The organism is Anabaena sp. CCY 0017 (assembly GCF_963920885.1).
GTDB lineage: Bacteria > Cyanobacteriota > Cyanobacteriia > Cyanobacteriales > Nostocaceae > Nodularia.
The window spans coordinates 346,030-403,700 of the sequence record NZ_CAWUDG010000003.1; the positions used below are offsets into that span (position 1 = coordinate 346,030).

Annotated in this window: 45 protein-coding genes (2 of these 45 only partly in view); 24 read left to right on the forward strand and 21 right to left on the reverse strand. The window is 40.7% G+C overall.

Annotation, left to right across the window (positions count from 1 at the left end; translation table 11 throughout):
* Together ACM0OW_RS06020 and ACM0OW_RS06025 are read left to right on the forward strand one after the other, a co-directional pair.
* Window positions 1-1,785, forward strand: the 3' portion of a protein-coding gene (locus ACM0OW_RS06020; RefSeq protein ID WP_414549188.1) for a tetratricopeptide repeat protein. It extends 405 nt beyond the left edge of the window; the window shows 1,785 of its 2,190 coding nt (coding positions 406-2,190); the start codon falls outside the window, past its left edge; it ends in the stop codon at window positions 1,783-1,785.
* A gap of 124 nt (window positions 1,786-1,909) precedes the next feature.
* On the forward strand, window positions 1,910-2,140 hold the full coding sequence (locus tag ACM0OW_RS06025) for a type II toxin-antitoxin system HicB family antitoxin (RefSeq protein ID WP_414549123.1): 231 nt from the start codon (window positions 1,910-1,912) through the stop codon (window positions 2,138-2,140).
* An 11-nt stretch (window positions 2,141-2,151) separates the two neighbouring features.
* Here the strand turns inward: ACM0OW_RS06025 and ACM0OW_RS06030 are convergent, their stop codons facing one another.
* Window positions 2,152-2,388, reverse strand: coding sequence for a type II toxin-antitoxin system HicB family antitoxin (locus ACM0OW_RS06030; protein WP_414549124.1), 237 nt, complete (start codon window positions 2,386-2,388; stop codon window positions 2,152-2,154).
* Between the two features lie 52 nt (window positions 2,389-2,440).
* On the opposite strand from ACM0OW_RS06030, the gene ACM0OW_RS06035 reads away from it, so the two are divergent.
* Window positions 2,441-2,674, forward strand: a complete 234-nt coding sequence (locus tag ACM0OW_RS06035; protein ID WP_414549125.1) for a hypothetical protein — start codon at window positions 2,441-2,443, stop codon at window positions 2,672-2,674.
* A gap of 120 nt (window positions 2,675-2,794) precedes the next feature.
* Here the strand turns inward: ACM0OW_RS06035 and ACM0OW_RS06040 are convergent, their stop codons facing one another.
* Both ACM0OW_RS06040 and nrdJ read right to left on the reverse strand, forming a co-directional pair.
* The gene (locus tag ACM0OW_RS06040) at window positions 2,795-3,010 is read right to left on the reverse strand and encodes a hypothetical protein (protein WP_414549126.1); all 216 of its coding nucleotides are present in this window, start codon (window positions 3,008-3,010) and stop codon (window positions 2,795-2,797) included.
* 88 nt (window positions 3,011-3,098) lie between these two features.
* Entirely contained in the window at window positions 3,099-6,494 is a 3,396-nt protein-coding gene (nrdJ, locus tag ACM0OW_RS06045; protein WP_414549127.1) for a ribonucleoside-triphosphate reductase, adenosylcobalamin-dependent, read from the reverse strand.
* A 651-nt stretch (window positions 6,495-7,145) separates the two neighbouring features.
* On the opposite strand from nrdJ, the gene ACM0OW_RS06050 reads away from it, so the two are divergent.
* Together ACM0OW_RS06050 and ACM0OW_RS06055 are read left to right on the forward strand one after the other, a co-directional pair.
* Window positions 7,146-9,086 carry a PAS domain S-box protein gene (locus ACM0OW_RS06050; RefSeq protein WP_414549128.1) on the forward strand — a complete coding sequence of 647 codons (1,941 nt, stop codon included), beginning with the start codon at window positions 7,146-7,148 and terminating at the stop codon, window positions 9,084-9,086.
* Between the two features lie 7 nt (window positions 9,087-9,093).
* A complete protein-coding gene (locus tag ACM0OW_RS06055; protein ID WP_414549129.1) occupies window positions 9,094-10,602 on the forward strand; it encodes an ATP-binding protein in 1,509 nt (502 codons plus the stop codon).
* Window positions 10,603-10,759: 157 nt separating this feature from the next.
* On the opposite strand, the gene ACM0OW_RS06060 is transcribed toward ACM0OW_RS06055, so the two are convergent.
* From ACM0OW_RS06060 to ACM0OW_RS06075, 4 genes are all read right to left on the reverse strand, one after another.
* Window positions 10,760-13,246: a DUF3769 domain-containing protein gene (locus tag ACM0OW_RS06060; RefSeq protein ID WP_414549130.1), complete on the reverse strand. Its 2,487-nt coding sequence runs from the start codon at window positions 13,244-13,246 to the stop codon at window positions 10,760-10,762.
* Window positions 13,247-13,409: 163 nt separating this feature from the next.
* A complete protein-coding gene (locus tag ACM0OW_RS06065; RefSeq protein ID WP_280652617.1) occupies window positions 13,410-13,526 on the reverse strand; it encodes a photosystem II reaction center protein I in 117 nt (38 codons plus the stop codon).
* Window positions 13,527-13,867: 341 nt separating this feature from the next.
* Window positions 13,868-14,557 carry an acyltransferase gene (locus ACM0OW_RS06070; RefSeq protein WP_414549131.1) on the reverse strand — a complete coding sequence of 230 codons (690 nt, stop codon included), beginning with the start codon at window positions 14,555-14,557 and terminating at the stop codon, window positions 13,868-13,870.
* Window positions 14,558-15,164: 607 nt separating this feature from the next.
* Window positions 15,165-15,380 carry a hypothetical protein gene (locus tag ACM0OW_RS06075; protein ID WP_414549192.1) on the reverse strand — a complete coding sequence of 72 codons (216 nt, stop codon included), beginning with the start codon at window positions 15,378-15,380 and terminating at the stop codon, window positions 15,165-15,167.
* 1,561 nt (window positions 15,381-16,941) lie between these two features.
* Between ACM0OW_RS06075 and glgP the strand changes: the two genes are divergently transcribed.
* Window positions 16,942-19,506: an alpha-glucan family phosphorylase gene (gene glgP / locus ACM0OW_RS06080; RefSeq protein ID WP_414549132.1), complete on the forward strand. Its 2,565-nt coding sequence runs from the start codon at window positions 16,942-16,944 to the stop codon at window positions 19,504-19,506.
* A 49-nt stretch (window positions 19,507-19,555) separates the two neighbouring features.
* On the opposite strand, the gene ACM0OW_RS06085 is transcribed toward glgP, so the two are convergent.
* Both ACM0OW_RS06085 and ACM0OW_RS06090 read right to left on the reverse strand, forming a co-directional pair.
* On the reverse strand, window positions 19,556-20,362 hold the full coding sequence (locus tag ACM0OW_RS06085; RefSeq protein ID WP_414549133.1) for a DUF429 domain-containing protein: 807 nt from the start codon (window positions 20,360-20,362) through the stop codon (window positions 19,556-19,558).
* A 109-nt stretch (window positions 20,363-20,471) separates the two neighbouring features.
* The gene (locus ACM0OW_RS06090; RefSeq protein WP_414549134.1) at window positions 20,472-22,040 is read right to left on the reverse strand and encodes a B12-binding domain-containing radical SAM protein; all 1,569 of its coding nucleotides are present in this window, start codon (window positions 22,038-22,040) and stop codon (window positions 20,472-20,474) included.
* Window positions 22,041-22,288: 248 nt separating this feature from the next.
* Here ACM0OW_RS06090 and ACM0OW_RS06095 point away from each other — a divergent pair, with 248 nt between their 5' ends.
* Together ACM0OW_RS06095 and ACM0OW_RS06100 are read left to right on the forward strand one after the other, a co-directional pair.
* Complete coding sequence (locus ACM0OW_RS06095; RefSeq protein WP_414549135.1) at window positions 22,289-22,537, forward strand: helix-turn-helix domain-containing protein; 249 nt, start codon at window positions 22,289-22,291, stop codon at window positions 22,535-22,537.
* On the forward strand, window positions 22,534-22,926 hold the full coding sequence (locus tag ACM0OW_RS06100; protein ID WP_414549136.1) for a hypothetical protein: 393 nt from the start codon (window positions 22,534-22,536) through the stop codon (window positions 22,924-22,926). Before ACM0OW_RS06095 ends, ACM0OW_RS06100 begins: the two co-directional genes overlap by 4 nt.
* Here the strand turns inward: ACM0OW_RS06100 and ACM0OW_RS06105 are convergent.
* Entirely contained in the window at window positions 22,873-23,688 is an 816-nt protein-coding gene (locus tag ACM0OW_RS06105) for a DNA cytosine methyltransferase (RefSeq protein ID WP_414549137.1), read from the reverse strand. The genes ACM0OW_RS06100 and ACM0OW_RS06105 overlap by 54 nt on opposite strands.
* 245 nt (window positions 23,689-23,933) lie before the next feature.
* Between ACM0OW_RS06105 and trpS the strand changes: the two genes are divergently transcribed.
* From trpS to ACM0OW_RS06130, 5 genes are all read left to right on the forward strand, one after another.
* Window positions 23,934-24,944, forward strand: coding sequence for a tryptophan--tRNA ligase (gene trpS / locus ACM0OW_RS06110; RefSeq protein WP_414549138.1), 1,011 nt, complete (start codon window positions 23,934-23,936; stop codon window positions 24,942-24,944).
* 59 nt (window positions 24,945-25,003) lie between these two features.
* On the forward strand, window positions 25,004-25,927 hold the full coding sequence (locus tag ACM0OW_RS06115) for a methylenetetrahydrofolate reductase (RefSeq protein WP_414549139.1): 924 nt from the start codon (window positions 25,004-25,006) through the stop codon (window positions 25,925-25,927).
* Between the two features lie 196 nt (window positions 25,928-26,123).
* On the forward strand, window positions 26,124-27,752 hold the full coding sequence (locus ACM0OW_RS06120) for a peptide chain release factor 3 (protein WP_414549140.1): 1,629 nt from the start codon (window positions 26,124-26,126) through the stop codon (window positions 27,750-27,752).
* Between the two features lie 107 nt (window positions 27,753-27,859).
* Complete coding sequence (locus tag ACM0OW_RS06125) at window positions 27,860-30,145, forward strand: M48 family metalloprotease (RefSeq protein ID WP_414549189.1); 2,286 nt, start codon at window positions 27,860-27,862, stop codon at window positions 30,143-30,145.
* Between the two features lie 671 nt (window positions 30,146-30,816).
* Window positions 30,817-31,314 carry an RNA recognition motif domain-containing protein gene (locus ACM0OW_RS06130; protein WP_414549141.1) on the forward strand — a complete coding sequence of 166 codons (498 nt, stop codon included), beginning with the start codon at window positions 30,817-30,819 and terminating at the stop codon, window positions 31,312-31,314.
* A gap of 266 nt (window positions 31,315-31,580) precedes the next feature.
* Here ACM0OW_RS06130 and ACM0OW_RS06135 read toward each other — a convergent pair whose 3' ends face one another.
* Together ACM0OW_RS06135 and ACM0OW_RS06140 are read right to left on the reverse strand one after the other, a co-directional pair.
* Window positions 31,581-32,912, reverse strand: coding sequence for an O-antigen ligase family protein (locus tag ACM0OW_RS06135; protein WP_414549142.1), 1,332 nt, complete (start codon window positions 32,910-32,912; stop codon window positions 31,581-31,583).
* Window positions 32,909-33,751, reverse strand: coding sequence for a YaaW family protein (locus ACM0OW_RS06140; RefSeq protein WP_414549143.1), 843 nt, complete (start codon window positions 33,749-33,751; stop codon window positions 32,909-32,911). Before ACM0OW_RS06140 ends, ACM0OW_RS06135 begins: the two co-directional genes overlap by 4 nt.
* 177 nt (window positions 33,752-33,928) lie before the next feature.
* On the opposite strand from ACM0OW_RS06140, the gene ACM0OW_RS06145 reads away from it, so the two are divergent.
* The 3 genes from ACM0OW_RS06145 (at window position 33,929) to ACM0OW_RS06155 (ending at window position 36,833) form a co-directional block, all read left to right on the forward strand.
* Window positions 33,929-34,960, forward strand: a complete 1,032-nt coding sequence (locus ACM0OW_RS06145; protein WP_414549144.1) for an NAD(P)/FAD-dependent oxidoreductase — start codon at window positions 33,929-33,931, stop codon at window positions 34,958-34,960.
* Between the two features lie 322 nt (window positions 34,961-35,282).
* Complete coding sequence (locus ACM0OW_RS06150; protein ID WP_414549145.1) at window positions 35,283-35,657, forward strand: hypothetical protein; 375 nt, start codon at window positions 35,283-35,285, stop codon at window positions 35,655-35,657.
* Window positions 35,658-36,005: 348 nt separating this feature from the next.
* Window positions 36,006-36,833 (forward strand): SIMPL domain-containing protein, encoded by an 828-nt coding sequence (locus ACM0OW_RS06155; RefSeq protein ID WP_414549146.1) that lies wholly within the window; start codon window positions 36,006-36,008, stop codon window positions 36,831-36,833.
* 81 nt (window positions 36,834-36,914) lie between these two features.
* Here ACM0OW_RS06155 and ACM0OW_RS06160 read toward each other — a convergent pair whose 3' ends face one another.
* Genes ACM0OW_RS06160 through ACM0OW_RS06175 form a run of 4 tightly spaced genes read right to left on the reverse strand, consistent with a single transcriptional unit; the run spans window position 36,915 to window position 40,347 of the window.
* Complete coding sequence (locus ACM0OW_RS06160) at window positions 36,915-37,358, reverse strand: XcyI family restriction endonuclease (RefSeq protein ID WP_414549147.1); 444 nt, start codon at window positions 37,356-37,358, stop codon at window positions 36,915-36,917.
* A 57-nt stretch (window positions 37,359-37,415) separates the two neighbouring features.
* Window positions 37,416-37,961 carry a hypothetical protein gene (locus ACM0OW_RS06165; RefSeq protein ID WP_414549148.1) on the reverse strand — a complete coding sequence of 182 codons (546 nt, stop codon included), beginning with the start codon at window positions 37,959-37,961 and terminating at the stop codon, window positions 37,416-37,418.
* The gene (locus tag ACM0OW_RS06170; protein ID WP_414549149.1) at window positions 37,952-39,439 is read right to left on the reverse strand and encodes a site-specific DNA-methyltransferase; all 1,488 of its coding nucleotides are present in this window, start codon (window positions 39,437-39,439) and stop codon (window positions 37,952-37,954) included. The genes ACM0OW_RS06165 and ACM0OW_RS06170 overlap by 10 nt, the downstream gene beginning before the upstream one ends.
* A gap of 59 nt (window positions 39,440-39,498) precedes the next feature.
* On the reverse strand, window positions 39,499-40,347 hold the full coding sequence (locus ACM0OW_RS06175; protein WP_414549150.1) for a M28 family peptidase: 849 nt from the start codon (window positions 40,345-40,347) through the stop codon (window positions 39,499-39,501).
* 318 nt (window positions 40,348-40,665) lie between these two features.
* On the opposite strand from ACM0OW_RS06175, the gene dnaK reads away from it, so the two are divergent.
* Together dnaK and ACM0OW_RS06185 are read left to right on the forward strand one after the other, a co-directional pair.
* Entirely contained in the window at window positions 40,666-42,765 is a 2,100-nt protein-coding gene (dnaK, locus tag ACM0OW_RS06180) for a molecular chaperone DnaK (protein ID WP_414549151.1), read from the forward strand.
* Between the two features lie 73 nt (window positions 42,766-42,838).
* Window positions 42,839-43,837 carry a DnaJ C-terminal domain-containing protein gene (locus ACM0OW_RS06185; RefSeq protein ID WP_414549152.1) on the forward strand — a complete coding sequence of 333 codons (999 nt, stop codon included), beginning with the start codon at window positions 42,839-42,841 and terminating at the stop codon, window positions 43,835-43,837.
* Between the two features lie 288 nt (window positions 43,838-44,125).
* Here ACM0OW_RS06185 and ACM0OW_RS06190 read toward each other — a convergent pair whose 3' ends face one another.
* The 4 genes from ACM0OW_RS06190 to ACM0OW_RS06205 all read right to left on the reverse strand — a co-directional run bounded on the left by ACM0OW_RS06190 (window position 44,126) and on the right by ACM0OW_RS06205 (window position 51,674).
* Window positions 44,126-45,619 carry an HlyD family efflux transporter periplasmic adaptor subunit gene (locus ACM0OW_RS06190; protein ID WP_414549153.1) on the reverse strand — a complete coding sequence of 498 codons (1,494 nt, stop codon included), beginning with the start codon at window positions 45,617-45,619 and terminating at the stop codon, window positions 44,126-44,128.
* A gap of 69 nt (window positions 45,620-45,688) precedes the next feature.
* Complete coding sequence (locus tag ACM0OW_RS06195; RefSeq protein ID WP_414549154.1) at window positions 45,689-45,910, reverse strand: mersacidin/lichenicidin family type 2 lantibiotic; 222 nt, start codon at window positions 45,908-45,910, stop codon at window positions 45,689-45,691.
* 398 nt (window positions 45,911-46,308) lie between these two features.
* The gene (locus tag ACM0OW_RS06200; protein ID WP_414549155.1) at window positions 46,309-48,453 is read right to left on the reverse strand and encodes a peptidase domain-containing ABC transporter; all 2,145 of its coding nucleotides are present in this window, start codon (window positions 48,451-48,453) and stop codon (window positions 46,309-46,311) included.
* A gap of 5 nt (window positions 48,454-48,458) precedes the next feature.
* The gene (locus ACM0OW_RS06205) at window positions 48,459-51,674 is read right to left on the reverse strand and encodes a type 2 lanthipeptide synthetase LanM family protein (protein WP_414549156.1); all 3,216 of its coding nucleotides are present in this window, start codon (window positions 51,672-51,674) and stop codon (window positions 48,459-48,461) included.
* A 235-nt stretch (window positions 51,675-51,909) separates the two neighbouring features.
* Here ACM0OW_RS06205 and ACM0OW_RS06210 point away from each other — a divergent pair, with 235 nt between their 5' ends.
* The 5 genes from ACM0OW_RS06210 (at window position 51,910) to ACM0OW_RS06230 (ending at window position 55,340) form a co-directional block, all read left to right on the forward strand.
* Window positions 51,910-53,604 (forward strand): iron uptake porin, encoded by a 1,695-nt coding sequence (locus ACM0OW_RS06210; protein ID WP_414549157.1) that lies wholly within the window; start codon window positions 51,910-51,912, stop codon window positions 53,602-53,604.
* Between the two features lie 67 nt (window positions 53,605-53,671).
* Window positions 53,672-53,941, forward strand: coding sequence for a hypothetical protein (locus ACM0OW_RS06215; RefSeq protein ID WP_414549158.1), 270 nt, complete (start codon window positions 53,672-53,674; stop codon window positions 53,939-53,941).
* A 112-nt stretch (window positions 53,942-54,053) separates the two neighbouring features.
* Entirely contained in the window at window positions 54,054-54,605 is a 552-nt protein-coding gene (locus tag ACM0OW_RS06220; RefSeq protein ID WP_414549159.1) for a J domain-containing protein, read from the forward strand.
* A 6-nt stretch (window positions 54,606-54,611) separates the two neighbouring features.
* Window positions 54,612-54,878: a DUF3143 domain-containing protein gene (locus ACM0OW_RS06225; RefSeq protein WP_414549160.1), complete on the forward strand. Its 267-nt coding sequence runs from the start codon at window positions 54,612-54,614 to the stop codon at window positions 54,876-54,878.
* Window positions 54,879-54,950: 72 nt separating this feature from the next.
* Window positions 54,951-55,340: a DUF1499 domain-containing protein gene (locus ACM0OW_RS06230; RefSeq protein WP_414549161.1), complete on the forward strand. Its 390-nt coding sequence runs from the start codon at window positions 54,951-54,953 to the stop codon at window positions 55,338-55,340.
* An 88-nt stretch (window positions 55,341-55,428) separates the two neighbouring features.
* On the opposite strand, the gene ACM0OW_RS06235 is transcribed toward ACM0OW_RS06230, so the two are convergent.
* Window positions 55,429-56,517, reverse strand: coding sequence for a glycosyltransferase family 4 protein (locus ACM0OW_RS06235; protein ID WP_414549162.1), 1,089 nt, complete (start codon window positions 56,515-56,517; stop codon window positions 55,429-55,431).
* A 556-nt stretch (window positions 56,518-57,073) separates the two neighbouring features.
* On the opposite strand from ACM0OW_RS06235, the gene ACM0OW_RS06240 reads away from it, so the two are divergent.
* Window positions 57,074-57,671: the 5' portion of an ABC transporter permease gene (locus ACM0OW_RS06240; protein ID WP_414549163.1), read on the forward strand. Its footprint extends 128 nt past the window's final position; 598 of the gene's 726 nt are visible here — the first part of the coding sequence; the start codon lies at window positions 57,074-57,076; its stop codon lies beyond the right edge, outside the window.

Genomic DNA, 57,671 nt, shown 5'->3' on the forward strand with positions numbered 1-57,671 from the left:
CTGTTGGGTGCAGCCATCAAGCAATTACCTTTGGATGTATTACAACCAGATGCAGCGTTGGAGTTGTTATGGTCTTTGCTGGGAGAAACACCAAAGCGAATTGAGAGAGAATTAGATGTAGCAAATCAGTTGTGTGCATGGCTAGGATATTTACCCTTGGGTTTGGAGTTGGTGGGGCGATATCTGGCGCGGAAACAGGATTTGTCCCTATCGGAAATGATGGGGCGTTTGGAGAAAAAGCGATTAGAACAAGCTGCACTGGTGAAGCCAGATGCTGATATGACAGCACAACTGGGAGTGAAAGCCGCCTTTGAGTTGAGTTGGCAGGAATTAACAGAGGATGATCAACAATTAGGCTGTGTACTCAGTTTATTTGCAGCTGCACCCATACCCTGGAAATTAGTAGAACAGTGCCTACCAGAAGAAGATGAGGAAGATTTAGAGGAAATTCGGGACGATAAGCTGCTGTATCTGCATTTACTCCAGCGCAAAAGTGAGGGAATCTATCAACTACATCCACTGCTGCGGGAATTTTTCCAATCTAAGCTTACAGGTTTAGAACAGGTAGAGGAATTTAAGGGTTACGTTTCTCAGGTAATGGTAGCAGTTGCAAAAAAAATTACTGACACTCCCACACTTGAGGAAATCAAAGCTGTTTCCCTTGCCATACCTCATCTAGCTGAAGTAGCAAATCATCTCATTCCATACGTCTGTGATGAAGATTTAATTTGGCCTTTCCTCGGCTTGGGCAGATTTTACGCAGAACAAGGTTTGTACACCCTAGCCGAACCTTGGAGACAGCAATGTTTATCAACCGCACAAGACCGCTTGGGAGACAATCATCCCTCAGTCGCCATCAGCCTCAACAACTTGGCAACACTGTACGAATCCCAAGGAAAGTACGACCAAGCCGAATCCCTGTTACTCCAAGCTTTAGAACTCACAAAACGCCTGCTGGGAGACAATCATCCCTCAGTCGCCACCAGCCTCAACAACTTGGCTGCACTCTACTCTGACCAAGGAAAGTACGACCAAGCCGAACCCCTGTATCTCCAAGCTTTAGAACTCTTTAAACGCCTGCGGGGAGACAATCATCCCGATGTCGTCACCAGCCTCAGCAACTTGGCTGCACTCTACAAATCCCAAGGAAGGTACAACCAAGCCGAACCCCTGTATCTCCAAGCTTTAGAACTCAGAAAACGCCTGTTGGGAGACAATCATCCCTCAGTCGCCGCCAGCCTCAACAACTTGGCATCTCTCTACTCTGACCAAGGAAGGTACGACCAAGCCGAACCCCTGTATCTCCAAGCTTTAGAACTCACAAAACGCCTGCTAGGAGACAATCATCCCTCAGTCGCCACCAGCCTCAACAACTTGGCAGTATTATACAAATCCCAAGGAAGGCACGACCAAGCCGAACCCCTATATCTCCAAGCTTTAGAACTCACAAAACGCCTGCTGGGAGACAATCATCCCGATGTTGCCACCAGCCTCAACAACTTGGCTGCACTCTACTCTGACCAAGGAAGGTACGACCAAGCCGAACCCCTGTGTCTCCAAGCTTTAGAACTCTGGAAACGCCTGCTGGGAGACAATCATCCCCATGTCGCCACCAGCCTCAACAACTTGGCTCAACTCTACTATTCCCAAGGAAGGTACGACCAAGCCGAACCCCTGTATCTCCAAGCTTTAGAACTCAGAAAACGCCTGCTGGGAGACAATCATCCCCATACTATTACTGTTCGTAAAAATTTGGAAATTTGCCAGCAACGAAATTCAGGATAAAAATTATTGATGGTATTGTACAGGCGATAATTCACAGACAATAATGATTGCGATATCTACACTAATGCTTGCCTAGAAAAAAATAAACTACGATAAATTATAGAATTTCATTCACAACTACCTGATGTTAATTACATACACTGCAAAATATACAAAAATTAATAGCGGATATATGGGACAACTCATTGAATGGCAAGAAGTCATCACTGAGGGAGAAACTCTAGAAGAATGTCGAGCGATGTTACAAGATGCAACCAAAGAAATGATTCTTGCCTATCGTCAACAAAATAAAGCTCACGCAGAGTCGCATACTTCGACTTCGCTCAGTAAGCAGAGGCGCGGAGAAGAGAGCTAATTGAGGTATGGCTATTTCATACTAATATCAATTACTGGTAGAGGATGTCCCAGTTTCAACCCCAGCAAAATCCAATCTTCTAGTGTTGAACGTAACTCATTTTCACACTCGCGCAAAGTCGAGCCAAAGGCGATAACTCCCTGACAAATAGGGATTTTACCCGCAAATGTATCATCTTCGAGCTTGTCATAAACCGCACTAGCTTTTGCTTGTTCAACATAGTCGCTCAAAATGAAGCGTATAGCCATAAAATCCCATCCTATTCAGATGATCAAACTATAAGTTATCACTTTAATTTTATTGTCTCATAAAAATATAGCTATTCTCTCTGATTTGCCACTAGCGAGAGGCTCAGATCCCCGACTTCTTCAAGAAGTCGGGGATCTTTATTTATGGTGGCGATCGCCATCATTATATTTCCAAATGATAGCCAGTAATTTTCTATTTATAGCAACCGCCAAGAAGCTTAGAACATTGTTAATTACTGAAAGCCTTGATGTAGGGGCGGGTATGGCTACGCCACGCAAGCTATGACAGATATGCTCACTTACTAATAATAATTTTAATAAACCCGCCCTTACTTGGTTTCTACTCAGCATTTCTTAACCTCACCCGTTAATTCCGGGTTAGTGGTTTTTGAGATGCTCCAAAATTTTAGTCAATGGAAATTTGCTGAGGGCCACTAGCTTTGCCATTGTGGCTATTACTTGGGGTAGTATAACCAGTTGAGTTGATTTGTTTATCCAGCCAGCTTTTTACGGGGTCATCCTTGAGGTTGAGTCGCAGCACACCTGAGAAAAATCCGCCCATAAATGAAACTGGGTGTTTGGTTAATTCTTTAAATATTGGCGACAATTCATCAATGAACATATTTCAGTCTCCTGTTGTTTGAATTGATCCTAACCTGGAAAGTTGGAGACGCGATGAATCGCGTCTCTACAAGTCAGTTTATGTCTGTTTAGGACATTGGCCCCTGGTCGGGAAACATACACTTGTCAGAATCACAGCCACTGGGGCCAGCTTCTGTTAACTCTCCGGAATCATAGCGGCTGAGAACTGCACAGAAATCATCTGTGTTCCGTCGCTCTTTCACTTCTTGACTTAAACGCTCATAAGTGAGTTTGTCTATTGGCTCAAATGGTAGCCGGGGGAATGATTGTAAGTCGTCAAACCGAGCTAAAAGTGCTGCGGAGATATAACCCTGATCATTTTGGATGGTTTCGTAAATCTTCTGTCCCAGTCCTTCAACTTCTTCAGAGCGCAACTCCAATGTTGCTGATGTGTTGTGAGTCACATACCAGCGCTGAACTTGCAGGACAAAATCAAATTGCGCTAGTACAGAGAACTGAGAAACATCAATTTGGTCGGCTCCGGGGACATCAGCCCAAGATACAGCCACAGGGATTTCTACTAGCCATTCACTAACACGGGGGTCAAAGGGATCATTTAACAAATTACCCTGTTCATCTTTGTCAGATTGGGAGGGGATTACACTGTAACCGTAGTCAATGCAGGCTAGGGCTACGGGGTCATTTTTGCCAAAAGTGATGCGGCGAATAAATCTTTGCGCTTTGGGGGGATGCCAGCCAGAACTAGCCCCGGTGAGCAATGATTTAGTGCCACTGGGTTGGACTGTAGTACAGCGATTTGGTCGTTTTATTTGATGGCGATCGCAATATTCCCACACAACTCGATGCACCGTATCTTTCCAGAAGGTTAAATATTTCTGTTCCTCTTGCTTAAAGGCTAATCCTTGGGGAGTTTCCGGTCTACCTTCCTCCCACCAATGCAGCCAATCAACACCAAAAGCATGAACAAAGAAATCAAATAAACCTGTGAAAGAAACCCCCACAATCGGATCTAATTCCCGGCTTTCTTGATAGCGGGGTTCTAAAAATTGATGATTTAAAAGTGCTGCTACAGATAACGCCCCAGCCGTGAAAGCTTCCTCTTGTTCTTTATAGTTCTTGGGATCAATTTGATTTAAGTGTATCTCCGCCAAGTTACAGTGAAAATTGCTACCAATAATTTCTCCGCAATTGTGAGTAATGCAACCGTTAGCAATGAAGGAATGAGTCAAGGGAACATGAAGATCATAAACAGGTTCTTCTCCAAATTCTTCTATGCTTTGAACTTTTGAACTGAACCTACGGCTAATAATAGCTTCACTATATTTCCTTGATGATTGCTTGGTAGCCAGTGTTGTTAAACGTCCTTGCTTATCAGGTGTGAGAGGAAAACCTATAAGTTCCCAGAATTTTCTGGCTTCATTTCCTGAATAAATTATTAGTCTCCAGCTACCCCGATTTTGACTGATTTTTTTAGTTCCATCTTTTAATGTGTATGGAACTCCTATATTTCCTGGCTTTTGTTTGATTAGGAGACTACTTTTGATGCCTAAGTTAAGTAGAATGATCTGAATTTGACTTAGTAATTGCCGTGAACGATTACGCAGTTCAATATTTCTACCTTTGACATTCACGCAACCGTCTGCGGAAAACAATCCCTGTAGGAAACCAATGATTACCTCTCTTGATTGAGAGAAAAATTGATCCGGTAAACAGTCTTTTGACTGTACACCTAGTTTCTTGAGAAATGAATCCATTAAAAATGAGCCACTATGAAATGTATAAACACCTTTCACTAGACTTGGCTTGTGACTATAACCTGTCAAAGATTCCACGGCGGAGTTCAAAAGAGGAAAAGCAGTTTCGTATTCATTTGTATTGATGTAGAATACAGCGTCTAATCCTTTAGAACCCTTGTAAATTGAGCCATCACCGTATAACCAACCAAGCATTTGTGCTTGTTCAACCGTGATAGTACCCTCACCAAAGTATCCTGCTCCTTTTTGGATATAGATATGATGCTCAGATGTTAAGTCTTTAGTTGTTACCCATCCGTGATTGGTAAAGTGTTGATGGTCAGCCGTGCATCTCATTTGCTGGCCATTTGCTAAAGTAATTACATAAGTTGTTTGTACTCCTGTGGGAAAAGCGATCGCATCAGTTAATTTGACTCCATCTAATCCTACAGAACGCAAGTCAACTAAAGCTTGAAATGGTTTACCAACTAAATCTTTAATGGGTACTAATCCCTGATTAGTAGATACTAAGGTATCACCTGCATGACAGGGGTTTAAGCCGTATCTACCCAAACGATGTGTTAATTCTGGAGCATCAATATTTGGGTAACGTTCTTGTATCCATTCTTTGGCTTTTCCTTGGTGATATGCTTGCAGAAACTCTGTTTTCAGTTCTGGTGTATTTAGCAAATCACAGTTGGATCGAGCAACTGCTTCACCAGCCCATTGAATCGCGCCTTCGCCACTGTAATACTGTTTGCGAACAGCTTCTACACATTCTTCTAATGTGGGCTTATGGTGAAATACACGGCTATGGTTGGCCATCCGTAAAGCGTCACGCTCAGGATCAATGCGCCAGTTGCCATTTTCATCCTGTTGCCAAAGGTTATCTTTGGCAGTTGCGCCTTGTTCATCGTCAGAAACGAACTGACGAATCCCCGCGCTTCTTCTAATATTGCCAGCAACAATTGTCACAGCGGCTTGATCAATTAACAAACAGCATTCCACCGAATTTAATTGTCTGCCTATAGCTTTATTGAGGATGGATACACAACGCTGATAAAGTCCTGGCAACTTGACAGGATTAGCCACCCCGCCAAAGCCCTTGAGAGTTTCTCCCGACTGACGAACATCACTCAGATCAACGACTACTTGCACTTCTGCTGTAAATCGTTCATCTGTGGAAAGTTCCAATAAGCTTTTATAGGATTCTACCCAACCTTCCCGGCTATCTCCCACATGGATAGTAACGTTGTTACCTTCTATCTGGGTTTGGGTGTATTCACGACGTAATTCTGGAGATGTGCTACCAATTTCTCCATTTACCGTCACATTTAAGTAATTGCGGATGGGAGGTAATTGATTAATATATTGCGGTTCTATAACGGCTCCCGTACCACAGCCCATCATGGCTAAATCCATCATCAACCCGAAAGCGCTCCAGTCTTGCAGGTTGGTGGAAGTGCAGTTATAAGCCCCAGAAAAGTTTTTAGGTTTACTAACCCAGTCTGTACCACCTACCCATAGCCAGCGTCCACTGGGTAAGGCTTTGAGGTTACGTTGCATATTTTCTAGGATGGCAATTTCCCCTGGGGTGAGCTTCCCTAGTTCGATTATGCCTTGGATAGTGCGATCGCATACCTCATCCCATGTTTCCCTCAGCCCTGCCTTGGTGCGGCGGCTGTAGGTTCTAAAAAATACAGGATTGGCAGCTGGGGCGGTTTCTGGAAATTTTGCACTCTGACGTTTTCTTTCTAACTCTCGAACCATAATCAAGTCTTGTTGCTTGCGAACAGATTATGACTATACGCTAACTAGATTTAGGATTAAAGATTGCCAAATTTTCCACTTTGCGCTACCACTGCTCCTGTACTAATGAGAACTAAAATCTATCATGTATAATGTCTTTTCACTCTGGTGGTAATTTTTGTACTGTGTTATAATTCAAACGTATAAAATTGTATTGTGAAATGCGGTTATCCGATAGATAATATAGAAAAATTCTTTGATTTTGCCCTGATAGGCATGATACAACTGTAATAGTTCTAGTTATATACACTATCATCAGCTAGTAAAGCTACCTAAGTAGACAAACTAAAAGTGAGAGGTGGGTTGATTAGATAGTTATTACTGATGAGTTTTTGATACATATTGAGGTTCATAAAACAGTGCGCTGTAAAATTTCCTAAATTTTTAGCCAGTGGTGTAGTAAAAAAACGGAGACTTAGGACTCATTAAAACTACGTCCCTTATAGGCGTGGTATGTCAATAATTAAATATTTATAGATACCTTCGTTACAGTTAACCCTGAGTTTACCTTTAAACAAATACTTAAATAAATAAGTCTAAGTTGGGTAAATAATAGCAATTTCATGATGAGGAAATTTCCTAACCTGGGAAAAAATACTTGAAGAGGACTGTATGAATTTTAGTTTGATTTTTGCCAATTATCCTCACAGTATATGGCTATATGACCAAAACAATGGGCAGTTTTTAGATGTCAATGAAGCTGCTGTTATTAAATATGGCTACTCTCGCGAAGAGTTTTTGCAAATGCAAATAACTGATATTTATTCTCCAGAAGATGTAATTTTATTACAGAAATACTTAGCTGAAAAAGATTCAGGATCAAACTTATCTGGTCAATGGAAACATCGTCAAAAAAATGGCAACATTATTTATGTTGAAACTGTTACACACGCAATAAAATATGGTAAATATAATGCCCATCTCGTAGATATTCAAGATGTAACAGAAGGAAGAAAAATAGATAGAAACTTTCAGGAAGATGAAGATAGATGTCGGTCAATTTATCAAGCCATTCCTGTACCATTAATTATTTCCCGTGCATCAGACGGTTTAATCTTATATGCAAATCCAGAATTGCTGCAAATATTTCGTTGTTCAGCAGAGGATTTAGCCAATCGCCCAGTATCAGATTTATACTATGATCCGGCGGAGAGAAAAGCGATTTTAGCAACGCTGAATCAACATGAATCAGTTCAGAATTATGAATTGCTACTTCAGAGAGCAGACGGAAGTAATTTCTGGGCGATCGCTTCATTTCAGTATTTAATTTTTAATGGGGAATCGGCAATATTAGCTATATTCTCGGACATTACAAAACGTAAGCAAGCTGAACTAGCTTTTAAAGCTCAGGCTGAACGCGAACAATTGATGCGAACAGTAGCTCAACGAATTCGGAAATCTTTAAATCTGCAAGAAATTCTGAATACTACAGTTGAAGAAGTGCGGGATTTACTCCAGGTTGATAGAGTTGTAGTTTATCAGTTCGCCCCAGATATGAGTGGCACAATTATGGCTGAATCGGTGGGTTCAGGATGGACAGTGGCTTTAGGGGTAAAAATTGAAGATACGTGTTTTCAGACAGGTGGAGGTGTAGAATATCGCCAGGGACGCAAGCGGGCGATCGCTAATATTTACGATGCTGGATTGACTGATTGTCATCTGCACTTGTTAGAACAGTTTGAAGTCCAAGCTAATTTAGTCGTACCGATTCTGCTCAAGATAGACGAAGAAAATACTGGCTCACGTTTGTGGGGTTTATTGGTAGCTCACCAATGCTCTCGTCAGCGAGATTGGGAAGATAATCAACTGGATCTGCTTGATCAACTAACAGTGCAGATTGCGATCGCCATTCAACAATCGAGTATATTCCAACAAGCTCAGAATGAATTGGCTGAGAGACAAAAAGCTGAAATGAACTTAAGAACTGCATTAGTAGAAAAAGAAGTTCTCTTAAAAGAAATTCATCATCGAGTTAAAAATAACTTACAAATTGTATCGAGTCTCTTACAACTCCAGTCTCAAACCCTCAAAGATCCAGAAATCAGCCGAGTCTTCCAAGATAGCCAAAACCGCATTGATTCCATCTCTCTAATTCACAAAAACTTATACATTTCTCCTAATATTGGCAAACTAGATGTTGTTGATTATGTCCAGAATCTGGTAAACAGTATCCTCATGTCCTATCAGATAGAACCAGGCAAAATTTCCCTAGAAACTAATATAGATCCAGTCCATCTAAATGTTGATCAAGCTATTGCCTGTGGTCTGGTAATTAATGAATTATTATCGAATTCTCTCAAACACGCTTTTCCTAAACAACAAACAGGCAAGATTACTATTGATTTACATGATATTGGTGACAAAATTGAAATCATTATTCAAGACAATGGCGTTGGTTTGCCAGATAATTTAGATTGGAGTAATGCTGATTCTTTAGGACTTTCATTAGTTTATGACTTAGTGACAGAACAAATAGAAGGCCGCATTACAGTAGAACGTCATCATGGCACCATATTCAAAATACAGTTTCCCCATCTAACTTTGCATCAATAAATCTCAAATGGATCACGTGAAAATTTTAGTCGTTGAAGATGAAGTTATTGTAGCTAGAACCATTGCCAATCAACTGAATCAGTTAGGGTACATGGTTACGGGTAAAGCTTCTTCAGGAGAAGTAGCGATCGCCAAGGCATTAGAAACTAAGCCACAACTGGTTTTAATGGATATTATCCTCAAAGGTAAGATGGATGGAATTACAGCTGCTGCTACTATTCGTGAGCAGTTAGATATTCCCGTAATTTTCCTCACAGCTTATGGTGATGACAAGACTTTACAACGTGCTAAACTCACTCAACCCTTTGGATATGTAGTTAAACCATTTACTGCCAAAGATTTAAGAATAGCTGTTGAAATTGGTTTATTAAAACACCAACTAGAACAGGATTTGCGAGAGAATCGAGACCGATTAGCCACACTTTTAAACTCAATGAGCGATGCTGTCATTGCTACCGACGAGCAGGCAAAAGTGACATTCATGAATCCGGCGGCTGAGTTGATAACTGGTTGGAAGCAAGCAGACGTTACGGGAAAAGATATATCAAAAATTTTTAATCTTGTCGATGAAATTACAGACGCTGCACTAGAAAATCCAGTATTAAAAGTCCTTCGAGAGAAAAAAGTTGTTTATTTAGGTGAATTCACATCTCTGATTGCCAAAAATGGGCATAAAATTCCCATTGGAGATAGTGCTTCACCCATTATGCGGCGAGCTAATCAGATAGATGGTGTAGTAATTGTTTTCTGGGATCTCAGCGAACGTCGGCAAACAGAAGTGTTAGAGCGAGCATTGAATCAAGAACGCGAACTCAACAATCTCAAGTCCCTATTTATCTCTACAGTTTCTCATGATTTTCGTAATCCCCTCACTGTAATTCAAACAGCCGTGGAACTCATAGAAATCCAGGGAGATAGTTTAACAGCAGCCAAAAAAAGCACTTACATCCGGCGAATTAAAGGTGCTGTAGAATCCATGAAACAATTAATGGAAGATGTGCTGTTCATGGGTAAGTCAGATGTAGGAAAAATTGAGTGTCATCCCCATTTAGTCAACTTAGAGCAAGTATGTAGAGAATTTATTGAAGAATTTTCTCTGATTACTAATGGTGAAAATCAAATTATCTTTACCTGTCATAGTAAATGCACAGATGCTTTGATAGATGAAAAACTCTTACAGTACATATTTATTAATTTAGTTTCTAATGCAGTTAAGTATTCTCTTGAACACGGAAATATTCAGGTTGATTTAACCTGTGATTACCTAGAAAAAGTAGCTATTTTGCAGATTAAAGATCAAGGAATTGGCATTCCTGAAGCAGATCAGAAGCGACTGTTTGAGTCATTCTATCGAGCTTCTAATGTCAAATCAATTCAGGGTACAGGATTGGGCTTAGTAATCGTCAAAAGGTGTGTGGAAGCTCATCAGGGTCAAATCAGTGTCACCAGTCAAGTTGGTGTCGGTACAACATTCACAGTAATTTTGCCCCTGAGTTGGGAGAGTGCTGAGTGCTGAGTGAGTAGGGGCGGGTTTAAGCAATTAGTCTGTGGTTTGTCGAAATCCTTAGTAAACCCGCCCGTACAGAAGTAGGGCTTGCTGAGTAAGTTTCTTCTCCCCTGCACCCTGCACCCTGCTCCCTGCCTCTTCTCCCCTGCTTCTTCTGGGTTTCCAGTTAATTCTCTTGTCGTACACCATCTACAACAGGTCTAACTTCGTTACCAGAAAATGGATTTGTCCCACCAGTCCAGTTAAAGTCGCTAATGCGGATGCTGAAACCTCCTAATTCCAATACTGGGTTATAACGCAAAGTTATTCCATAGGTACGACGGCTATATTCTAAAATATAATCGGTGCTAGTTTGTTTACCAGTGTCTAAGTTAATTGTTGTTTGAAAGCCTAACCGAAATGGCCCATAAACTTGCTGTGAGAGACCCGCACCTAGGACTTTATTATCAACTGATCGATCAAACAAAAAGGGTGATAATCCGCTATTGAAGCCCTGAGAATAAGTTACATTAAAAGCAGTATAATCTAAGTAGGGTCGAGAGAAATTACCAAATTGTCCGATTAAGCCAACTGCACCAGTTAGGGTACTTTGATTTTCGTTATTAGTGTAATAACTACTAGTACCTGTGAGACTGGCAACTGTTTGTAAATAAGGAACTACAGGGTTTGCTGTGTATTTTAATCCCTCAGTTGCGGTTGGTGGTAATGGTTTACCCTGCCATAGCAAAAAGCCTTTACTGAGGCTAGCACTACCTTGTAAGCGACCGAGAGAAATTCGATCATTTGTCCTGTCTGCCTCTAGTAAGTCTAGGCGGTCGGTGTTGGCATTGATGTATTGTGCGCCTGCTTGATAGTTGAAGTTAACACCACTATTACCTAAAGGAATAACTGGAGAGCTAATTAGACCACCAATACTACTTTGAACAGTTTGAAAGCCAAGAGTACCGTTATACAGGCGATCGCGATAGTTATATTCTAAATTTAATATGTGGGGATTAATATCGCCTAATTCCTGGCGCATTCGTACACTCGTTCGTAAAGAGTTTTCTATTTGGTTTAAGTCAAGACTGGTTAATTCACCAGTACCTTCAATTGTGGCTCGTGGACTTAAAACGGCATTTAAACTCGCTTTTAAACCAAATAAAGCCGCTAAATCACCAGTGCCTTCTTCTAAAGCCTTTTGCACAAATAGTTGAGGCGTGATTCTCAAACGCGTCTGCTCATTATCGATTGGTGTGAAGCCCCGTTCCACAAAAAAACCACCACGCCTGTCCCCATCAAAACCGGGGGAAACTATAAATGGTGAAGCATCCCGTTCCAAACGGTCAAGGGTTTGTCTATCTACCGGAATTGGGATAGAAACTTTTTGGTCAAAGACTAAACGCTGTCCTCTTGTTGTGATAGTTTCTACTAAAGGGGACTCTTGGGTTGAAGTAACTTGCGATGCCCGTAACTCTAATTCTGGGGGCGAAAACGGGTCGTTAGTAATCCGGACATCTTCTGCTTGCCAACCTCGTGGATAAAACTCAATAAGTTTCGCTTCAAACCGCAGTCGCCTGACTGTACCCCCTGCTGCTGGCGTAGGGATATTACTTGCTTGTGTACCACCTAATGTAAAGTCAATACCGCCTGGGCTACTAATACCGGAAAGGGGCTGGTTTCTTCTAACGCGATCGCTCAGAGGACGCTGAAGATCACCTGCTGTGATCTCGGTGGGTGAAAAAGCCAAATCTGTTTGGGATGAGGGTACAAATATTTCCCCACTACCGTTTTCGATTTCGCCATTATCTTGGATGAAATTATAACTAAAGCGTTCTCCCCGTAATACTTGTTCCCCTCGTGTTAAGGCCACATTACCTGACCCCACGGCAATTAAATTATCTAAATTTACTTGCAGGCGATCGGCATCCACCACAGCCCCATCAAATCGCACGACGACATTACCTTCTGCGGTAATAATTCGCCGTTGTTGATCATACTCTTGCCGATCTGAAATCACTTCTACAGTTCTCTGTCTCGCTGGCGGCGTAGTTGTAGGCTGTTGATCTGGCTGGATAGGGGATTGGATTTCTATAATTGAAGGAGTTGAAGCTTCGCTGCTGAGGTCACGAGACTTGAATTCTAAAGTATTTTGTACTGGTTGAGAACTTGGGAGATCATCGGGTTCATCAACAACAATATTGATGCTATCAGGAAATTGTTCTCCAGGAATATTACTTTCCTGCTCTTGTAGAGTGGTTTTTTCCGCTACGACTTGCACCTTGGGTGTAGTAATGGGTGCATCAAGATGTTGTTCTAAGTAACCAACTGCCTGGGGTTGACCCAAACTTTCAGCACTTTTAGAAGCAGTGAAGGGAGAAAATTCTGGTGGGAAACTTTCTGGTGTATTGGGTGTAGCTAGAGTTTTAGCAGATAAGTTATCCCTAGTGGCGTTGATGGGAGTTGACCAAATCAAAGCAGCTTCAGAATCTGCCACATTTGGGATTTGTCGAACTTCCTGTAGTATCGGCGATTCTTCTTTGCCTTCTTGAGTATTAGTCTGATTGGTTACAACTGAGGGAAACTGAGTATCACCAGCATAGGGAATAGAATTTGCTGATGGTACTGGTTCGACAATGGGAAACGTTGCGGCTGGCGGAACTGGATGGAGCATATCTAGGCAAATCAAGCTAACAAATAGCCAATTAATAGCCGGAAGGATAAATTACACCTTTTGCCTTCCGACTTTTGCTTTTTGCCTCAATATAGCAAGCTGCCAAGAGAAGGAGGTTTGGTGTTGTCCGTCTTCCGGCAGTTGTAGATAATTTATCGCAATCCTACTCTGAATCCCGCCGTCCGGGGTTACGAGCTGGATCATTCGACAAAAATCCGAAGACGAAAATAGCCACAAAGAAGGCAACAACAATATAAACAGCGATTTTTAAAGTCACCATACAAATATCTCCAAAGGGTGTGAGAAAAAAGTTTCTCTCTCAGTATCTGCTATACAGAAAAGATAACTACCTTATCTTACCGAAATCTCGTCCCTTTTTGAGATGACTCTGGTTAATGCCCCTCAAATTTTTTACGCTCGTTACTTTGGAGACGTTTACTTACAGCAGAAGTTTCCAGTTGTGGCGACAAAATAGCTATTTATTTCGATATTTTTCTCTCTACAGTCTGCCATGTCTCATTGCCAAACCGCAACCCATTCCATTCCCACATTACCCACCGCCCGTGGCTCTGCGGTCATTTATGATTAGTGAGGGGTAAGATAATTTGTTTTATTCGGTGCTTAAGAAGCCACCAAATCTTTAGTGACTCTGCTTTTGATTACTCGTGCGGGCGCACCTACGGCCACAGAATAGGGGGGAATATCTTTATTCACAACTGCTCCTGAGCCAATAACACTGCCTTTACCGATAGTAACGCCATCTAACACCGTTACCCCATGCCCTAGCCAACAGTCATCTTCAATCACGATTCCTTTACGAGTTATCCCTTGGTATCTCATGGGTGTTGTTGGGTCGGCAAATTTGTGGCTATTGGCATAGATTCCCGAATGGGATGCAATCATACAATGCTTACCAATTTTGATGTTTCCAGGCCCAGCTATACAGACATCGGGAGCGATAAAAGTTTCATCATCAATGGATATGCAAGTGTTATCCATACAACCAATATCAACGTAGCGCTCAAGCGCCACGCCATTTCCTAAATAAATTTTATTATTTGGGTGTCCTTTGGCATCCATGCGTACACCTTTAAAGATATACACCTCATCACCCATCTCAATGGCAGAAGTTCCCAGAAATTCCACACCGTTCTGAATATAAACTGGTTTACCCATCCGAGAAAATATTCTCCGATATACAAAATTTCGCAGTTTGGGACCCAAGGCAATTGTTGGTATATCTCCCAATAAAGTAGTAATTAATAATTCTTGTAATCGTTGCCATTTTGAAAAATATTGTTTGTGATTCATGATCAACTATCTCTGGTAATGAGTATTTTTGAAACCCTTGAATACTTGTTTCAAAGTTATCTAGTCTTTTAGCAGTACCATTTGTACTGATATTTTAAAGTCATCAAGTTAATTTTTAGAAATCCAGAAAAAATCCCCCAATGATTAGTGAAGCTTCTATTTGCATAGAAAACTTATTTCTGAATTCGATTTATTTATGAATCTTCTAGCTTTCATGCAGATAGATTAATTGACATGGGTAACTGACCTGAATTACTCTGCACATTACTCACCTTGAATTATTAAAATTGTCTAGCAATTTTGCGTATCATTGCAAGGCTAATTAATAGTTAACAGCGTCACATACCAAAATTATCCAATTTCATAATTTGGTATTTTAAAATATGTCAATTTTGTGGCGAATTTGATATGGATAAAGGTACTGCTGTTATGTGGTTCTTTTGATTCCAGCAGCTTTTTGTCAACGACAAAATTGAACAAGCTTTTTTCAAGTAACTTACATTTTACAGGTTTACTGGGTTATCTCAAATTTTCCAGATAATTACCACACATTAAAATGCAATTAGCATTGAATTTGTATTAATGTTGCGATACAAGTCAATTACAGTTAGGGTGGAGTGTCACCAACTTCAGCCATTACATTAAAATTTGCCATCGGTGCAAACAAATAAGCGCTTCCACGATTGCGATGACGACTTTCTTGCAACGAATTTCTAGAGTATGCTGCGCTAATCATGTTGCACACCGATGAGTTATGGGCAAACCAAATCACAATTTTAATTACATCAAGATTTTTTGTGATAGTTGTTTTTAACAATAGCACATTTTTTTTCGTTGAAACACTTTTAATAAAGAAATTTGATCCAATTTGGCTAATCTAATTTAATTAAGAATTAAAACAACATTTGTGCTTCCGTAGCAATTACTAAGTGGTATTTTTTGATTTCGATCAAAACATACAATTTTTTAACTTAATATGTTGCACAATATGAGGTTTACTATATATATTCGAGAAGCGGTCGCTAAACATTTAAAAAAATAATACCTTTGAGATAATGTCAGTATATTATAACTATGGTTAGCTATTTTACCAACAAATAACTGTGATAGTAAATTTGCTTTTATATGTAATTTTTTACTGAATCATGCAATCAAGGCAAATAGTGCCTGCGGATAATCACTAGCACCGAAACTAGCGAAAATAATTGCATAAATCGGCTCAATTATTAGCAATTAAAGTAAATCAGCCGAGCCAATATTTAACTTCTTTCACACTCTAGATATATCTGTCAGGATAATATAACAATTATGATGAAACATCAAAAACGTGGTCGAGCATAAGTATTGGTAATAATTGAGTCAAATCTGCGATAATTTCTCTTTTCTGCTACCTAATCCCTGCGGACAATAGCTACGCTTAGAGATGATTGGGTCATTAACAATTACTGCATACTGAGTATCAATACTGCCATAAGTTATCTGACTATAGCTATGAAAATTTGAATGTGTAAATCATTTAAATTTGCTACTGGAAAACAAATATGTAAGTTGCATTTTTATAGTGGAGCGTGTGACTCACCAAAGAAAATATAAAGAACCGCATTCTCTTATAAGACGCTACGCAAACGCGTTGATGATTTTAAAGAATTAGATGCTTTGATGATTTTTTAGTAATCTGTCGTAGGTGGTAGTTTTACACAAAAATTACGGATTCACAAAGCGGGTTTACCTTTCCAGCCCTAAAAGACTTGATCTAATAGTGAAATTTTCGGTTTGTGCGTTTGGTGATAGCCTCACTCAGCGACTTTTTAGCAAAAAAAAGACCAAATCACTGTTGTAGATGTAATTTGGAGAATTTATTTGTGTAAAATCCTTGAACGTGAGTATAGCTCCAAATTCTCCTGAATATAGATAGGATTGATACTTATTTATTTAATTTTTCTTCATGGAGCGATCGCCTCTCACAAACTCATTTCAGTCATATTGGTAGCAAAAATCACAAAAATCCGCAAATAATTAAAAAAAATTAAAAAATTACCTAAACCTTGTCCATCATGAAAAGTGGAGTTTTTGTCATTGCGACGTAAGGAAGCAATCTCACCATCTTGACTAAAAACTACGGGTCTCAACCTAGACGAGGCTTAAAGTCTGACCTGACAAATAATAATTAAAATTTAATATACTAAGTACATATTTGAGGGTAATCCATAGACTTACAAAAGCCCTTAGTGTAAACTTTATCAGCGATGGAAAGAATAACTCTCAATGCTGAACAAAGTCATCCCCATTTTACAAACACCGTAAAAAGAATTGGCCACATTGGGTAGAGACAGTAATACATACGTAAACAATAGCCAAAATTAAACTTGGAGTTTTACCGACCTATGCAGCCAATTCGCACATTTAACGTTTCCCCTTCCCTACCGTCGCGACTCGAACCTCTGCGACAACTAGCATATAACTTGCACTGGGATTGGAACGTTGAGAGTAAAGATTTATTTCGTCGTTTAGATACCGATTTGTGGGAGTCTAGCCGCCACAACCCCGTGTTGATGCTGGGTACAATTAGTCAAGCACGGCTTTTGGAAGTTGTCGAAGATGAAGGCTTTTTAGCACAAATGGATCGGGCGGCTCGCCAGTTAGAAGACTATCTAAAAGAGCGTACTTGGTATCAGAAACAACGTAGCCAAAAGCCAAAAGAATGCTACGCCTATTTTTCGGCTGAATTCGGACTGGTAGATTGTTTACCTGTTTATTCTGGCGGTTTGGGTGTTTTAGCGGGGGATCACCTCAAATCTGCTAGCGACTTGGGCTTACCTCTGGTTGGTGTCGGCTTATTGTATCAGCAAGGATACTTTGCTCAATACCTAAATGCAGATGGTTGGCAGCAAGAACGCTACCCCATGAACGATTTCTATAATATGCCCTTGCATCTTGAGCGTAATCCTGATGGTTCAGAATTGCGGATTGCGGTAGATTATCCAGGACGCAAGGTTTACGCTAGAGTGTGGCGCGTACAGGTGGGAATGGTGCCACTTTATATGCTGGATACCAATATTGAACCCAATAACCCTTATGACCACGACATTACAGATCAGCTGTATGGTGGCGACATCGATATGCGGATTCACCAGGAAATTATGCTGGGGATCGGTGGTGTACAGATGTTGAAAGCATTGGGTTATGATGTGACTGCTTACCACATGAATGAAGGCCATGCGGCCTTCTCGGCCTTAGAGCGTATCCGCATCCTAATTCAGGAATCCAGATTGAGTTATGACCAAGCTAAACAGGTGGTAGCTTCCAGCAATATCTTTACCACTCACACACCAGTACCTGCGGGAATTGACTTGTTTTCTCCCGATAAGGTTTTGTATTACCTGGGGTACTATGCCGAAATCTTTGGCTTACCTAAAGAGCAATTTTTAGGACTGGGGCGCGAAAATACAGGAGATTTATCTGCACCTTTCAGTATGGCGGTATTGGCCTTGAAGATGGCAACATTTTCTAATGGTGTGGCTCAGTTACACGGTGTGGTATCACGCCAGATGTTTCAGGGTTTGTGGAAAAAGGTACCAGTGGAAGAAGTACCTATTGCCGCAATTACCAATGGTGTTCATGCTCGCAGTTGTGTGGCTAAATCAACTCAAGAGTTGTACGATCGCTATCTAGGGCCAAACTGGTCATCAGCAGCACCAGAGAGTCCATTATGGGATCGGATTGATACGATCCCCGATGAGGAATTGTGGCGCAATCATGAACGCTGTCGCTTAGACATGGTTGTATATGTCAGAGAACACTTGGTCAAGCATTTGCGCGATCGCGGTGCTTCTGCTTCGGAGATTGACCAAGCCCAAGAAGTTCTTGATCCCAACGTTTTAACCATTGGCTTCGCACGACGTTTTGCTACCTACAAACGCGCCACTCTCTGGATGCGTGATTTGAACAGAATCAAGCAGATTTTGCTAAGTAACAAAGACCGCAAAGTGCAGTTTGTGATTGCTGGTAAAGCTCACCCCAAAGATATCCCAGGGAAAGAACTGATCCGCGATATCAATCACTTTATCCATGAACAAAACTTGGAAAAACAAGTGGTGTTTGTGCCTAACTATGATATTCACATTGCTCGGTTAATGGTAGCTGGTTGTGATGTCTGGTTAAACACACCACGCCGTCCACGGGAAGCTTCCGGTACTAGCGGGATGAAAGCCGCAATGAATGGATTGCTGAATTTAAGTGTTCTTGATGGCTGGTGGGATGAAGCTGATTATGTCCGCACTGGTTGGTCAATTGGACATGGTGAGAATTATGATGATCCCAATTACCAGGATGAGGTAGAAGCCAACGCTCTCTACGAATTATTAGAGAAGGAAGTTGTACCTCTATTCTACGAGCATCAGGATGTTGATGGTTTACCTCGGTCGTGGATTGCCAAAATGAAAGATGCAATTCGCTTGAATTGTCCTTTCTTTAATACAGCCCGGATGGTAGGAGAATATGCTCAACGGGCTTATTTCCCAGCCAGCGATCGCTTTGCAATTCTGACTGCGGATAATTACGCCCCAGCGAAGGAATTAGCTAGTTGGAAATCCAAACTCAGCGAACACTGGTTTAACATCAAAATCAAAGATATTGATGTATCAGCAGATGCCGATATTGAAGTGAACCAAACTGTCGCTGTCAAAGCCAAGGTTGATTTAGCCACTTTGACTAATGATGATGTCCGGGTAGAGTTATACCAAGGTACGATTGATGCCAATGGTGATATTGCTGATGCTATACCTGTGGTCATGGATTACCAAGGACAAGATCCACAAAATTTGAGTGTTTACACGGGCAATGTTACCTATACCACCTCTGGTTTGCAGGGCTTGTCTTTGCGTGTGTTACCGCAGCACCAACACTTAGCTAGTCCTTATGAGCCAAGATTGATTGCTTGGGCGGAATAAGAGTGCTGAGTGCTGAGTGGGGAAGTGGGGAAGGAATTTCTCTACTTCCTTAGCTTCTAGTTTCTAGCCCTATTTTTTCGGGGATGACTATGTAGCCGGTGGTGCGATCGCCTAGCACTAGGTTACGTTGTTCTCCCCAATACCACCAATGGGCTGCTACATACGCACAAATTAAGCTATCTAGTTTGTCTTCGGCTGCTTTGAGTGCTACTCCTGTGGTGGGGATTTCGGAATTAAAGGAACCACAGAGGCGCAGTGAACCAGCGCTGCGGGAGGGTGTCCCTCCGCAGGCGACTGGTGAACCCGAAGGAAGTCGCAGAGAGGGAGTTAGAGTGGGGAGAATGTCGAAAATATAATTTTGCAATCTAATTAATTCTAAACGACGCTCATTGATGCGTCCTTTTTTATATTTAAGAATGCGTTCTAATTTGAATAAGTTAACTATTGCTGGATGGGGAAAAACTTCGATTTGATATCTGCCAAGTTTTTGGGGATCAATGGTGGGTGCATGGTCAAATCCACGCGATTCTAGTTCTAAGCCAAAGTTGACTGTGCGTTCTGCAAAGGGTAATTTCTGATTAGCTGGATAGCAGCCGGCGTGATATTTGCCAAAGTATTTGTGTGTGAGTTTATCGGGAAGACGACTCCCAATAGCATTGGGGATCAAGGTAGGCGCGTCTACACCAATTATGGCTGGTTCTTTTGGTTCTACAATTTTATCTATCCAGCTAAGAATATCTGCAATCAATTCTAGGCGGTCTAAATCTAGTATTTGCAGTTGTCCTTCTATTAATTCTAAACAGCATAAGCCGCTTGGTTGGGATTTCCAGCCTAAATCAACGCCGATAAATTTCATCTTTTTTCAGGGTAATCATACCATCATACTAGGTAACGAAGAACCCCAAAACTTGGCAAAAACACTCGCACCCAAATTCAGGACTGATACTTTTCAAAATGGGACAATATCACCGTACAGACTCTAGCTGATAAACCATATCTGATTGTGGTTTCACTTGATTTAATGCTGCTAATTGTGATTCGAGCAGCGCCTTCACCTCATAACGATACTTGAAGAAGTGTTCACTGACACCCAAGGCTGTAAAGTAATCGTACAATAAACGGGGTTTAGTTAGAGCGATCGCTACTAATTGCCACCAAAAACGAAACCGAGTTGAACGGACTACACCCTGTCGCCAGCAAATCGCCGCAAATAAACGCATCTCAGTCCTAGTTAGATGACGCTGAGTTTTACCCCGCCAACCATTCATCATGCGAAAATGGCGGAAAGTCCGCTTCAGGTAAGGTATTGGTTCATAAATGTTCCAAAATGCGGCGATGTATTCCTGTGTAATTTCTTCTATTGACCGCATCGGGACAAAGTTCATAATTGCACCTTGGTGAACTGTTCCTAAACCATCAAGCAGCCTTCCTTCCTGCTGGAGACGATTCCACATCGCTGTATTTTGCAACGCTTGCAGCAAGCTCAACATTCCTTGAGGAATACCAGTCTCTTCAATAAATTCTTGAATCCTTTGACCTGCACCAGGACGTTCATTGTCAAAGCCGATAATAAAACCAGACATAATCTGTAATCCTGCCCGTGTAATTTTGTGACAAGATTCAATTAAGTCATGACGTGTATTTTGAACTTTATGAATACCCACAAGACTATCTGTATCCGGGGTTTCGATGCCCATAAATAAGATAGTAAATCCTGCTTTTACCATCAACTCAATTAATTCGTCATCCTCTGCCAAATTCAGCGAAGCTTCGGTTATTAAAATAAAAGGATAATCATGTTCTTCCATCCAGGGAATCAGAGCTTTTAGAAATACCTTGGCATTACGTTTGTTACCGATAAAATTGTCATCCACCACAAAGACATATCGCCGCCAGCCTAAATCGTAAAGAACCTGAAATTCCTGGAGCATTTGTTCTGGTGTCTTGGTGCGAGGCTTACGTCCATATAAGTTGATAATGTCGCAAAACTCACATTGAAACGGACAACCACGGGAAAATTGAACTGTGATTGCTAAATAAGCATCAAGATTCAGTAAATCAAACCGAGCAATTGGTGTTTGGGTGACATCTGGTTTTTCTGGGGAGCGGAAAATTCCCTGTTGTTCACCTTTTGCCAGAGCATCTAAAAACATGGGAATAGTACATTCACCTTCATCTAAAATTAGATAATCTGCTCCCGCTTCCAAAGCAAATTCTGGTACGGATGTCGGAAAAGGTCCACCTACAGCCACTTTTTTGCCCAAGGCTACCCCTTGTTGAATCAGTTCTCGAAAATCCTGCTTCTGGATAATCATTGCAGAGATGATCACCAAATCACACCAATGCCAATCCGTATCTGTCTCTAGAGAGATATTGCGATCTACAAATCTAATTTCCCAATCACTGGGTAGCATTGCGGCTATTGTAATCAAACCCAATGGGGGATTTGTAGAGCGTAAACCAGCCAAATCAAGGGTTTCCTGGTAAGACCAGAAAGAGTTAGGCATAATTGGCCATATTAGTAAGGCTTTCATAAAGCACACACCCCGGAATAGGAATTTATTACTTCCCAGGTTACTGTTAGTTTTTCTAGTAAATATTAAGTTTTATTGCATTAACTTGTAAAAATTACACATATATCAGTTGAAGACAGAGGACAGAAAGAAAGCAGAAATTAGCAATTAGCGTATATCTCTGACTTGACTTTGAGGATAAAAGCAATAAACTCTAATGTGACACATCGTCCGTAGACTGATAGTCCTCAGATATTCACAATCGGTACATGAATGAGTCGAAAAAAAAGATTCTTTGTGCTTTGGGTTATCTAGTGAGGCAATACAGGACAGAACAGGGGATTTCACAAGAGGAGTTAGGACTACGTGCGAACTTAGACCGCACATACATATCCGGCGTGGAACGTGGAGTCAGAAATCCTTCCCTCACTGCTCTGGTAAGTCTTGCTAATGGCTTAGGCATTAGTGTTTCTATTCTTCTCAAAAACCTAGAAATAGAAGCCGATAAAATACAGTGAACAACCAACAAAATTTAGGAGAAACAATTCGGTATCAGTTGAATAAAGCCCCAACCCAATTGAAAGTTTTTAATTTGTTGTCAGATCAAAAATGGCATTGTCGTGGACATGAAACAAAAGAAATTGGATCTGACCAGTATGCAGGTGGGGGTGGTATTCAAGGATTAGAACGTGGAAACAAACAGCGACCTGGACTTGTAATTGAAACTGAAAGTAGATATTGTGAAATTTGTGGCAAAAAAACCAAGTGGGATCGTTGGACAGGTGAGATAAAATCAGCTAATTCGGCTGCTAATATACCAGCTTCGTTATTTAAAAGAATTCTCACAGTTTATTCATATATAGGTCCACTCATGGTTAATCTCCGGTATAGGAGTGTAGTCTGGTAAGTCAGAAATGGCTGACTCGATAGGTTTGTATTCTTCAATGCTTAATTGAGATTTAGGATACGGGTTTGGCATTCCAAATCTATTAGCAATAAAAATAGCTCTTGGTCGAATATGCGGCACTCCATAAGCAGCAGATTCGAGAATTGCCACAGAAATATGAGGATAACCAATAGACTTAAAAGCTTCAATAATTGCTGTCTTCACACTCCCTTTTTGAATTGTCAAAATACCTGGTACATTTTCCATCACTACATACCAAGGGCGTATTTCTGAAACAACACGTACAAATTCATAAAATAACCTATTGCGAGGATCTTTGGGGTCACGCTTTCCTGCTACTGAAAATCCCTGACATGGTGGACCACCAACAACAACATTTACTTCAGGTGAGCCAATTTGTTGCAGCCAATCTTGGGCAGAGAATTGTTCAATATCTCCACAGAAGTGATGACATTTTGGAAAATTTTTTTTGTGCGTAGCAGAAGCAATTGGGCTAATTTCTACACTAGCTAATGGTGTTAATCCCGCTTGTGATAACCCTTGTGTGATTCCTCCCGCACCACAAAATAGATCCACAAAAGTATATTTAGATAATAAACTTGGTACAGAACTAATATCAACAAATGTCTTATATTGATCGGAATTATCTCTATCTAGTTCGCGCTGAATACGCTCATAACGTCCTAACTTTGGCTGCTTTTGCTTTTTGATAGGATTACGCTCATCCTCATGAGGAAAAAGATCAAGTTGTGTTCCTTGCATTGGATGCTTGATATTAACGTCTGGCTAAGTGTGACATATTGTCTACAATAGATCAAGCATACCTCATCGTCAAAACCAGGGGCTAGACCACTGAAAAACATCTATTTTTGTCAGCGTACTGTCCAAAATACTTTAGATAAAATTATCACTTAAGAGCCAGTTGTCTGAGAAAGTGTCAAAATTGAATGAGTTTTGTAATCGCCACTTTATATAGGGCGGATTTGAGATAAATTAAGTTGAAATTTATGGGCAAGCAGCGTATTCTTTCTGGAGTTCAACCAACGGGTAATTACCATCTGGGTAACTACTTAGGAGCCATTCGCAACTGGGTAGAAGGTCAGAGCGAATACGATAATTACCTCTTTGTGGCTGATTTGCACGCGATTACAGTCCCACACGACCCTAAACGTTTAGCGTCTGATACCTATACCCTGATGGCGCTTTATCTGGCTTGTGGTCTGGATTTAAATCACTCCACTATTTTTGTGCAATCTCACGTCTCTGCCCACAGTGAACTGACTTGGTTGTTTAATTGCATTACACCTTTAAACTGGTTGCAAGACATGATTCAGTTTAAGGAGAAGGCGATTAAGCAGGGTGAAAATGTCAATGTTGGCTTGTTGGACTATCCTGTGCTGATGGCTGCTGATATTTTGCTGTATCAAGCTGATAAAGTGCCAGTTGGTGAAGACCAAAAGCAACATTTGGAATTGACAAGAGATATTGTTAACAGATTTAATCACCAATTTGGTAAACCTGATCAGCCTGTAATCAAGTTACCAGAGCCTTTAATTCGTAAGGAAGGCGCAAGGGTGATGAGTTTGGCGGATGGTACGCGCAAAATGTCGAAGTCTGATCCTTCGGATTTAAGCCGGATTAATTTACTAGACCCACCAGAACAGATTCAATATAAGATTAAGCGCTGTAAAACTGATCAGGTTCGGGGTTTGACTTTCGATGATCCGGAACGTCCAGAGTGTAACAACTTGTTAAGTCTGTATATGCTGCTGTCTGGAAAGAAGAAGGAAGAGGTTGCCGCAGAATGTCAAGATATGGGTTGGGGTCAATTTAAACCTTTGTTGACAGAAACAACAATTAATGCTTTAACACCAATACAAGAAAAATATCAGGCGGTAATGGCAGATAAAGCTTATCTAGACTCGGTTTTGCGGGAAGGGCGGCAAAAAGCTGAGGCGATCGCTAATCAAACTCTGATACAGGTAAAAACGGCTTTGGGCTATACTCTACCTCTTTAAAGGTTTCGCTTTTAGGCATAATTCGTTATAGCCTTTAAGGAAACCGAAACATTAATGTTATGCAGGATACCCAAAATCCCACAGTTTTAAATTCCTTTCGTCGCGCCGCGCAAGCAGGCGAATTTTTAGTTACCGCCGAGGTAGCACCCCCAAAAGGGGTAGATGTCACACTCATGATTTCAATGGCGGCGACCCTTAAGGGGAGGGTTCATGCTGTCAATGTTACCGATGGTAGCCGCGCCGTATTGCGGATGTCTTCTTTAGTAGCTTCAGTGATTTTGTTACAAAATGGCATTGAACCGATTTGTCAGATGGCTTGCCGCGATCGCAATAGAATTGGTTTACAAGCTGATTTAATGGGCGCTCATGCTTTGGGTATCCGCAACATTTTAGCTTTGACTGGTGATCCGGTGAAAGTTGGCGATCACCCCCATGCTAAAGCCGTGTTTGATTTAGAATCTGTGCGCCTGCTGCAACTAATTCGGAAGCTGAATCAGGGCGTTGATGATAATGAAAAGCCTCTGACCGATGGGGCGACTGACTTATTTGCTGGTGCGGCTGTAGATCCGCAGTCTGCCAGTTGGTCAGGCTTACAAAAGCGATTTGAACGCAAAATTGAAGGCGGCGCGCAATTTTTTCAAAGCCAGATGATTACAGATTTTGAACGGCTAGAAAAGTTTATGCACACCGTAGCCGTTAATTATGAGAAACCAATTTTGGCAGGGATTTTTCTGTTGAAATCGGCAAAAAATGCCCAGTTTATTAACAGGTGTGTTCCAGGTGTAAATATTCCCCCGCATATTATTGATCGGTTGGCGAAAGCAAAAGATCCCCTTGAAGAGGGAATGCAAATTGCGGCCGAACAAGTCCAAATTGCCCGACAATTATGCCAAGGTGTCCATATGATGGCTGTGAAACGGGAAGATTTAATTGCGCCAATTTTAGATTTGGCGGGAGTTACACCAGTGACGAATGTCAATTAAATAAGCAGTCAAACTCTCCCCTCTCCTTGGTAAGGAGAGGGGCTGGGGGTGAGGTTCTTTTCCGCACTGTTTCACCCGGTGGTGGCTTTGACAACTCATCCAGGTAGTGCGTAGCTTGCAGCCGTTAGGCATCGCTCATTTTTTTTGATGATAAAAAATTAAAATAAGTTAAGGAAGAAGGAAAACAATACAGTTTATGTCAACTGAAATTCAGACGGAACTAGATAAAGCCGTGGAACTGCGGCGCAATTTTGCGATTATTTCTCACCCTGACGCGGGTAAAACTACTCTCACAGAAAAACTACTGTTATACGGGGGTGCTATTCACGAAGCTGGGGCAGTTAAAGCCCGGAGAGCGCAGCGTAAGGCTACTTCAGACTGGATGGCTATGGAACAACAACGGGGAATTTCTATTACCTCGACAGTGTTACAATTTGCCTACCAAAATTGTCAAATTAATTTACTTGATACACCTGGACACCAAGATTTTAGTGAAGATACTTATCGCACTTTAGCAGCCGCAGATAATGCGGTGATGCTGATTGACGTGGCTAAAGGTTTGGAACCTCAAACGCGGAAGTTATTTGAAGTATGTAAGTTAAAGGGTCTGCCTATTTTTACATTTGTAAATAAACTCGACCGTCCGGGTAGGGAAGCACTGGAACTGCTAGATGAAATTGAGCAGGAATTAGGTTTACAAACCTATGCAGTTAACTGGCCGATTGGGATGGGCGATCGCTTTAAAGGTGTATTTGACCGCCACGAGCAAAAAATTCACTTATTTGAACGCAGCGCCCACGGTAGCCGAGAAGCCCGCGATACGATTGTAGATTTAGGTGATGCCCAAATTGCAGAACTACTAGAAGATGAACTTTACCAGCAATTAAAAGATGATCTCGAACTTTTAGAAGGAGTTGGTCCAGAACTGGATTTGGACTTAGTGCATCAAGGAAAAATGACTCCAGTGTTTTTTGGCAGCGCCATGACTAACTTTGGGGTAGAGTTATTCCTCAATTACTTCCTGAAGTATGCCCTGAAGCCTGGCGCACATAATAGCAGCATGGGTGAAATTCCCCCCACCTATCCTGACTTTACGGGGTTTGTTTTCAAGCTGCAAGCGAATATGGACCCCAAACACCGTGACCGTGTGGCATTTATCCGGGTTTGCACAGGAAAGTTTGAAAAAGATATGACAGTGAATCATGCACGCACTGGCAAAGTCGTTCGCTTGTCTCGTCCGCAAAAGCTTTTTGCCCAGGAAAGGGAATCGATTGATACAGCTTATCCTGGGGATGTGATTGGTTTAAACAATCCGGGTGTTTTTGCAATTGGTGACACTATTTACACAGGTCAAAAACTCGAATATGAAGGAATACCCTATTTTTCACCCGAACTTTTTGCATCTCTGAGAAACCCCAACCCCTCGAAGTTTAAGCAATTTCAAAAAGGGATTTCGGAATTGCGCGAAGAGGGTGCAGTGCAAATTATGTATTCAGCTGATGAAGCCAAACGTGACCCGATTATGGCCGCGGTAGGTCAGTTACAGTTTGAAGTGGTACAGTTTCGCTTACAAAACGAGTATGGTGTAGAAACCATATTAGAGTTACTACCCTACAGCGTCGCCCGTTGGGTGGAAGGTGGTTGGGAAGCTTTGAATCAGGTGGGACGAATTTTTAACACCACGACTGTCAAAGATAATATGGGACGACCTGTTTTACTATTTCGCAATGAATGGAATTGCCAACAGTTACAGGGAGATCATCCAGAGTTGAAATTAAGCGCGATCGCCCCGGTGTATTCTGGTCAACAACCAGTGGAGGAATAATTCACTTGATGGGACTAACCGGGCGCAATTGATATCCACGGTATTCAAGATTCGCGCTTATGTACCACCGTGGATCAGTTAGTAGACATTGGAGTGCCAATATTTCTATGCATTCAGATGGCGAACTGTCTTTGGAGGCCGGTTTAGTAGCCCTCAAACAAGAAAATTACCAACTTGCGATCGCTAAACTTACACCTGTTGCTAGTAATCCAGAAAATGCTAGCGCTAATTTACAGGCACGGGTTGGTTTAGTGATGGCTTACGCACGTCTTGGACAAATCCGCAAGGCTACTGTCTTATGTCAAATTCTCACTGAAAGCGAAAATACCCAAGTTAAAGAATGGGCTAGACTTGCTCTCACGTACTTGACAAAACGCAAAAAAAATACTAAGAATTCAACCAATTCGGCTACTAAATTTGTGGCTTTGGATAATTCGCAAAACTCTGCTGCATCAAAACTTGGGCAGAGCGTAGTCGAAGCCCACAAACCAAAAAATACAGTAGCAGAAACTACAGGCGATGGCAATTCATCGGCTGTCAAATCAGGTAACTTGCGGAATACAGCCATACCATCAGTTGACTACCAAAACACCATGATCGCAGAAGCACCTGCGAGCGTCTCAGGTAGTTTTTTCGGCTCTACCAGCTATACACAAACTCCATCATCCAGTATTTATTGGCGACAAGCAAAACGTGCCAAAGTCTGGCAACCATTGCGTAAGCCAAAGTTAATTCCCTTGAGGTTGCTAGCACTCGGTACATTTGTAAGTTTGTTTTGGCTCCTGCGAGAAATAGTTAATTTAGCCACGGGTTTTATTAATTCGGCTTTAATCAAACTACCATACTTACAACCATTACAGTTGCTCTACCGCAACCCTACCTCATTTTTATTGATAGTTTTATTCATTGTAATTGGACTATCACCTTGGTTGCTAGATTGGCTATTAGCAAATTTTTATGGACAGCAAGAATTGTCCAAAGATGTATTACATGGCCACAGTCGCGAAACAGCTAGGGTATTACAACGTTATTGCCAACAGCGTCGCTGGCAGTTACCTCAATTGCGAATTCTGCCCATAGCTGCACCAATGGCGCTAACTTATGGTAATCTTGCCCGCAACGCTCGAATTGTGGTCAGTCAGGGACTATTAGAGCAACTAGCAGATGATGAAATTGCTACTATTTATGCCACACAGTTAGGACATATTGCCCACTGGGATTTTGTGGTCATGTCTCTGGTGTTGCTGCTGTCACTACCAATTCATCGCCTCTATCAGCAAGTATCAACTTGGGGAAATAAGAAATCAGAAGGGATGTGGTATAGGCCAATCACCATTCTGACTAGTGTGATTTATGGACTTTGGTGTTTATTGACTGGAATTAGTTTATGGTTGTCGCGGTTGCGGCTGTACTATAGCGATCGCCTCGCCTCCGAAATTACTGGTAATCCCAATGCTTTGACTCGCGCTTTACTGAAAATTGCTATCGGAATTGCTGTTGATATCCAACAATCAGAACAAACTAGTTGGCATTTGGAAAGTTTAAATTTCTTCATCCCAGTCGGTTATCAGCAGAGTCTGTCTTTGGGTAGTCTTGCAGGTCAAATGCCCTTTGAAACTCTATTGATATGGGATACTCATAATCCCTATAGCCGTTGGTTTACGATTAATAATAGCCATCCCTTAATAGGCGATCGCATTCAACGTTTGAGTCAAATTGCCCGCCATTGGCATATAGACCCTGAACTACACCTAAATAGTCAGCAAAGTTTTCAGGTGAAGCGCCAATCTTTCTTATTACAAATCGCGCCCTTTTTGGGTATTCCCTTCGGTGTTGTGTTTGCGGGTTTCATCTGGCTGACGTGGCAAACTGCTTTCACGTTTAGGTTGCTAAATTTAAAGTGGATATACGACGATTGGACTTTTGTGATCGGCTGCTTACTCATTAGCTTTAGCATCGGCATGGTGTTTCGGATGAATTCGTTTTTTCCAGATATCAAAACTGCTAGTGTGCAGAATGATCACAATCTGCCCAATCTCTTAGTCAATCCATCGACTCTTCCTATTGATAGCATTAAAGTACGGCTTGCCGGTAAGCTATTGGGTCGTCGAGGTACTGGCAATTGCTTAGGACAAGATTTAATTTTGCAGTCTAGTACAGGGCTAGTGAAATTACACCACATTCCCTTGGGACAGACAGTGAATCCCCAAGATTTAATTGGTCGGCAAATTATAGTCACAGGCTGGTTTCGCCGGGGAGCCACACCCTGGATTGATATTCACACAGTACAAACTCAAAGTGGTAAAACCATTCATAGCCCGCATCCAATTTGGTCTATTGTTGTGGCATTTACTGCACTGCTTTGGGGTGCATACATCTTTCTTACAGGCTGAAGAAAGTGCTGAGTCAGGAAAGTGCTGAGTGAAGAAAGTTACGAGTAAGTTTCTTGCCCCCTGCCTCTTCCCTCCTGCCTCTTCTGGGAATGTAAATAAAAGTTGCAATTTTTATGAATGAGCGTTACATTTATTTACATAATCCTATAAAACTGAATTAGCCTGCGAATACAGCATAGTTATCGAAAATTGGCTAATTTGTGCAAATCTATCGTGATTTACCTCCCTATACAGCAGTTAATTTACCAGCCATTGGCTGGTTTTTGTTGCTGATAACCCTTCTTGAGAAAAAAAATGTATTTTATGCTACGATATATTAATGCTATCGCTGAAAATGTATGCTCTGAACTAGCTACGTAGATAATACCGTGGTAATGTAAGGAATGGTATTTAATTCTGCTGGCAAGGTCATCAAAGAAGATATTTACTTTAACAAGCCAAGGCTTATAAATTTACGATTCTTAGAATTAAGGTGGTATTAGCCGAGCGTTGTATACGCTTTTGTATTAAACAAGCTTCATCCCAACGAAAAACTGTATTGTATAGGTTGACAGTTTGGAGTAAAAAATTTGGTTTACGGCAGTCTTGGTCAATAGCATCTATTTAACAGCCAAAGCCAAGTGATTGTTTTCTTGCCTTGCCATCTTCGTTCAACTCTGGAGGTATAGTTCATGTCCGTTCGCCTATATATAGGCAATTTGCCAAAAGAAGAAATAGATCGTCAGGATCTACAAGCAGTTTTTGCCGAAGAAGGCGAAGCTGTGACTACAAAACTCATTAAAGACCGTAAAACAGGTAAATGCCGTGGTTTCGGTTTTCTCACAGTCAACAATGACGAACAAGCTGATCAAATTATTGAAAAGTATAATGGTCAATTGTTCAAAGAGACTCCGATAAAGCTAGAGAAAGCATTACCTCGCACCAAAGGCGAGGAAGGTGAAGACCAACCACCAAAACCAGTCAGTAGTGCTACCAGTCATCCAGCTCCTACCATCCAAAAAGAAGGTAGCCGTCGGGAGAAAGGCGCTAAGAAGTCGCGGCGTGGTGGCGGTGGTGTCCGGGAAACCAGCACAAGCGGTGGTGACTCAGATACTATTCGTCCTGATCCACGTTGGGCTTCTGAATTAGAAAAGCTCAAACAGATGCTAGCGGCACAAACTACAAATTGAGTCTGTGAGGATAGCAATTAAAACTTAGAAATTTCGGTTTTTAGATTTTAATGTAGTTGAAATTCTCAGCCCCTTTTTCAGTGAAGCAAAAAGGGGTACTTTACTTCCCACCTCTAAAACTGTTTTTGGAGGTGGGTTGCTTTTTTGAGATGATTTATCGATGATCTCAACTAACCAACCCCTAGAGACTGTTTTCAAACCCAAAATGAGACGTAAATGTAGCGACTGTCAATTATAGTCAAGCGCTGTTAGCGGTAGCGGGGCGTTTAGCACTTTCTTAAGCGAGAACTGCTATATACAAAGCCCCAAAGAGCAGCAAACAGAAACCAAGAAATTGTATTCAGCCTAAAGTCAAATAAAGTTACATCTACGGTATTGAATATCAGCCATTGTGAAATCACAATAATATAACTGAAAAATATCAATTTATCTTTTTTGTCTAGATTGTGAGATTTTTGCAACAATTGCACTGCTGCAAACCATATCCAAGCAAGACAGCCAAAAAATAAAAGTGCGCTCGGTAAACCAGTTTCAGCCGATAGCATCAAAAATAAGTTGTGGGGATGACCTAAATCAATTTGCATCTGTGCTTTATAGAGGTCACTGAAACTGCGTAAACCCCAACCTGTCCAGGGGCGCTGCTGAGTCAAAGACCAAGCAAAATCCCATTGGGTGGTTCGCATTAAAGCCACTGGTCTATCTGGATACATTTGATCATTTAACCGCGCCCAAAAGTAAGCGGGGATAAATCGGCGAAAGGTTTCAGCAATTGGTGAGGGTGCGAAAGCTGCTAACAGGACACTAGTCATTACACCGACAACACCAGCTATAATCAGATGCCAACCTTGGTAAAGGGCATAAGCTAAACAGGCAACGATCGCGATCGCCCATCCATTACGTGAGTCAGTTAAAATTAGAGCAACAAAGCTAGTAATTACCGACACCGTTAAAAAAATTGGATAAGACCTTGTAGAGACGCGATTCATCGCATCTGTTTTAAATGGCCGATTCATCGTGTCTGTAATTCTAAATGGCCATTGTTCTAACCATAACCCTAATCCCAGAGTAAAGGCGATCGCTAAATAAGCCGCAAACAGGTTGGCGTGCATAAAAATAGAAGCCATGCGTCCAGGCGGATTTCCTCCAGGGGCGAGTCCTATATCCAATAAAATCCACAAAACCTGTATCTGGAAACTCCAACCCCAAAATATCTGCCCAAAACCCATAATTATCACTGGTACAGAACCAACGACGAAAATTAGCGCTATTTGCCGTAATTGGGCTATTGTCTGAATCAGGGTGCTGAGTCCTGCAAAAAGTACAAAAAATGGTAATAAATTAAACAAGCCTAAAAAAGCCTGTATTTTGTCATCCGCAAAGCTACAACTAATAATTAGTAATACACTTACCAGAGCAAATCCCCAATTTAGGGGACTGTGGATCACACTGCGGTATTTTAACTGACAAGTTCTTAATGCTGCCAAAAGTAGACAGACACCCCCTACCAACGGACTCAAGGGAAAAATCAAGAGTCCGATTTGGGTAACATTCCAAAGAGTTTGTAAACGAGGGTGAGGATGATTAAAAGCTAACTTCAAGCTGGTTCCCAATATTCTGCACGGGTGAGACGAATTTGTGCTAAAGCAAATATAGTCGGGATAATGCGACCATAGTTAGTAGAAATTGCGCGCCATCCTAAATCTGCAAAAAACCAAGTCCACATCACTGGCCCAATGAAGGTAAAAACGCTCCTTACAGCCCCATAACGAGCCGCATTCATTGTCATACCCCGTCGCGCCATTTGTAGAGCTACATAGCCTTTAAATTGGTTAGCAGCAGCTTGAGAACCAGCAATTGCCGTCTGTTGAGCTACTTGATATTTAGCAAAGTGGATCGCAAATTGCCGGGCTATTTGTTGCAAAACCAATGGCTGAAGAATCGAAGTAACAGCTAAAGCGCTACCACCTTTAACCAGTAATCCCAAGGGATCACGCTGTAATAACAATGGTAATGGTTGTTTTAAGTCTGACTGGGACAGTTGACGTTGTACCTGTTCGTTTAATTTTTGCTTCTCATTTTCCGGCAATTTTTTCCACACCTGTCCTAATAGATGTAAAAATAATTCAGCTTCTAAATCAACGGTTGTCAGTTCATCAGAATAAGGAATTTTCAGATACTTACATACTTGAATTAATGCTTGGCGGTAAGTTACCTGAGTTGTACGCCCCCGTAATACCGTTATCCCATCTGCGGCTAAAAACCGAAACCGATTTTCTAATGTATCTAACCAAGCTTTATGGTTTTGGCTTTGAACCTCAATCGGTTCAGGTGTATGAACATAATCTAGGGGATTAAATTTGCGACTAAAAAGAATTGCGGTTAAATCTTGCAATTCCTCTTCTGTTGCTAACTCCAGCGCCGCCCTCAGTTCATCCAATTTCCCTTCCTCTCTGCGTGCAGGCTTTATGTACTTTATTCTACTATTAGCGGTCATTGGTCATTAGAAAAATCACTTCCCTACTCTTGTACGGGCGGGTTTATGAAAAATTTCGACGAACCACAGACTCACGGCTTAAACCCGCCCCTACCCACTCCTTAATAACACGAATAAATTATGACTGATATTGCAATAATTGGTGCCGGAATGGCAGGTTTAATATGCGCCCAACGATTAACTCAAGCTGGATATTCGGTGTTGGTTGTGGAAAAGTCCCGTGGTTTGGGGGGACGACTGGCTACACGCCGATTATATGGAACTTGGGCAGATCATGGAGCGTGTTATTTAAAACCTCAAGGTGAATTATTCCAAAATTTTGTGCAATTGTTACGCGATCGCCATATCGTAGAAGTGTGGGCAAATCCGACTCAACCCGATTCCGTACCCCGTTATATTGTACCTGCGGGCATGAGTGCGATCGCTAAGTTTCTCGCCCAAGGGTTACAAATCCAACTGAATCAACGTGTCACAGCTATTCACCCCACTCCCGAAAATAGTTGGTGTCTGACTCTGGAAAGTAACGAACAATTAACAGCTAAAGCCGTAGTTTTAGCCATCCCAGCGCCCCAAGCTTTGACACTGTTAGCACCATTGGGAGAAGCTGTATTAGGTAGAGAATTTATTGACAATTTGAGTTCTGTAGAATTTTATCCTTCTGTGAGTGCGATCGCTGGATATTCTGCCACATCCCAACCGCTACCACATTGGAACGACCGAAAATTTACAGATGATCCTGTTCTGGGATGGATTGGTTTAGATAGTAGCAAACGTCCCCACCCTCAGCAACCTGTATTTGTATTGCAAAGTAGCGCTAAATTTGCCGAACTGCATTTAGAAACCCCAGATTTACAACCAGTGGGAAAAGAGATGCTGCAAAAAGCCGCCCAGAGGTTAGCCCTTCCCTGGCTAGAAACACCAGAATGGATGCAAGTACATCGCTGGCGTTACGCTTTTCCTAGTCATCCCTGGAGAAATCCGGTATTATCTGCCAGTTCTACCATACCTTTAGTCTGTTGTGGTGATTGGTGTGGCGGACATCTCGCCGAAGACGCAATGATTTCTGGACTTGCTGCATCTGAGGAAATTAATCATTACCTGCGCCAGTTACCTCTACCTAATATGGATTTTTTTAAATTATTTACCGAATAATTCCATCTATCGCCAGACTGGTTACTCAATGTTCTTAATGAAAATTTTGTAGCTTTCCTAAAAATAGATACAAAATTGCAGTTATTTAAGATGTGTACACAGCAATTCATAAACAACATAAATCAACAATATATGAAAATTAAATTAATTTATTGATCTTTTTGTATTAGCTATTCCTCTTGATCCCTAATAACTTATGCTGCGTTTTATGTATTTTTCTGACAAAAAAAAGACCTGTAAAAAACATCATTAAAATTAAAGACATCACACATTCTGTGTTGCACCAGCTGCTTGAATTTGGACAAAAGAGGAAATAAGATTTATGCAAACAGTTGTTAATTTAACACAAAAATCAGTCCTAGGAGAGATTCAAAGTGTTTTGGATACATATCCATATCATTATCAGAAGGCTTTTGCACTTCCTGACGTGCGTCAAGAACTAATTACCTTTGTCCTCAACCACATACCTGGCTTTTACAGTGCAGTTTCTGAAGCACAAATTCATCTAGCAAACTTACAAAAAGAAAACTTTTTAAATCACAAATTACCCCGTAGTCCTTTAGAACAGCAACTACACCTGCAAAATTTGATTCACCAAGGTATTTCCTCTGTTATCCAAGAAAATTCAGACTGGATTAGCCAACATCTTTGTGAAACTGTACAAGCAGGTTCGGAACCCTCTCACTGGTTTGGTTAATCACAGAATTGGCTCTTTGTAGACAGTAGATTATATCTGCAAATAATACACTTGTTAATGTTTAAGCTCTGTCTGCGATTTCATCAGAGATACACTTCGGAGAATGGGCTTAAACTTTTTTACAAATTAGAAGACTTAAGACTAATAGACATTTGCCACAAAAAATGTGAATCCATTATATGCAAAGTCTCTAACAGGATTCTAAAAGTCGCATATTTAAACTCGGTCGATATCTCAAAAAAATAATACTTTCTTAAGGTTTAAAACTTTACAGTGATGCTGTAGAACACATTCACTTTTGACGTGTAAAATGTGACAATTACTAGTTTTAAAAGGAATGTCCACAGCATGAAAAAAATCACTGCATTAATAATGATGGGTGCTACTGTCGCTGTCGGTGTAGAAGCGTTAATACCAAGAGTTGTGAACGCCCAATTGTTTTATCCACCAGCAAGCGATCGCAATACCTTGATGGTCATTGGTCAAGGTATAGTAAAAGTGCCAGCAGATATCGTCGATATTGAACTATCCATCAGTGGTGATAGTATTAAGAATGAGTTAGAACCGCAAGAATTTTCTTTACTAGCCAGCCGTGTTATATCCTCAAATAATAAAAAACCAACAGAACCATTTTCTAACCAGCCATCTTTAATCAGCCAAAAAAACTTAACTCAAGCTATCCTGAAACCTGTCGTAGATAGTCTAGTCGCCAAAGGTATTAAAGCTAATAATATTAAAGTACAAATTAGCAATAATTCCCGTGCAAATAGCGCTAAAATATTGCTAAGGCTAGACAAGCCAACGAGTGAAAAAGTCCAAGATATTATTGCCGCAGCAAACACAGCCACGAGCAAACTTGAGAATGTGAGTATCGAGGATGTTAGTGTTAATTATGCAGTCAATGACTGTCAGGCTTTGCAAAGTTCAGCTTATCAATCAGCCATGAAAGATGCTCAAAGTCGCGCTCAAGCCTTAGCAACGGCTATGGGTGTTAAACTGGGTGGTGCTTCTGTAGCCGAGCCGTTTTACTCAATGTTTTATCCCTCATGTAGTTCTAAAGGAGGACTGCCTTTACCCTCTTTTGGTGGTTTGTTATCCTCGCCATCGGGTAATGCAGAGGTTCCGGCAGAAATAGAAATGAAAAAGGATATTTTTGTCACATACACAGTGCAGTAATTTTTTAAGCGATCGCGCTGTTTATTTGCAGGAAATTAAAGTGCGATCGCAGCCTTTGTATATTAATTATTTCACTAAACATCATTCTTCTAAAAGTGAAAAAATTTCTTGAACGAACTGATCATATTGTCTTGAGTTTTCACTCAGTATTTCTGTCAAGTTAAAATAAGTAGAAATGGTTGAATCATTTTGAATACGAGTATGTACTTCATTGGTTATACAACTAGCAACGAGAATAGTTCTCACCTCTGAATTACTGCGACGCGCTTCCTCAAAAGATTTTTTTGCAGCCCCATACCGTTCCAGCGCACCGGCTGGATCTGTTCCTCCTTTTACCTCAATCACACCGATTGTTGTCCCCTGATTACTTAATAATGAAATATCAGGTTCACTAGAAAATAGTATTGATGTCTGGTTTGCCAACATCACACCACGATAACATTCAACATTTCCTAGTTGTTCCTCCAGTCTATCAGGATTATACAATTCAATTCCTGTATTCATCCGAGGAATAAAAGCAGCCAAAAGATTATGTTCTTTAGCTTCTTTGATAATAAGTCTTTGGACAACTTTTTCTGCTTCCTATCCAATAGCATTACGCCAGGAAACATCAATTTGTGCGCCCGTAGATGCTAGTAAAACTCCATATAATTCTTCTTCTGTAAAACTTTCTATAGAACTATCAATTATCAATGATATATGTTCATTAAAAAGTCGAGCAAGTGCATAAGCTTTGTCTTCAGTCAAAGGATACCGATTAAGTTGGTCATTTTCAATCTTCTTAACATCTATTCGTAATAAATTGTTAATAGCCTTCTGAGACAGTGCTGCAATATTACGATAGTAAGCTAATAATGTAGAGTGTTCTCGAATTAATCTAGGGTGACAAAATACCTGAATAAGTTGTAAATTAGGATGATCATTTATGTAAGTAAACGCATCTTCTCCAATACCCCAGTTCATCCGATTTTCCCAACTGTATAAATCTTTGACAGGTAATAGTTCATTAATTCTGACGTGAAAGGATAGCGTTTTGTATTCTTTAAGTTTGCGATAAAAGAAAGTTGAACGCAACCGATAGTTAATTCGATTAGCCTCAATTAAGAGATTAGTTTCCTCTATGAACACGGTACTTGCTTTTCCCAAATATATACACATTTACGCAGTTCTGAGCGTCCGTGATTTCCCATTTGTTGACTGCTATTGCCTTTTCCTCGTCCTAATGTCCAAATGTATTGAGTTTGTAGTCCAAATTTTTCGGCGATGTCAGATAAAATGAGGTCTACAGGAATTTCCTCACCTGCATATCTAACGTTATCATTTATCATTGCTACTATACCGCCAACCTTCAGAACGCGAGCTAATTCATAAATAACAAAACACATTTCGTAAAAATAATTACGTACCATTTTGACAATGTTCTTGTTATTCAACTTACCTTCTTTTTTGTAATTTTCTAAAATGATTAATATTTCTTGTAAAGCTGCCTGATTTTGGAAAGTTGTTTCTATTTTTAAGAAATCCTGATAACGCTTTAAGTTAGTATAATAATTCTCCAAATAATCACGCTTTTCATGATTCTCTACTGTACATGACAACATTGTTTGACGTAAATGCTTTACTTCTTCGTCACCACAACCTAAAAATGCTAATTCAAGTGCATAGGTACGAGTATAGTCATATCGGTTAGCATAAGGTGGCGATGTCATCACGAAATCAATACTATTTTCTGGGAGAGTTGGGAGAGTTTCTAAACATGAACTTTGGTAAAGATGAGATTTTATATTTTCGCAATTTTTAGATTGATATACTGGCTGTTCATCAAATAAGCCTAATTGAATAGAATCACTAACTAAGTCAGATGAAATCTGCTTTAATTTTTGGTAAATGGCATCTTCAAAATTTAAAATTTTTCCCTTATTAAATTGTGTTTTTCCTTGAGAACGACTTGAACGATTATCCCAGCGTAAATATTGACCATCTTTTCTAGTGTAGCTAATGTCTTCAAGTATACAAAAAGCAGCATATAATAGGATGTTTCGTATATCTTCTTCCAAGATATTGTTATAACAAAAGGAAATGTAGCTAACTAATTTCTTTTCATTTTCTGGAGAAAATGCTCCCTGAGTAATTTTTAGATGTTTGAATTTGTAATTTTCATCATAGTAATCTAATAAATTTATTTGTTTTAATTGCAAAATTATGTTCTTCAAGGCATTCACATCAATTTTGTGAGCAAGAATTCTGGCTTTGGTGGCGAAAATTCCTACAGGTAAAACTTCAATTCCTATAGTTTGCCAACTTAAAGAATTTGCAGCAAATAAAGATGCACCAGAACCGGAAAATGGATCGAGCATAATACCTGGTTGTGGCTGGAATTTTTGTAAAAGATAAGTAACTAAACGTTCTGAAAACCCTTCTCGATACTTGAACCATGAAGAAAATGGAGACTGCTTATTAGCTTGAAAACTCACTAATGTTCTATCTAAATAAGAATTGTGAATAATCTTTGATTGAAATTTTTTATACAAAATAATTCTTTCAACGGCAGAAGGGACAAATAGTGCATCTGTATCTAGTAATGATAAATTGGAATCTTTCGGCATTTCAATTGTGTATTTTTTTATTTAATTAGCTCTTTAAAAAATCGTAAGTTCTCCAAAAATTACAACCGTCGAATAGCTACTTCTAAACCTTCACAAACACCTGTGAGAAAATCTAAATCCAAAGTAGCGATCGCATCACTAGATTTGTGATAATGGGGATTCCGTAAAAAAGCCGTATCTGTCACCATCATCGCTGGATAACCCAAATCCCAAAAAGGCGCATGATCGCTGAGTCTAGTTTGAGGAACAATTAAACCACGATTCGGCACAGGTAGCCACTGACTAGGTACACCAACTTGGCGAATATTGCGGCTCATCCCGATTAAGTCGCCAATTGTGCGTAAATTGCCAATTAAAGCAATAAAATCGCCCTGATTGGGATAAAACCGTTCTAAAGGAGAAGGATAACGTTGAGAATTAGGAGTAAAATCACGATATCCCAACATTTCCAGAGATATCATTAAACGCAGAGGTTGCCGTTGTTCATGTAACAAAGCTGCATATTCAGCACTACCCAGCAACCCATATTCCTCCATGTCAAAAGCCACCAGCCTTAAAGGATATTGAACAGGTTCAGCCGCAAATCTTCTGGCTAACTCCAGCAATACCGCCACACCTGTAGCATTATCATCTGCACCTGGTGTCCCTGGTACACCATCGTAATGAGCCGCAATTAAAATTGGTGGTAAATCTTTTTTTTGCGAACCAGTTTGACACGGTAAATTGAGGATGAGATTCTTACAGCTTTTACCACGTACTAAAAAGGTGTGGATTTCCACACTTTCCCATTGGGCAAATTCTTGACGAATGTATTCTTGAACAAAAAAATGGCCGGCTGTGGCTAAGTAAGGATCTCGTTCTCTCGCTATCTGCCGCAGATGATTTAGTAATCGCTCTTTTAAATTCAAGGCTTTAAAATAGTTGCAATATCAACTTTTTGTCACACTAGAAAGGGAAAAGCAACTTTGATCAGGGTGGATTTCCCAACTTGAAGAAACGGTAAAGCTCAGTATTTGCAGGATAATACTTTAGACTACTTGGACATACTTAGCATTCCCAATGTTATCCTAGTCTTGCAACTAGCTACTCAAGCTTAAACTCCTCTACTTCTTACCCTAATCATGACTATCATATCATTGAAGTGTTTTTATCCAATAGCAAACAGCTAGAGGTAGTCCCGCATAATCATCATAAAATTACAAGACACGCTAGGAGAAGAGTAACGCATGGGCAAGGTAGTCGGCATCGACTTGGGTACAACCAACTCAGTAGTCGCCGTAATGGAGGGTGGTAAGCCGGTGGTGATTGCCAATGCAGAAGGAATGCGAACCACACCCTCTGTTGTCGGCTTCAGCAAAGAGGGCGAGAGGGTGGTTGGTCAAATGGCCAGACGGCAAACCGTTCTCAACCCACAAAATACATTTTTTGCAGTTAAACGCTTCATTGGGCGACAGTATGGTGAACTCAGCCCAGAATCTAAGCGTGTACCTTATACTATCCGCAAAGACGAATTAGGTAATATTAAAATTCCCTGTCCCCGTCTCAAAAAGGATTTCGCCCCGGAAGAAATTTCGGCAATGGTGATGAAAAAATTGGCAGAGGATGCTAGTCGCTATTTGGGTGAACCCGTGACAGGGGCAGTAATTACAGTTCCAGCTTATTTTAATGATTCCCAACGACAGGCTACCCGCGATGCTGGCAGAATAGCCGGTTTAGAAGTGTTGCGGATTCTCAATGAACCTACAGCTGCGTCTTTGGCTTATGGCCTAGATAGGGGTACAACTGAAACTATCCTCGTCTTTGACTTGGGTGGTGGTACTTTTGACGTGTCAATTTTGGAAGTCGGTGATGGCATTTTTGAAGTCAAAGCTACCAGTGGAGATACTCAACTGGGTGGTAATGACTTTGATAAACAAATAGTCGATTGGTTAGCAGACCAATTTCTAGAAGCTGAAGGGGTAGACTTAAGACGGGAGAGACAATCTCTACAACGTCTCATGGAAGCTGCGGAAAAGGCGAAAATTGAACTTTCGGCTGTCAGCGTCACCGAGATTAATTTACCTTTTATTACCGCCACGGCAGACGGTCCGAAACATCTAGAAACTCGCCTGACTCGTTCTCAATTTGAAGGTTTGTGTATTGATTTAATCAGTCGTATTCGGACACCAGTCAAACGCGCACTCAAAGATTCGGGACTCTCTCCTGTAGATATTGAAGAAGTGGTGCTAGTTGGTGGTTCGACACGAATGCCCATAGTCAAGCAGTTAGTGCGAGATTTAATCGGTATAGAACCCAATGAAAATGTCAATCCTGATGAGGTTGTAGCCATCGGCGCTGCCATTCAGGCAGGTATTTTGGCGGGTGAACTCAAAGATGTGCTGCTTTTGGACGTTACGCCATTATCTTTGGGATTAGAAACCATTGGTGGCGTAATGAAAAAACTGATTCCCCGCAATACTACTATCCCAGTCCGCCGTTCTGATATTTTTTCTACGTCAGAAAATAACCAAAACACTGTGGAAATTCACGTAGTCCAGGGTGAACGGGAAATGGCATCAAATAACAAGTCATTGGGACGTTTTAAGCTCTATGGTATCCCACCAGCGCCACGAGGAATTCCCCAAGTTCAGGTATCTTTTGATATTGATGCTAACGGAATTTTGCAGGTAACAGCTGTAGATAGAACTACCGGACGAGAACAAAGCATCACTATTCAAGGTGCTTCGACTTTGAGCGAATCAGAAGTAAATCGGATGATTCAGGATGCTCAAAAATATGCTGATGTTGACCGAGAACGGAAAGAAAGGGTAGAAAAACGGACTCGTTCTGAGGCTTTAATTTTACAAGCAGAACGGCAACTTAGAGAAGTGGCATTAGAATTTGGGATGCAGTTTGCCCGTAACCGTCGCCAGCGCATTGATGGTATTTGTCGGGAACTGCGGGAAAGTCTCCAGGAAAATGAAGACCGGGGCATTGATCAAGCCTATGCTGACTTACAAGATGCTTTGTATGAACTGAACCGAGAAGTCCGTGAGTATTATGCTGATGACGAAGACGAGGACTTGTTAGGGACGATTCGTGACATCTTTACAGGTGGCGACAAGGAACGCGATCGCGATCGCGATTTTTCCCGTGATTCATATCGAGAACGTGATTCCCGTGATTCCTATGGCAGGGACTACAACAAAGACTACAACAGAGACTACGATAGGGATTACGGCAGAGATAGCCGTTCCCCAGTCTACGACGACAGGCGTTCCTCTCGCAAACCCACGCGACCAACCTACCAAGATAACTGGGATGATGATGACGATGATTGGTTGTAACAGACGCGATGAATCGCGTCTGTCCCCAATTTCTATGACCAAAATCTCAAATTAACAGTTAAATAATTGAGCTATGCAAAATTTGCAGAATTTTCGCGATTACTACGAAATTTTAGGAATAACTAAGGATGCTTCCGGTGAAGAAATTAAAAAGGTTTATCGGCGGTTAGCAAGACAATATCACCCTGATCTTAATCCGGGAAATAAAGAAGCTGAGGAAAAGTTTAAAGATATCGGTGAGGCTTATGAAGTCCTTTCTGATACGGCTAGGCGATCGCAATATGACCAATTTAGCCGCTATTGGAAGCAGAAAGGCTTTGTAAATAACAAAGCACCAAAAGCTAAAACTTGGGCTGGTTCATCCAATGGGCGCAGTAGTGCTAAAGATGTCGATCCAGGACAGTTTAATGATTTTGAGAGCTTTATTAATCAAGTTGTGGGTGTAGGGGGTCGTAGAGACAGCAAAAATGGGGGTAGTAGCACCAAAACAGATCCATTTCGTTCTCCTAAAAGCCGAGTTGAGTATACAGTTCCCAAAAACCCGCCACGCACACCCCGCCGAGATATTGAAGCTAGATTAACTTTACCCCTAGAAAAGGCTTATCAAGGTGGTAAAGAACGGATTAGACTAGAAGATGGGCGATCGCTTGAAGTAAATATGCCCCCAGGTATGGTAACAGGTCAAAGTATCCGGTTACGAAACCAAGGTATTAATGGTGGCGACCTCTACTTAAAAATTACCGTTGAACCCCATCGCCTATTTAAACTAGATGGTTTCAATATATTTTGCCAAGTTCCAGTGACTCCCTGTGAGGCAGTTTTAGGAGGACAAGTAGAAGCCCCTACTTTAGATGGCCCAGTAAAAATGACTATCCCCCCAGGGGTAAGAACTGGGCAAAGACTGCGTTTAGCTAATAAAGGCTACCCTGGTGAAAACGGTAAACGTGGCGATCAATTAGTAGAAATTCAAATTGTCATGCCCAAAAATATCACATCTGAAGAACGGGAACTTTATGAAAAATTGCGGGAAATAGAAACCTTTAAACCCCGCGCTGATTTATTAGATATTTAGGGCTTGCTGAATAAATATAAAACTTAGCTACATCGAAGGCTTGAGGCTGATAAACCCGAAAGTAGGTGCAAGTTTTTTGAAGGGTGTACCATCAAAAGCGTGAATTTGGGGATGACAAATGGCTGAAACTGTTCCCTATTCGCTGTTCCCTACCTCTACGACAAAAATTTTAGGACTAAACAGCAAACCCTATTTAAGTTTGTAAGATGGGTACAGTCCTTTTTGTCAAGCTCTGCGGATAGCAATTTGGGAGGCGATGGAGAGGACTAAAGTCCTCACTACAAGCCTTTATGAATTGGTAATTAAGCGAGTTTTTCTGAGAATAAATGTTAATACACTCTCTGAATCAGCAATAATATCTGCGGAAACTTCCATTCCAGCTTGAATAGGATATTGCTGTGAATTTCTTTGAAAATAAAGTTTTTCCGGTTCAATTGTCACCTCATAATAAGGTTCAATTGTCATGTTCTCTTGTGATGAAATAGCATCGGCTGTAATTGTTCTTACCGCGCCTTCCATTATACCATAATCGGGGTAAGGATAGGTAGAAAATCGCATTTTTACCCGTCCTGTTTGGCAATTTACCACATCTGGAGAATCGCAAATAAATACTTTACTAATATCAGCAGCAGCTACACGAGCTTTAATAATTAAAGGAGTTTGACTAGGAGCAATTTGAGCTATGGAACCGCCTGAACTTACTACTTGTCCAGGATTTCGTAAATCTAATTGTAAAATTGTTCCAGTTGCAGAAGCCCGAATCACAGTTTTTTCAATCTGTGTTAAAACCTGTTGAACTTCTTTTCCTGTATTATTTATTTGGTCTTTAATTTCAATTTGGCGTTGAATTAAACTTTCTTTTTCTTGCTGTAATCGAGCTAAGTTTGTTTTACCATTAGCCCGTTCAGTTGCTATTTTTTCTTCAGCAATTGCAATGACTGCATTACTAGGACTAAGAGATGAATCAGCTTTTTTACTTCTAGCTATTGCAGAGTTTAAGGCTTGCTGTCTTTGTTGAATAACTTGTTTTTGACTTTCTACGGTAGCTTTTTGTGATTCTACAAATTGCGCTTGTTGAGTTGCGGCTAGTTGTACTTCTTCTAATTGATTTTGAGAAATCGAACCAGATTTAGCTATATCTTCATAACGCAAACGTTTGATAATTGCTGCTTTTAACGCTGCTTCTGCACTGGCTAAATTAGCCTGAATTGACTGTAAATCTGATTTAACTTGCAGCAATTCATTTTCGGCAATTTTGATATTAGCTTGGGCTTCTTCCCATTCACTACTAACAGCTACTTTTCTATCTTGATAATCCCGTTGTGTACGTTCAAGTTCGGCTAAGGCTGAGTTAATAATACGTTCATTGCGTTCTGTCTCTGTGGAAATTTGCCGATTTAACGATTGAATCTGAGCCTCTAATTGTGCAAGTTGTAATTGATATTTTTGAATATTTCCTTGCAGTTGACTGGTTTGAGTTTGCAATTGCGTATCATCAAGAATTACTAAAACCTCACCCTGTTGGACTACCTGGTTCTCTTGGACAGAGATTTTTTTTACAGTTCCGGCTATTGCAGATTCGACTATTCGCACTTCACCAGTGGGACGAACATTCGCAGATGCTTTCACAGTTTGTTGATATTTTGTCAAGGCTGCAATCATGATAGCAGCACCGACGAAACTAACTAGAAATAATCCGCCTAATCTTGTCAAAATACTAATACTAGGTAAGTATTCATCAGATTTTGCAGTTGGGAGAAAGTTGGGAATCGTGTTAGTCATTTTGATTATTTTGTTTAGTTTCCCGATTCAAAAAATCGGGAAATCTAATTTTTGGAATCCTAAATTCAATTAGAAGCTGAGTTCTTCTGCTCCAATGGGTTTACAACCCACCCACAATGTGTGCAATGGATTACCACACTTTGAACAACCACCAGAAATAGATGACATATCTTCATCATTTAATTCCACTAAACCTGCGGGGTTTCCTGGTAACTGTTCCTGTTGTTCAGGACTTAAGCTTTGGCGATATTCTTCATCTTTCCAAGCGCGAATGATATCTATATTAGACATAATTTACCTCTTTTGAGCAAAAGTTTTCACTAAGATTTTCTGCGTCTTGCTGGGAATATTCCCTAGAAGTCGCAGTTGTCAAAGTATGATTGATGACTTGGCATCAACTTTAAAATAATAATCATTCTCATGCGGAAAGTCAAGGAATGGCTCGGAGGATTTACGGTGTTGTTTTCATAAAATACAGAACCTCACCCCAACCCCTCTCCTTACTAAGGCTACGGTGTATACACAAGTCTTCTGACCCCCTCTAACTCCCCCTTAGTAAGGGGGAGAACCGGATTTTCCCCCCTTTGCAAGGGGGGATTAAGGGGGGTAAATTCAGGGTCTGTGCTTGATTGGCAAGATGTGTGTACACGATAGCCTTACTAAGGAGAGGGGAAAATTTAATGGGTTTTCTAGGGAATTAAGAAGTCTAAATGTTCCCCTGGGATGGTCAGGAGTTCTGAGGGTGTACCTTGTAGTTTTAGCTGTCCATTTTCTAAGAGTACAATCCAATCGGCACGTTTAATTACTCTGGGACGATGACTAATTAAAATGGTGGTTTTATGCTGACGATAAGCTAGTAATTGATCTAATACTAAGCTTTCACTCACGGGATCTAGTCCTGCTGTGGATTCGTCTAAAATCAAGATGGGAGGATTTGTGACAATTCCTCTTGCTATGGCTAGTCTTTGTTTTTGTCCCCCGGAAAGGTTCGCCCCAAATTCTCCTAAAATAGTTTGATATTTTTCTGGTAATTTACTAATAAAGTTATCTGCATCTGCGACTTGACAAGCTGTGACTATTTGTTCAAAGCTAATATGGGGAGAACCGAGAGATAGGTTATCTAAAATAGAACGACTCCAAAAATGTGCATCTTGGGGAATTAATACTATTTGTTTTCGTAAGCAAGTCGGATCAATATCGGAAAGGTTATATTTATGTATGCGAATATTACCTGACTGGGGACTATATAAACTAGCAATTAATTTAGCGATGGTGCTTTTACCACATCCAGATTTACCAATAATAGCAATGACTTTTCCTCCTGGTAAATTCAGGGAAAAGTCTTTTAATAAATCGACTCTACCAGCATGATAGAAATTTATGTCTTCACAGAAAATATCAGCATTGTCTGGAATATTTACAACTGGTTTTTGAGTGACTTCGGAATATTCTGGTGTGGCGTTAATGACTTCATTTAATCTTTCTGTAGCAGCTTGGGCGCGAGTAAATTCGGTGGTGAAGCGGACGCAGGTATTTACTAAGACGAGTATGTTGGTATTTAAGCTATTAAAGGCTAATAATTGACCGATGGAAATTTCTCGATTAATTACTAAGATACTACCATACCACAGCAGAATAATTCCCCCAGCAGTGGCTACCCAACCGGAAAAAATGGTATTGGTTAAAATCATCTGGACGGTACGAAACATTAAGTTTGATTGTCTTCCGTAGCGAGTTTGAAATTCTTGCCAAAGTTCGGGTGCAGCATTGGTAGTTTTAATGACTAATGCACCTTTAAAGGTTTCTACTAAAATTCCTTGATTTTCTGAAGCTATACCTAAAACTTTGCGAATTTTTTGCTGTAATTGGGGAAAGGAAATTACAGTAGCAAATGTCATAAAAATAGCTATTATGATTGATAATATAGTTAGTTGTAAGCTGTAAAATAGCATCACAATTAAAGAGGCGATCGCAATTAATATTTGACTGGGTAAAGCTACACCAACTTGAGAAATTAATTGATTAATAGTTTGAATATCTCGTAATCTACTGACCACCTCACCACTCCGGCGAGATTCATAATAAGATAAGGGTAAACGTAAAATATTTCGAGCAAAGTCTAAGACTAAATCTAATTCTAAACGATGAGCAAAATGGGAAACTAAATTACCTTGAACCCATTGTAAACTGCTACTAATTAAACTCATTGTCAAGATTCCCAATGCAATACCTGTAAGCAATTGGGTGTCTCCTCTCACCAAAACATCATCAGTGAGAATTTGAATTAAAAAGGGCGATAACAGGGAAAGTAAACCGACGACAAAGTTTAATAATAAAGCTTCTGCAAGGATATATCGGTAGTTGTAAAGACGCTGTATCAGTCTTTTAAAACTTCCTACTTGTTCTCTATCATCTGGTTGTTCTAGAAAATCAGGACAGGGTTCTAATAGCAGCATTATACTATTAGTCCAGCCAGTTAATAAATCTTTTTTGCTTAAGGTTCTTACACCTAGTGCAGGATCAGCTAAAATATATTCTTTACCTTTACGTCCATATAAAACAGTCCAATGATTACCGTTCCAATGAATAATTGCCGGTAGCGGTATTTGTTGTTTATCTACTAAGTCTATAGGGGCTTTGACTCCACGGGCGTTAAAGCCTAATACCTTCGCCCCTTGTTTGAGATTGAGTAATGTTGTTCCTAATTGTCCTGTTCCTGCGGCTTCTCGAACACGGGTAATGGTGAATAGTTGTCCATAATATTTGGAGATGGTGGCTAAACAGGCGGCTCCACAATCTTCTCTGTTATGTTGTAGGATTATTGGGTATTTCATTTGTGTCACGCAGAGGCGCAGAGGCGCAGAGATGGAGAGGGTTTTTTGGGTGGTTCTAGGAGGAGGATGGAGGGGATTCTTTGGGGGTATGCAAGGCGTAGGAGTCCGTAACCTATACCTGCTAGACCTAGCATTAAATCTGGGGTTTCTATTCCTAGTGGGACTCCGCAACGGATGTTGTTTTGTTGGATGTCTGATAAGGTTTGACTGGCGATTTTTTCAATTTGTTTGGCAATTTCTGGGGTGTGTAATTTGGCATTTGCTATTAGTAATAAGTCAATGTTTCCTAAGTCTCCATGACAAAGACAATGGTTATTACCAAATCCTTGTTTGATGGTGGTTTGGATAGCGGTTGTGATTTCTTTATACATGATTTCGTCTGGTGTATCTCCGCAAATACTTATGCGTCCTAAGCCTATACCGGGCGCACCATTACACCATGCTGTCATGAAACTATTTTTTACTTCGTTTTGCCGTAAATCTAACCAGTTACTGGCTATGGGGTCAAAATAACTGCGTTCGTAGTTAATTGCGGCTGTGGCTGCGGCTTGAAATTCTGGTTTTTTGGTAATTTCGGCTAATTTCCACAGCGCCCAAGCAAAGCCGGCTGCACCGTGAGAAAATCCTGTGAGGGGTTGATTTTCACTGGCTGGAGTTTTCCAACCAATACCAGTGTTTGTGGTTTGGGCTTGGGTGAGGAGGTGTTCACCGCATTGAATGGCGACATCGAGAATTAATTGCTGGGGAGAAGTTTGGTATAAGCTGATGAGGCTACCAATGCAACCAGCCGCACCCGCAATTATATCTAATTGTTGGTCTTGGGCAATTAAGGGGGGAATTTTTGCAACTAAAGTGATAGCATCGGCGATTAATTCTGGTTGTTGCCATAATATTCCTAAATGGGTATATGTATAAATGATTCCTCCCCAACCACTAAAGCTACCGATAAATTTAATGGTGTCTGAGTCGGTTTCTAGGCGCTGTTTGAGGGTGTTGATGGCTGCTTGGGCGAGGTTTCTATAGGTATGATTTTGGCTAATTTCTCCCAGGTAGGCTAAAAATAAGGCGACTCCGGGTATACCTGCGTATAAGTCTGTACCCAGGGGTGCTAATGTCCATTGCTGACTGGGGGTGAGGCTGATACCCATCCAGTTGACAAAATCACCGTTTTTATGGGCTAATAATTCTAGGCGATCGCCAATCTTACCAGCTATTTCTAAGAATTGGCTTTGTGTGGCTGGGGTTGTAACTGTAATAGCTGAGGTTTTTTTACTTAATTTAATTTGATGGTTATCCCCAGTTTTAGCCATTTCTAAGGTAGCTAAGGTGGCTTGAATAAACCATGTTTGTTTTTGTAAGTCTTTTTCGCTGAAGTTATTCAGGCGATGATGTACTAATTCTATTCCTGATTGGGGGAAAAAATTAGATATGTGTAAGCCTGTGTTTTGATGATATAAATCACGAGAATGGGGAGATGTGGTAAATAAGGGAATGTCACCTTTCCACAGTGCGTCACGTTCTGCGATAATGATTTGACTGAGTTGGGGACGGTTTTTCACATCTATCCACAGTTTATCAAATAGGCGATCGCGCTCTAAGGCATCACGCAAAAAATCTGGGTGATAGCTTTCCCGTAATAATAAAGCATAGGTTCGACTCCCACGCATCACCACCCGCACTTCATCGGCTGCAAACCCGTTTAAAATCTTAAGTAATTCTGGGCGATGTTGTAATAAAATTCCATAAACAGCAGTAAACCCCTCTATAATCGCATCTGTATATTCTTGTACATTCACTTCCTGCTGATTTAATTGCGGGCGGTTTTGACTAGCTGCGATAATAGCCTGCTGACGTTCAACCCGCATAGTATCTGTTCCCACCTGCACTAATTGCGGAACTTTCTCTGGTGTTAACTGTCCATTAGCACCCCCCAAACCACTTAAATCTATTCCGGAGGCTTGCGTATTTCCCCAGGCTATCTCCGGTAATAAACCAACCCGTAATACTGAATCTGCAACCATCTCTCTATCTAGATTATCTGCTGCTGTGATTGATATCTCACTGCGAGGATGAAATAAAGATTCTAAATCAATTAAAACCGGATGTTCTCCAGATGCAATCAAGTTTTCAAAGTGAAAATCTGTAGCTTCTAAGGCATATAATAAAGCTAAATAACCACCTTGACGCTGATAAAATCTTTCTACTGCATCTGCTGAATTGCATTGTTGGGGTTTAACAAACTCTACCCAACCATAATTATCTCGGTTGAGAATTTGTAAAGTTCTCAAAGCTGGTGCAAAGCCTTTTTGATTTAACCACAATAACAATTCTTGAAAATGCACATCTACTGCTAATGTTCTGGGTTTATAAACTAACTGCCAATCACTGGCAAATGTTAAGATAATAACAGACTTGCCATGATTATGAGTTTCCCCTTCTCCCCGCTTAACTTTGATTAATTTACCTGGATTAACTGGGGGCTGGAATTTGTCACAAATATCTCGCCAGTCATCACAAAGATGCTGCATAAATTCTAAGCTATTTTCTACCCAACGATTAATTACTGCTAAAACTTGTTTCGCTAAAACTGGGTATTCTTGCCACAATGATAATTGTACTTCTGGATTTTGTAACCTGCGGATAAAGCTGGCAAATCGCTCTTGGGGATGATTACCTGTTAATAAACCTTGTAATCTAGAGACATTCATCTCTAAAACTAAGGTAGCATTGAGCATGAACAGCAGTTGTTCTGGTAATCCCTCTAAGAGGATATGATGAATATTAATAAAATTATCAGGGAGATTGGGGAAATTATTTAAACCAGATTTTAATTTAATTATACCCTGAGCTAAGAGGGGAGAAATGGCATTCAAAAAGCCAAAACTTGGATGTCTAGATAAACTCGAATTAGCTAATAGGTTTGTGATATCTGGCGCGTTTAAATTTTCATAAGCTTGCTCAAACTCCCTCAGCCATTCTAAAGGTATTGGTTCTACAGTTTGTCCCAAAATCTGAGCAAATTCAGCTTCTGTAATACCATCTTGGGCTAATCTTTGAGCAAATAAACCTTCATCAGTAAAGGTTGATTCTGATTTCCATTTTTGCAGTCGTTTTTTGCCTAATTCAGCATTATACACTAAGTTTTCGGAACTCGCTGCAATTCTTTCTTTTAATGTCCTCGCGCGAAACCAAGCAGCATCTTCAGAGTTGAATTTTTTCATCTTTGCTATTTTGTCAGCGTGTTTAAGAAGTTGTAAGAACCTCACCCCCAGGAGTGAAGTCGTTAGTAGGGTGTGTTGTCCCGTAGCGCACCATCCTAAATGAAAGGTTTTTGGACTTGTGTGTACACCGTAGGGAGACGGGAGAGAAGTCGTTAGTATTTACACCAGAGCTAAACTATGATAATAATTATCATTATCTGAATTACAGTATAAAGCATATCAGGGTGAGAATGTGATGTTAAAAGTTTTGTCAGGTTTAGTCTTAGCAGCGCCAATAGTGGCGATTTCTCCCTTGGTATGGGCTGGTGAAGTTATAGAAAATGATGCAGCACAAGTCACTTCTGTATCTCAGTTATCTGATGTGCAACCGACAGATTGGGCTTTTAGTGCTGTACAATCTTTAGTAGAACGTTATGGCTGTGTAGCAGGATATCCCGACGGGACATTTCGGGGAAATCGGGCGATGACGCGTTATGAGTTTGCGGCTGGTTTAAATGCTTGTTTAAATCGAGTTAATGAGCTAATTGCTACAGCTACTCTGGATGTGGTACAGCAAGAAGATTTAACTACTCTCCAACGGCTACAAGAGGAATTTAGTGCTGAATTGGCTACTTTGCGGGGACGAGTTGACTCGCTAGAAAGCCGCACCGCAGTTTTAGAAAGTCAGCAGTTTTCCACTACGACAAAGCTTTCGGGTGAAGTGATTTTGGCTCTGACTGATGTTTTGACTGGAGACAGTGATCCTTTTGGGGTTGGTGTAACTCCCAATAGTGCTATCTTGGCTAACAGAGTTCATCTCAAGTTAACCAGTAGTTTTACTGGACAAGATGAGCTAAAAATTAAACTCCAATCTGGTAGCACTACTCACCCCCAAAGAGCAGGGGGTTTTCGTTATGGCGCAGATCCTTTATTAGCCAGCTTTGGTTCTAGACAAACATCCCCAGAAGGTTCACAAACATTTAATCACGAATTTTCTGGTGATACTCCGGGTAATGTAGACATCGGGACTGTTAGCTATAAGTTTCCGGTAAGTAAGAAATTACGCGCGGCTGTATTTGCGAATCGGGGTGAACACGTAGACTATTTACCAAATGTGTTTAGTGCAGTTGGTGATGAAGATGGCGGTTCTGGTTCACTTTCTACTTTTTCTCAATATAGCCCGATTTACCGCATTGGTTCGCAGGGTGCGGGTTTGGGGTTGAATTATGAATTGAGTCCGGCGATTAACTTGAGTTTAGGCTATTTAGCTACCAATGCTAGTAGTCCAGAAAATTTAACTCCCAGTAGCGGCAATGGTACTACGGCCGGAGGTTTATTTAATGGTCGATATTCAGCTTTGGCGCAGTTAACTATTGAACCGACACCAAATTTAGCTTTTGGGTTAACTTATATCAACGCCTACGCCACTGGAACACCGACTTTTTTGAATGATGTGGGGACAATTTCGGCAAATTCTCCCAGTTTAATTTCAGATAATGCGCGACGCACAATCAATGCTTATGGTGTGTCGGGTTTGTGGCGGGTTTCTCCCAAGTTTGCCATTAATAGTTGGTTTATGTATGCTAATCAGGAAGGTAGATCCGCAGGGGCTGATAATGAGAGTGCTGATGTTTTTAGTTATGCGATCGCCTTAGCATTTCCTGATTTGGGTAAAGAGGGTAATTTGGGCGGAATTATTGCCGGTGTTCCCCCTTATGCAACTCGTTCTGGGATCATTCCCAATGTGCGACCATTTTTAGGTGGTACTAGTGATGTAATCGCTGCCATTCCTAATCGTGCTACACCATTACATTTGGAAGCTTTCTATAAATATAAATTGAATGATCATATTTCCATTACACCTGGGGTAATTTGGCTGGTAGCTCCTAACCAAACCAGTAATAATCCTGATGTGGTTATTGGTACAATTCGCACAACTTTCACGTTTTAATTCAGCTTTTGGCTAACTTGACTGAGAAGATTGGGTAATATAAGTTACCTAAATTTTGCACGATCAAATGAAAACAGAAAAGTCAGTCCAGAAGCAATGGGATTTGGGAAAGTTTGTTCGGAAACTATGCACTAAGCCTCTGCTGCTGAGTTTAGCTATAGTAGGATGGAGTTTACCAGCCCAAGCATCGCCGCAACTCCTCTATGAGTTTCTAGAGGTGAATGGTAATTTATCTACTTGTCTCAACCGTGCCGAAACTGCTATAAAGCGCTCTGGTTTGGTGCGTCAAAATACCAGACAAAATTCGATTAATGCTCAAGGAAGAGATATAAACTAGATTCAAACCCCTAGCCTCAGCTGGGGGTTGAAATTATGGAGTTTTGCGGCGCGTAAATTCATAAAACCATTAAAATATAAAAAACTGAATTTGAGCAAAGTGAATCAAAACCGTGACTCAAAACGGAAGCAAGCGACAAATCAGCAAGAATACAACATATTATGCCTTGCTAGGACTGCATCCCTCAGCATCGGTAATTGATATCCGTCGGGCTTATTGGGAATTGAGTAAACTCTATCACCCAGATACGACAGAATTACCTGCTACAGTTGCGACTACCAAATTTCAGCAAATCAATGAAGCTTACGCCACTCTCAGCAGTCCAGAAAAGCGTTTAAGTTATGATGCCAAAATTGGCTATTCTCGCTTTGGGGTAATTCAAGCACCCACGGATTTAAACCATCCCGCGCGTCAACCTTACGATTACTCCAAATCAATGTATCTGGACGCAAGCGATCGCCCCTTATCAGCCGGAGAAATCTTTGTATTATTTGTGTTAGGCTTAACTTTGGCAGGTTGTGTATTAGTAGCGATCGCTGTTGCTATGATTCGTGGTGAAAGCAATATCCCAACCCAAGTTACCCAACCACAAATTAGCCTTATTTCTCAAGTCTCCACCCCTGGACAAGTAAATATTATTGAATTTTTAGTTGTTTTTCTGTAATTTTATATGCTTACTCCCAACACACCTTTATATAGTCATCCCTTACCACAAATTGAGAAGTGGTTAAAAGACCAGGGCTGTCAACAAGATGAAAATGAACTACATTGTTGGCGTGTACAGCGACCTAGTTGGCAAGCTGAACTGTGGCTTGATGTTGAGCAAATTACAGTCAGATATATCAAATCTGGAGAGAATGAGCAAGAAGTTCAACGCTCGTTTAAATATTCTCTCAGTCGGGAAGATATAGAACAAGCTGTTTTTTCTGGCCCCTAAAATTGTGTAACCAAAACTAAACCCGATCTGGTAGAAATGTAATTATTAGTATGGGATAAAAGTTAATTCTTTATGATTTTTGCAGGGAAACGTCCGCATAATTTAGGTGTTAATAACGGCAAATTAGCATCTTGTCCCAATTCACCCAATTGTGTTTCTAGTCAAGATAGAGATCCAGAGCATATCATTTCACCACTGAGTTTTACATCTAATCCCCAGTCAGCGCTGGCTAATCTCAAAGAAATTATTGAATCCTTACCAAGAACAAAAATAATTACCGCAACAGAAGATTATTTATATGCCGAATTTAAAAGTGCTTTAATGGGATTTGTGGATGATGTGGAATTTTATCTAGACCGTCAAGCGAATGTTATCCAGGTACGTTCAGCCTCACGCTTAGGTCAAAGTGATTTGGGTGTTAATCGTCAAAGAATAGAAACAATCCGAGCCAAATTTAAATAATTTGCTTGTCCATTTCTAGGTAATTGGTAACGGGTGCTGTCAGTTACCCATTCTCAATTACCTATAAGTATTACTGACAAAGAAACATCTAGGAATTACTGCTCTTACCTAGACTAACGACATCGTGGATATGAGCATTTTTAGCAGATTGTTCTTGAATGATTTGTTGATACACAGCCTCATAACCATCAGTCATCTGTTGCAGACTAAAGTAATTGTTGACATACTCTCGGCAAACATAGCGGTCTAACTGGGTTACTTTATCGATAGCAGTCACACAATCTGCCACGTTATTACAAAGAAAACCTGTTTTTCCGTGTTTAATCACTTCAACAGTAGACCCTAGTTGCATCGCAATCACAGGTGTACCTGCTGCCATTGATTCTACCATAACTAAGCCGAAAGGTTCACGCCAAGTAATGGGGAAAAGAGTTGCTACAGCACCTCCCATGAGGGCATTTTTTTGGATATGGTTTGCTTCACCTAAATACTCAATTTGTTGACCATCAATGTGGGGTTTGACTTCTTGCTCAAAGTATTCCTTGTCAACTACATCTACTTTCCCGGCAATTTTTAAATGATAACCTGTTTGTTTAGCAATGGCGATCGCTAAGTGTGTGCCTTTCTCAGGAGAGATTCGCCCTAAAAACGCCAAGTATGGTGGATTATCCGGTTGGGGATGAAATTTATAACTGTTAACATCAATGCCATTGTAGACCGTGGAGACATAATTTAAACCTAACCTGAGTTCCCTTTGGGCATTGGAAATACTCACAAAAGGTTGATGTTTAGCATATTGAAACATTTTTTCGTTATCAGGAGTAAAAATACCGTGTAGAGTATGAACCGTGGGAGTTTTAATCAAGTTTGCATAGGATAGCGCCGCACAACACACATGGGAATGAATAATGTCAAACTCCTCTGCTCGTTCATATACAAAGCCTAGTTGTAGCATTTCATATATGTTATGTTCCTTAACATCTGGGTCGAGTCGTAAAGCACGAGGATGAACTGATACGAGCTTTGCCAAACTAATAGAATCTCCTGAAGCAAATAGCGTCACTTCATGTCCTCGTCGAACTAATTCATCAGTGAGTAATCCTACAACTAACTCTATTCCCCCATAAGCTGGAGGTGGTACTCTCTCGGATAATGGGGCAATCTGAGCAATTCGCATTACAAAACTCCTAAAAAATAAGCTTAAAACTAGATGCCTGGTTACTGTTTCAGAGGTGCTTGTAAACGATTGAATTAGCACTTTGAAAATAAAAACAATACTAAATCAATAAGCACTTTCCTTGAAATTGTATGTTCTATCTCCTATATTTTGTTTCTATCTTTGTAGGGAAATATTGCTTTGGGCAGGAAATAAATGCGATTATAGATAATGAAAATAAAAGCAAATTAAAAATTTAGACTTTTCGCAAAAATGTTGCTTAAATTGGGCATTTTTCCGGCAAAAATAATTTTATGGAGACAATTTTTGCGGACTTTTTTGCCAGGCTGTGATTTTGGTTTGTCTCACCCCATAGCTAGAGGGTAGGGATGAAAAAACTGCTCAATCCATTACCCACTCACTACTGCCCGATATTGACAATGTTAAATTTTTGAGTTATATAGAACACGTTCATCAGTTATCAACAATTACAGATATCATCAACGTGCATATTTCTCCATCAAAAAAACCGCGTGTCTCCTGGCAGGCGGTTTTCACAGTAATTTTATTTATATTTATGTATTTGCCTATACTGGTGCTGGGCTTTTATAGCTTCAACCAGTCCCCCTACAGTGCAACTTGGCAAGGTTTCACCCTCGATTGGTACTACAAATTATTCAGCGACGAGCGAATTTTATCAGCTTTGAAAAATAGTTTGATAGTGGCCTTTTGTGCTGTGGGTATTTCGGCTGTGTTGGGAACGTTAATGGCGGTAGGATTGGCACGTTATCAGTTTTTGGGGAAGAATCTGTATAGGGGTATTTCTTACCTACCCTTGATTATTCCAGACATTGCGATCGCAGTAGCTACCTTAGTCTTTCTTGCCGCCTTTGCCATCCCCTTGAGTTTGTGGACAATTATTGCAGCTCACATAGTATTTTGCCTAGCTTATATCGCAGTTGTAGTGTCTTCTAGATTGAACAATTTAGACCCCCATCTAGAAGAAGCGGCGCTAGATTTAGGCGCTACACCAATACAAGCATTTATGCAAGTATTATTACCTCAATTAATGCCTGGTATTATCGCTGGCTGTCTGCTAGCTTTTGTACTAAGTTTAGATGACTTTCTCATTGCCAGTTTCACATCAGGTAGCGGTTATAACACCCTACCAATAG

What these genes read in the sequence shown, in the direction of transcription:
- ACM0OW_RS06025 (WP_414549123.1), top strand. Translation starts at nt 1,910, where the DNA reads ATGTTAATTACATACACTGCAAAATATACAAAAATTAATAGCGGATAT.
- ACM0OW_RS06030 (WP_414549124.1), bottom strand. Translation starts at nt 2,388, where the DNA reads ATGGCTATACGCTTCATTTTGAGCGACTATGTTGAACAAGCAAAAGCT.
- ACM0OW_RS06040 (WP_414549126.1), bottom strand. Translation starts at nt 3,010, where the DNA reads ATGTTCATTGATGAATTGTCGCCAATATTTAAAGAATTAACCAAACAC.
- nrdJ (WP_414549127.1), bottom strand. Translation starts at nt 6,494, where the DNA reads ATGGTTCGAGAGTTAGAAAGAAAACGTCAGAGTGCAAAATTTCCAGAA.
- ACM0OW_RS06050 (WP_414549128.1), top strand. Translation starts at nt 7,146, where the DNA reads ATGAATTTTAGTTTGATTTTTGCCAATTATCCTCACAGTATATGGCTA.
- ACM0OW_RS06055 (WP_414549129.1), top strand. Translation starts at nt 9,094, where the DNA reads ATGGATCACGTGAAAATTTTAGTCGTTGAAGATGAAGTTATTGTAGCT.
- ACM0OW_RS06060 (WP_414549130.1), bottom strand. Translation starts at nt 13,246, where the DNA reads ATGCTCCATCCAGTTCCGCCAGCCGCAACGTTTCCCATTGTCGAACCA.
- ACM0OW_RS06065 (WP_280652617.1), bottom strand. Translation starts at nt 13,526, where the DNA reads ATGGTGACTTTAAAAATCGCTGTTTATATTGTTGTTGCCTTCTTTGTG.
- ACM0OW_RS06070 (WP_414549131.1), bottom strand. Translation starts at nt 14,557, where the DNA reads ATGAATCACAAACAATATTTTTCAAAATGGCAACGATTACAAGAATTA.
- glgP (WP_414549132.1), top strand. Translation starts at nt 16,942, where the DNA reads ATGCAGCCAATTCGCACATTTAACGTTTCCCCTTCCCTACCGTCGCGA.
- ACM0OW_RS06085 (WP_414549133.1), bottom strand. Translation starts at nt 20,362, where the DNA reads ATGAAATTTATCGGCGTTGATTTAGGCTGGAAATCCCAACCAAGCGGC.
- ACM0OW_RS06090 (WP_414549134.1), bottom strand. Translation starts at nt 22,040, where the DNA reads ATGAAAGCCTTACTAATATGGCCAATTATGCCTAACTCTTTCTGGTCT.
- ACM0OW_RS06095 (WP_414549135.1), top strand. Translation starts at nt 22,289, where the DNA reads ATGAATGAGTCGAAAAAAAAGATTCTTTGTGCTTTGGGTTATCTAGTG.
- ACM0OW_RS06105 (WP_414549137.1), bottom strand. Translation starts at nt 23,688, where the DNA reads ATGCAAGGAACACAACTTGATCTTTTTCCTCATGAGGATGAGCGTAAT.
- trpS (WP_414549138.1), top strand. Translation starts at nt 23,934, where the DNA reads ATGGGCAAGCAGCGTATTCTTTCTGGAGTTCAACCAACGGGTAATTAC.
- ACM0OW_RS06115 (WP_414549139.1), top strand. Translation starts at nt 25,004, where the DNA reads ATGCAGGATACCCAAAATCCCACAGTTTTAAATTCCTTTCGTCGCGCC.
- ACM0OW_RS06120 (WP_414549140.1), top strand. Translation starts at nt 26,124, where the DNA reads ATGTCAACTGAAATTCAGACGGAACTAGATAAAGCCGTGGAACTGCGG.
- ACM0OW_RS06125 (WP_414549189.1), top strand. Translation starts at nt 27,860, where the DNA reads ATGCATTCAGATGGCGAACTGTCTTTGGAGGCCGGTTTAGTAGCCCTC.
- ACM0OW_RS06130 (WP_414549141.1), top strand. Translation starts at nt 30,817, where the DNA reads ATGTCCGTTCGCCTATATATAGGCAATTTGCCAAAAGAAGAAATAGAT.
- ACM0OW_RS06145 (WP_414549144.1), top strand. Translation starts at nt 33,929, where the DNA reads ATGACTGATATTGCAATAATTGGTGCCGGAATGGCAGGTTTAATATGC.
- ACM0OW_RS06150 (WP_414549145.1), top strand. Translation starts at nt 35,283, where the DNA reads ATGCAAACAGTTGTTAATTTAACACAAAAATCAGTCCTAGGAGAGATT.
- ACM0OW_RS06155 (WP_414549146.1), top strand. Translation starts at nt 36,006, where the DNA reads ATGAAAAAAATCACTGCATTAATAATGATGGGTGCTACTGTCGCTGTC.
- ACM0OW_RS06170 (WP_414549149.1), bottom strand. Translation starts at nt 39,439, where the DNA reads ATGCCGAAAGATTCCAATTTATCATTACTAGATACAGATGCACTATTT.
- dnaK (WP_414549151.1), top strand. Translation starts at nt 40,666, where the DNA reads ATGGGCAAGGTAGTCGGCATCGACTTGGGTACAACCAACTCAGTAGTC.
- ACM0OW_RS06185 (WP_414549152.1), top strand. Translation starts at nt 42,839, where the DNA reads ATGCAAAATTTGCAGAATTTTCGCGATTACTACGAAATTTTAGGAATA.
- ACM0OW_RS06190 (WP_414549153.1), bottom strand. Translation starts at nt 45,619, where the DNA reads ATGACTAACACGATTCCCAACTTTCTCCCAACTGCAAAATCTGATGAA.
- ACM0OW_RS06195 (WP_414549154.1), bottom strand. Translation starts at nt 45,910, where the DNA reads ATGTCTAATATAGATATCATTCGCGCTTGGAAAGATGAAGAATATCGC.
- ACM0OW_RS06200 (WP_414549155.1), bottom strand. Translation starts at nt 48,453, where the DNA reads ATGAAATACCCAATAATCCTACAACATAACAGAGAAGATTGTGGAGCC.
- ACM0OW_RS06205 (WP_414549156.1), bottom strand. Translation starts at nt 51,674, where the DNA reads ATGAAAAAATTCAACTCTGAAGATGCTGCTTGGTTTCGCGCGAGGACA.
- ACM0OW_RS06210 (WP_414549157.1), top strand. Translation starts at nt 51,910, where the DNA reads ATGTTAAAAGTTTTGTCAGGTTTAGTCTTAGCAGCGCCAATAGTGGCG.
- ACM0OW_RS06215 (WP_414549158.1), top strand. Translation starts at nt 53,672, where the DNA reads ATGAAAACAGAAAAGTCAGTCCAGAAGCAATGGGATTTGGGAAAGTTT.
- ACM0OW_RS06225 (WP_414549160.1), top strand. Translation starts at nt 54,612, where the DNA reads ATGCTTACTCCCAACACACCTTTATATAGTCATCCCTTACCACAAATT.
- ACM0OW_RS06230 (WP_414549161.1), top strand. Translation starts at nt 54,951, where the DNA reads ATGATTTTTGCAGGGAAACGTCCGCATAATTTAGGTGTTAATAACGGC.
- ACM0OW_RS06235 (WP_414549162.1), bottom strand. Translation starts at nt 56,517, where the DNA reads ATGCGAATTGCTCAGATTGCCCCATTATCCGAGAGAGTACCACCTCCA.